This is a genomic window from Streptomyces phaeoluteigriseus (assembly GCF_001896135.2).
Taxonomy (GTDB): domain Bacteria; phylum Actinomycetota; class Actinomycetes; order Streptomycetales; family Streptomycetaceae; genus Streptomyces; species Streptomyces phaeoluteigriseus.
Map to the genome: position 1 here is coordinate 430303 of NZ_MPOH02000019.1, position 55822 is coordinate 486124.

A 55822-nucleotide genomic window follows, 5' to 3' on the forward strand; every position below is an offset into this window, starting at 1 on the left:
CGTTCATTGTGAGTATAGGTAACAATGAGCTACCGCTCCCCCCGTCCCGCCCGCCTACCCCTCCGCGACGACCACCGCCGAGGCGACGCCCGCGTCATGACTCAACGACACATGCCATGAGCGCACGCCCAGTTCGGCCGCCCGCGCGGCGACACTCCCCCGTACCCGCAGCCGCGGCTGCCCGCTGTCCTCCACGTACACCTCCGCGTCGGTCCACAGCAGTCCCGCGGGAGCCCCCAGCGCCTTGGCGAGCGCCTCCTTCGCCGCGAACCGGGCCGCGAGCGAGGCGGCGCCCCGCCGGTGTCCGCTCGGCAGCAGCAACTCGCTGTCCAGGAAGAGGCGTTTGGCCAGTCCGGGCGTGCGCTCCAGCGATGCCGCGAACCGGTCGATCTCGGCCACGTCGATGCCGACCCCGATGATGCTCATGCCGAGCACCCTACGACTGCGCAACCGCCCGCCCCGGTCGCCCACGCGATTGTCGGAGGCGGCTGCTAGCCTGCGTCGACTTGATCACACAGTCGCACCGATCACACAGATACCGACAGCAGACGTCACGCACAATTCGCCACACGTCACACCACACACGTCAGATCACGGACGCCAGATCGCAAACGTCAGATCGCAGACGTCACACCATCACTTCACCGCCCGCGCCCTGGGGGGCCAGTCGGCGCGCGCGGACGGCATCGCCAGGGGGCGGGGGCATTGAGCAGTACCACCAGCGGCACCACCACGGGCTCTCCGGGACCGACCTTCGACCCGTACGACAACACACCCGAGCTGATCCCGCTGCGCACGGCCGCGCAGGCCGGTGACTGGCCCGCGGTCCGGGCCTTCGCCGCGCGCCTGGACTCCGCCGACAAGATCTCCGCGGTGTCGTCCGTCCTCGCCGAGATCCCCGGTGTCGAGACCTTCCTGGAGCGGGCGGTCGCCGAACGCCCCGGCGACCCGCTGCCCCGCACCCTGCTCGCCGAGCGGTACGTCCACATCGGCTGGGACATCCGCAGCGGCGCCCGCGCGCAGAACGTCTCGCAGGACCAGTTCGCGCAGTTCCACTCCTGGCTGCGCCGGGCCGAGCAACTGCTGATCGACGTGTGCGCGGAGCAGCCGGCGTACACCCCCGCCTGGACCGTGCGACTGACCACCGCGCGCGGGCTCCAGTTGGGGCAGGCCGAGGCGCGCCGCCGTTACGACCGGCTGGCCGCGCACCACCCGCACCACTACCGGGCGCAGACGCAGCTGCTCCAGCAGCTCTGCCCCAAGTGGGGCGGCACCTGGGAGGCGGCACACGGCTTCGCCCGCGAGTGCGCGACCGCCGCGCCGGACGGCTCCACCTCCGCGGCCCTGGTGGCCGTCGCCCACATCGAGCACTGGCTGGACCTGGACAGCCCCGAGGACACCGCCTACCTGCGGGGTCTGCCGGTCCGCGACGATCTGCGGTTCGCCGCGCAGGTCTCGGTCCTGCACCCCGGCTACCGCCCGGACTGGTACTCGATCGGCGCGCACAGCGTCTTCGCGTTCGCCTTCTCCGTCGGCGGCCACCACGCCGACGCGGCCCGGCACTTCGCCTTTCTCGGCGACCGGGCGACGGAGTTCCCGTGGCAGTACGCGGGCGACCCGAAGGGGTCGTTCCTGAAGTTCCGCAAGCTCGCGACACAGGCCTGAGGGGGCACCGGCACATGACCACCGACCTGCACGACCGGAGCGGACTCGCCGCCCTCGACGGCCTGGTCTCGCACACCACCACCCAGGGCATACCCACCCTCCACGCCGCCCGCTCCGGCCACGAGGTCACCGCGGGCCTCTTCTTCCGGGTGGGCCGCGCGGACGAGACCCTGGCCACCGCCGGCATCACCCATCTAGTCGAGCACCTCGCCCTGCACCGCCTCGGCCTGTCCGACCTGCACTACAACGGCGCGACGGCGAACGCGTACACCCTCTTCCACGTCACCGGCAGTGAGGAGGAGGTCGTCACCTACCTCAACAGCGTGTGCGCCGGCCTGCGGGACCTGCCGATGGACCGGCTGGAGACCGAGAAGGAGATCCTGCGCACCGAGGCGGCGAGCCGCGGCGGCGGCCCCGGCTCCCCGCTCGCGCTGTGGCGGTACGGCGCCCAGGGCTACGGCCTGTCCAGCTACAACGAGCTGGGCACCTGGGGCCTCACCCCCGACCGGGTGCGGCACTGGGCCGAGACCCGCTTCACCCGGGACAACGCGGTGCTGTGGATCACCAGCGACCGCGTACCCGAGGGCCTCGACCTCGGCCTCCCCGCGGGCACCCGCTCGCCGGCCCCGGCCGCGACCAGCGCGCTGCCCGTCACCCCGGCCTACATCCAGGGCGACGACGGCCAGGTCGTGCTCACCTCGGTGCTGCGCCGCTCCACCGCGGCCTCCGTCTTCGCGGACGTCCTCGGCCGGGCCCTCTTCCAGGACCTGCGCCAGGAGGGCGGCTACTCCTACACCGCCGAGGCCGACTACTCCCCGCGCGACGCGGAGTTCGCCACCCTCACCGCCTACGCGGACGCACTGCCGAAGAAGCAGGACGCGGTCGTCGGCGGCTTCGTCGACACCCTCGCCCGGCTGCGCGCGGGCCGCATCGAGCAGTCCGAACTGGACTCCGTGCGCGGCAAGCTCCTGAAGATGTACGACGCCCCCGACCTCGGCGCCGCCGGCCTCCCGTCGTACGCGCTGAGCCTGCTGCTCGGGCACCGGATCCTCTCCCCCGAGCAGCACCGGGCCGAGCTGGAAGCGGTGACCGTCGCCGACCTGCACGAGGTCGCCCGCCGGACATGGGACGGCGCACTGCTCCAGGTGCCCGGCCGGGGCGTCGACTGGGCGGGCTTCACCCTCGCCCCGCAGTACTCGCCGGCCGCCGTCACCGGCACCCGGCACACCTCCCTGGAGGACGACCGGGTCACGCTGGTCATCGGCACCGAGGGCGTCACCCTGGCGACCCCCAAGGGTCCGGTCACGGTCCGCTACGACGCCTGCGCCGCGATGACCACCCGGCCGGACGGCGCCCGCGCCCTCACCGGCCACGACGGCTTCGCGGTCACCGTCGAGCCGACCCTCTTCGAGGGCATCACCGCCGAACGCGTCGCGGCGCTGGACGCGGCCGTTCCCGCCGAGTCCGTGGTCCCCATGCCGGCCCGCGACCCGGAGCAGATCCCCCCGGCCGCGCGAGCGGACACCGGAGCCCGCCGCGAACCGGCGCACGGCGGCCGGCTGGGGCTGGGCGGCCCTCGTCGTCCTGCTGGCCGTGTTGGCCGTGGCCTGGGCCTCACTCGGCGTGTACCTGATCGTCGACCGGATCGACGAGGGCCGCATACCGCCGATCACCGGCACCCTGGGCATCATCGCCCTGGAGGTGGCCCTGCTCCGCTGGACCCGCACGGCGAACCGGCGCCGCAAGCGGGCACGCGTCTGACCGACGGCGCCTTCCCACGGGTGGACGCCGTCGCCTCGAACGGCACTCCACCCGTGGGACGGCCACGCCTCACTCCACCGTCACCGACTTCGCCAGGTTGCGGGGCTGATCCACCTCGTTGCCCCGCGCCGTGGCCAGCTCGCACGCGAACACCTGCAACGGCACCGTCGCCACCAGCGGCTGCAACAGCGTCGGCGTCACGGGGATCCGCACCAGATGGTCGGCGTACGGCACGACCTCCTCGTCCCCCTCCTCCGCGATCACGATCGTCCGCGCCCCCCGGGCCCGGATCTCCTGGATGTTGGACACGATCTTGTCGTGCAGCACGGACCGCCCCCGCGGGGACGGCACCACGACGACGACCGGCAGATCCTCCTCGATCAGCGCGATCGGCCCGTGCTTCAGCTCACCGGCCGCGAAGCCCTCGGCGTGCATGTACGCCAGCTCCTTCAGCTTCAACGCGCCCTCCAGCGCCACCGGATAGCCCACGTGCCGCCCGAGGAACAGCACGGTGTCCTTGCCGGCGAGCGACCGCGCCAGCTCCCGCACCGGCTCCATGGTCTCCAGCACCCGCTCGACCTCCCCGGAGATCCGCGCCAGATCCCGCACGACGGCCCGGATCTCGTCCCCCCACTGGGTGCCGCGCACCTGACCGAGGTACAGGGCGACGAGATAGCAGGCCACCAGCTGGGTCAGGAACGCCTTGGTGGAGGCGACGGCCACCTCGGGCCCGGCATGGGTGTACAGCACCGCGTCCGACTCGCGCGGGATGGTCGACCCGTTGGTGTTGCAGATCGCCAGCACCTTGGAGCCCTGCTCGCGGGCGTGCCGCAGCGCCATGAGCGTGTCCATGGTCTCGCCGGACTGCGAGATCGCGATCACCAGCGACCGCGCTCCCAGGATGGGGTCCCGGTACCGGAACTCGCTGGCCAGCTCCACCTCGCACGGGATGCGCGTCCAGTGCTCGATGGCGTACTTGGCGATCAGCCCTGCGTGGAACGCCGTACCGCAGGCGACGATGACGACCTTGTCGACCTCGCGCAGCTCGGCGACCGGGATCCGCACCTCGTCGAGGGTCAGCGCCCCGGAGACGTCGATCCGGCCGAGCAGGGTATCGGCGACAGCCTTGGGCTGCTCGGCGATCTCCTTGAGCATGAAGTAGTCATACCCCCCCTTTTCCGCGGCTGACGCGTCCCAGTCGACGTGGTACGACCGCACCTCGGCCGGACTGCCGTCGAAACCGGTGACCGTCACCCCGTCCCGGCGCACCTCCACCACCTGGTCCTGACCCAGCTCGATCGCCGACCGCGTGTGGGCGATGAACGCGGCGACGTCCGAGGCGAGAAAGGCCTCACCCTCCCCAACGCCCACCACCAGCGGCGAGTTCCGGCGCGCCCCGACCACCACGTCCGGTTCGTCGGCGTGCACCGCGACCAGCGTGAACGCCCCCTCCAGCCGCCGGCACACCAGCCGCATGGCCTCCGCGAGGTCGCCGGTGCCGGAGTACTCCTCGGCGAGCAGATGCGCCACGGCCTCGGTGTCGGTCTCGGACAGCAACTCGTGTCCGCGCTCGGCCAGTTCGGCCCGCAGCAGGGCGAAGTTCTCGATGATCCCGTTGTGCACGACGGAGACCCGTCCGGCGTTGTCGAGATGGGGATGGGCGTTGGCATCGGTGGGCCCGCCGTGCGTGGCCCAGCGCGTGTGCCCGAGGCCCGTCGTCCCGGCCGGCAGCGGACGGGCCCCCAGTTCCTTCTCCAGATTGACGAGTTTGCCCGCCTTCTTGGCGAAGGCGAGCCCTCCGTCCGCCAGGACGGCGACGCCCGCCGAGTCGTATCCCCGGTACTCCAGCCGCTTCAGCCCGGCCATGACGACCTCGAGAGCCGACTGAGACCCCACGTATCCCACGATTCCACACATGCCCGGCAGCGTACGGCGGGAGAGTGCCCCAAAAGAGCCTCCACGTGCCCGAATTCGGAAATTCCCACGGGGGTACGCACCTTGTTCGTCCGCAACGCCAGCGTCCTGGTGTCGGTGGCGAAGACGTCGACGACCGTGAACGACAACGACGACGCCGGCTGGGACGAGAGGGGCTCCGACGTCGGCCGACCGGCCAGCGATCAGATGCGGGCACGCGGGGACGACGGCGGCTGAGTCTCCTCCGAGTGGTTCACCGAGTCACCCTCTGAGCACCCCTGAACAGCCGCTGAGCAGCCCGGCGCCCGTGTCCCCCTCCCGGGGAGGGCGGCGGGCGCCTCGCCCGGGGTGACGGATCCCACCTGTCATCCTGTTCAAACTCCGTTAACAATGGACTGTGAAATCACCGGTCCCCTCGATACCGCGGAGCGCCCACCGGCAGAAGCCGGAGGCGACTCCCTACGTCGACCTCACCCGTTCCGAGTGGAGCGCGCTGCGCGACAAGACGCCGCAGCCCCTCACCGCGGAGGAGGTCGAGCGGCTGCGCGGCCTCGGTGACGTCATCGACCTCGACGAGGTCCGTGACATCTACCTGCCTCTGTCCCGCCTGCTGAACCTCTACGTGGGCGCCACCGACGGCCTGCGCTCGGCCCTGAACACCTTCCTCGGCGAACAGGGCTCACAGTCCGGCACCCCGTTCGTCATAGGCGTCGCAGGCTCGGTGGCGGTGGGCAAGTCCACGGTCGCCCGCCTCCTCCAGGCCCTGCTCTCCCGCTGGCCGGAACACCCGCGCGTGGAGCTGGTGACCACGGACGGCTTCCTGCTCCCCACCAAGGAGCTGGAGTCCCGCGGCCTGATGTCGCGGAAAGGTTTCCCCGAGTCCTACGACCGCCGCGCCCTCACCCGCTTCGTCGCCGACATCAAGGCCGGGAAGGACGAGGTCACCGCCCCCGTCTACTCCCACCTGATCTACGACATCGTCCCCGACCGGCGCCTCACGGTCCGCCGCCCCGACATCCTCATCGTCGAGGGCCTGAACGTCCTGCAGCCCGCGCTCCCCGGCAAGGACGGCCGTACCCGCGTCGGCCTCGCCGACTACTTCGACTTCAGCGTGTACGTCGACGCCCGCGTCGAGGACATCGAGCGCTGGTACCTCAACCGCTTCCGCAAGCTGCGCGCGACCGCCTTCCAGGACCCGCACTCGTACTTCCGGAAGTACACCCAGGTCTCCGAGGACGAAGCACTCGACTACGCCCGCACGATGTGGCGCACCATCAACAAGCCCAACCTGATGGAGAACATCGCCCCCACCCGCGGCCGGGCCGCCCTCGTCGTCCGCAAGGGACCCGATCACAAGGTGCAGCGGCTGAGTCTGCGCAAGCTGTGATCTGAGCCTGTTAGAAAGGGCGCCATGCTGCACCTGCGCCTGATCACTCCGCCCGACTGCACCGACGACGCGGTCCGCCTGATCGAGAACACGGTCGGCACCACCCACCTCGTGGTGCTGACGGGCGCCGCCCGCGACCCCGAGGGCGACGTCGTGACCTGCGACGTGGCCCGCGAGGCGGGCGACCAACTCCTCAGCGGGCTCCAGAAGTTGGGCCTGGAGAAGACCGGCTCGATCGCCGTGGAGAACATCGACCTGTCACTGTCGAGGCGGGCCGACAAGGCCGAGTCGGACGCTCCGGGCGAGGCCGCCGACGCGGTCCTGTGGGAGCACCTGGTCGACGCGACCCACGAGGAGTCGACGCTCTCGGTCACCTACGTCGCCTTCATCACCCTGGCCACGATGATCGCGGCCTGCGGTGTGGTGCTCGACAACGCGATCCTGATCGTGGGAGCGATGGCGGTCGGCCCGGAGTTCGGCCCGCTGGCCGGAATCTGCACGGCCGCCGTACAGCGCGCCCCCCGCCTGGCGCTGCGTTCCCTGATCGCGCTGCTGGTCGGCTTCGCCGCGGCGATGGCGATCACGGTGGGATTCAGCTTCTTCATGGACGCCGTGGGTCTGTTCACCGAGGAACAACTGGAGGCCGACCGCCCGAACACGGGCTTCATCTACGCCCCGGACTGGTTCTCCTTCGTCGTGGCGATCCTCGCCGGAGCCGCCGGCACCCTCTCGCTCACCTCGGCGAAGTCGGGCGCCCTGGTCGGCGTCGCCATCTCGGTCACCACGGTCCCGGCCGCCGCCAACGCGGCCGTTGCCCTGATCTACGGCGACACCAACCAGACCCTGCGCTCGTCGGAACAACTCCTGCTGAACCTGCTGGGCATCATCCTGGCGGGAACCCTGACCCTGCTGATTCAGAAGTGGCTCTGGTCCCGGCAACGCAACAGCGCCGGGTGACAAATCCCCCGAGGGGCACGGGGCGGTGTCGCTGTGCGGATCCGCCGCGTGGACGCGACGCCCCGCGACGACGCCGCGCCCCGGGGCGCACGGAACGCCCGCCCCGGACGGCCCCCGGAATCAGCCCAGCGCCGACTTCACCGCATCGGCCAACCGGCCGGCGACGGACCGAGCCTGGTCGATGTCCGCCGCCTCCACCATGACCCGCACCAGCGGCTCGGTTCCGGAGGGCCGGAGCAGAACCCGCCCGGTGGCACCCAGCTCCCGCTCCGCCTCGCCGACCGCGGCCGCGAGGTCGGCCGAGCTGGCGACCCGGGACCGGTCCACGTCGGGCACGTTGATCAGCACCTGCGGCAGCCGCTCCATGACGGACGCCAGCTCCCGAAGGGTCCGTCCGCTCTGCGCGACCCGCGCCGCCAGCATGAGCCCGGTCAGCGTGCCGTCACCGGTGGTCGCGTGGTCGAGGATGATCACGTGCCCGGACTGCTCACCGCCGAGCGCGTACCCGTGCTGCTTCATCTCCTCCAGCACGTACCGGTCGCCCACGGCGGCCTGCACGAGCGAGATGCCCTGGCGTTCCATCGCCAGTTTGAAGCCCAGGTTGGACATGACGGTCGCGACGACGGTGTCCGAGCGCAGGGCGCCCCGCTCCTTCATCGCGAGCGCGAGCACGGCGAGGATCTGGTCCCCGTCGATCTCCTCGCCGGTGTGGTCCACGGCGAGGCAGCGGTCGGCGTCACCGTCGTGGGCGATGCCGAGGGCCGCCCCGTGCTCGACGACGGCGGCCTTCAGCTTGCCCAGGTGGGTGGAGCCGCAGCCGTCGTTGATGTTGAGCCCGTCCGGCTCGGCGCCGATCGTGACGATCTCGGCGCCGGCCCGGGTGAAGGCCTCCGGCGAGACACGGGCGGCGGCACCGTGAGCCTCGTCGAGGACGATCTTCATCCCGTCGAGCCGGTTGGGGAGTACGGCGATCAGGTGGGCGACGTACCGGTCGAACCCCTCGTCGTACGAGCGCACCCGGCCGACGCCGGCGCCGGTCGGACGGTCCCAGGGAGCGCCGGTGCGGTGCTCGTCGTAGATCGCCTCGATCCTGTCCTCCAGCTCGTCGGCGAGCTTGTGGCCGCCGCGGGCGAAGAACTTGACGCCGTTGTCGGGCATGGCGTTGTGGCTGGCGGAGAGCATCACGCCGAGGTCGGCACCGAGCGAGCCGGTCAGGTAGGCGACCGCCGGCGTCGGCAGCACGCCGACCCGCAGGACGTCGACGCCCGCGCTGGCCAGACCTGCCACGACGGCCGCCTCGAGGAACTCCCCGGACGCACGCGGGTCCCGTCCGACGACTGCCACCGGACGGTGGCCCTCGAACGTGCCCGCCTCGGCCAGCACGTGAGCCGCCGCGACGGAGAGACCGAGTGCCATCTCCGCCGTGAGATCCACGTTGGCGACACCGCGCACGCCGTCCGTGCCGAAGAGTCGTCCCACTTGTCCTCCTGAGGAAGCGTCAGTTTCGAAAGCCGTGCGGCGCGTCGGTGGATCAGCGGCGGCTCCCGCGTCCAGGCATTCGATGCCCTGAACATCCGATCACACAAGCCTTTGAGCACCTTGTGCCGTTATACGCCCACGGCTGCGAGAAAACGAACGCCCCGGCGGCACTGTGGCGTGCCGCCGGGGCGTTCGGAGTACGTAGGAGCGGGCCGATCGGCCCGCAGCCCGTACGAGCAGGCAGCGAAGCTTAACGCTTGCTGTACTGCGGGGCCTTGCGGGCCTTCTTGAGACCGGCCTTCTTGCGCTCGACCGCACGGTCGTCACGCGTGAGGAAGCCGGCCTTCTTGAGGGCGCCGCGGTTGTTGTCGACGTCGGCCTCGTTCAGCGCGCGGGCGACACCGAGACGGAGCGCACCGGCCTGACCGGAGACACCGCCGCCGGAGATGCGGGCGATGACGTCGTAGCGACCCTCGAGCTCGAGGACCTTGAACGGCTCGTTGACTTCCTGCTGGTGCACCTTGTTCGGGAAGTAGTCCTCGAGGGTGCGACCGTTGATCTTCCACTTGCCGGTGCCCGGGACGATCCGGACGCGGGCGATGGCGTTCTTGCGACGGCCCAGGCCGGCGGCCGGCTGCGGCTCGCCGAAGCGGGAGGCCAGCGACTCCGAGGTGTACTCGCCCTCGACGGGCACCTCGGACTCGGTGGTGTAGCTGTCGATGTCAAGCTCTTCGAGCGGCTGCTCGGCAGTGGTCTCGGCCACGGTTCTCCTCAGATTCTCTTAGCTTGGGGTGGTGTGGCCGGACTTACTGCGCGACCTGGGTGATCTCGTACGGCTGCGGCTGCTGCGCGCCGTGCGGGTGCTGGTCACCCCTGTAGACCTTCAGCTTCGAGAGCATCTGACGGCCCAGCGTGTTCTTCGGGAGCATGCCCTTGACGGCCTTCTCGATGGCCTTCTCGGGGTTCTTGTCCAGCAGCTCGTCGTAACGGACGGAGCGCAGACCACCCGGGTAGCCGGAGTGGCGGTAGGCCATCTTCTGGGTCCGCTTGTTGCCGGACAGGTGCACCTTGTCGGCGTTGATGATGATGACGAAGTCACCGGTGTCGACGTGAGGGGCGTAGATCGGCTTGTGCTTACCGCGCAGGATGGAGGCGGTGGTGCTGGCGAGACGACCCAGGACGATGTCCTGAGCGTCGATGACGTGCCACTGGCGCGTCACATCGCCGGGCTTGGGGCTGTACGTACGCACGGTTCGTAGCCTTCGCTTCGAGTGAGTGGTCCTGACAAGGTCACCGAAGACGATCACGACAGCCCTGACCGCACTGCGGTGACGCATACCGCGTGCAGGTCGCTGGTCATCGGCCCGGTGGACCGGTGTAAGGGCCCGTCCCGTGAGAATGAGCAAGCCAATACACAACGAAGATGCAGGATACCTGCGGTGGCTGGGCCGGGTCAAAACGAGGCTTTCGGCCGCCGGGCATCACTGCTTCTTCTCACCCAGTGTAAATGTGATCGTCGCCGGGGGCCGCCGCCCTCGGGCCCGCGCCCGGCGGCGCGGCCGGTCCCACCCTCGGACGCCGGTCCGGCCGGTGCGCGGCCACGGCGGCCATCAGCCCGCACAACGTCACCGCGTCCTTAAAGGCCCGGCGCTGCACCTGTTCCAGATAAGGCCAGGTCAGACCGGGTAGCTGGGGCACGAGCGCCAGCCAGAACCACGGACCCCGCGCCACCGAGCCCGGGTACGGCAGCCCGGCGAGCAGCAGCGGCACGACGACGACCAGATAGTGGTCGTACGACGGCCGTGAGACCAGGAACACCGAAAGCATCAGCCCCGCCGCGGTCTCGGACAGCCTCAGCGGGCCGGGATCGGCACGGCCCCAGCGCCGGTACGCCGCGACCAGTCCCGCCGCGCAGGCCGCCAGCGCGAGCGTCCGGGCCGCGAGCCGCGGCATCCCCAGCCGCGGCAGCACGGCCCCCGGAGATGCCTCGTACAGCCGCACGAAGGCGTCCTGGCCGTGCAGCAGGAAGGGCAGGGTCCGGGTGAAGAAGCCGGCCGGGTCGGGCAGCAGCAGGGCGCACGCGCCCGAGGCCAGCGCCGGGACCGCGGCCAGGACGGTGAGTGCCTTCCAGCGGCCCGCGAAGAGGAACAGCAGCGCCAGCGGGGCCAGCAGCGGCTTCAGCGCCAGGGCCGTACCGAGCACCGCGCCCGCCGCCGTCCAGCGACCCCGGCTCATCAGCAGCAACCCCAGCGGCAGGGCCAGGACCGCCGTCGCCGTCCAGTTGCCGAGCCGCACCAGGTGCCCGAAGGGCGCGAAGCCGGCCGCGAGCGCGATCAGCCCGAGCGCCGCGAGCCGGCTGTCCAGCGGCACCCGGTGCAGCCGCAGCGCGCACGCCCAGCCGCCCACCAGACAGGCCATGACCACCGACGGCACCAGCACGCGCAGCAGGTCCGGCGGCAGCAGCGCCTGCGGTGCGGCGGCGAGCACCGCGCCCGGCAGGTACAGGAAGTGCGGGTCGTCGTACGGGGAGCGTCCCTCCAGCCAGGCGTGTGCCGCCCGGACGACGATCGCGTTGTCCATGCCGCCGTCCGGGGTGGCCCGCGCCACATGCCCGGTCAGCACGCCCAGCACCGCGACCAGGCCCAACCACGGCGGCCAGGGAGAACGCCGTACCAACCACCCTGACATGTCGCCTTTGCCCGTACTCATTCCCTGAACGCTAGGGGCAGCGGAGCCCGTTGAGGCGGAACAGCACACCTCCGGCCCCGTCTAAGATGCGGCCCATGAGCTATGGGCAGGGGGGACCTCAGTCCCAGTGGGATCCCTGGAAACGGAACTCCGAGCAGCCGTGGACCAGCGGCGCCACGGACCCGACGCCGGACTGGGCCGCACTCGCCGAGGCGTCGGAGTCGCGCAACAGGCGCCGTCGGCTGCTGCTGATAGGCGGGGGCGTGCTCGCGACGCTCGGCGTCGGCACCGCCGTCGCCATGGCCGTGGTGTCGGCGAACGGCGGTGACGAGGCGTCCAACCGGCCGTCCTCCTCGCTGCCCGCCACCGCCGACCTGCCGAGCGCGTCCACGACCCCGTCCTTCGCCCCGACCAGCGCCCCGCCGCCGCTGGACCCGAAGGAGTTCGTCTCCAGCAAGGCCAAGGACAGCGCGCCCAACGGCCCGGACATCATGTTCCCGGGCAGACAGCTGACGATGGGCTCGGCCGTCTACAAGAAGGCCGCGAAGGCCGACACCACCAACTGCGTCACCGCCGTCCAGGGCACCCTGCCCAAGGTGCTCACCGACAACGGCTGCACCCGCCTGATGCGCGTGACCTACGTCAAGGACGGCGTCGCCGTGACGGTCGGCGTGGCCGTCTTCGACACCGAGGCCCAGGCCCTCAAGGCTAAGGGCCAGGCCGACAAGAGCAGCATCGTCAAAGCGCTGACCGGCACCGACGCCAAGTCCTTCTGCGCCGGCGCGATCTGCCGCTCGACGACCAACTCCTACGGCCGCTACGCCTACTTCACGATCACCGGCTTCACCGCCGGCAAGGACGTGACGACGAAGGACACCCAGGTCTTCGCCGCGGGCGACGGCCTCGCGGAGTTCACGTTCCAGCAGATCCGCCGCCGCGGCGAGACCCAGGCATCGGCGGCGGCGGACCAGTGACCCTCTCCCCGGGGGCGGGTCAGCAGCACCCGGCCCCGGGCAGCGTCCGCCTGTTCCGCGCCTCCCTGTTGCGCGCGGCCAGCAGCTCGTCGGCCGGATAGCCGACCTCCTCCAGCGTGAGTCCGTGCGGCCGTACGACATGCACCGCCGAGTCCCGTACGCCCGCGGCCAGCACCTTTCCCGGCCATTCCGGACCCCGGTGCCCGTCCCCCACGAACAGCAGCGCCCCGATCAGCGAGCGCACCATGTTATGGCAGAAGGCGTCGGCCCGCACGGTCGCCGTGACGATCCCGTCGTCACCGCGCACCAGGCTCAGCTCCTGGAGGGTGCGGATCGTGGTCGCCCCCTCGCGCCGCTTGCAGTAGGCGGCGAAGTCGTGCTCGCCCAGCAGCCGCCCGGCCGCCTCGTTCATGGCGGCGACGTCGAGGGGCCAGTCGTGCCAGAGGACGTGACCGCGCAGCAGCGGGTCCACCCCGCCCGGGTTGTCGGTGACCCGGTACGCGTACCGCCGCCAGACCGCCGAGAAGCGGGCGTTGAAGCCGTCGGGAGCCTCCCGCAGCGCCCACACCCGTACGTCCTTGGAGAGCCGCCCCGCGAGCCGCTTGAGCAGCTTCGCGCGATGCTCAGCCCAGACCTCGCGCGGCAGATCGACATGCGCGACCTGCCCCCGCGCGTGCACACCGGCGTCCGTACGCCCGGCCACGGTCAGCTCGTACGTCTCCCCCGACCGGGTGACCGTGCGCAGGGCGTCCTCGATCTCCCCCTGCACGGTCCGCCGCCCGCCGGCCTGCTTGGCCCACCCGGAGAACTCCGTCCCGTCGTAGGACAGGTCCAGCCGCACCCGTACGAAACCGGGCTGTACTTCGTCACTCACCCCTAGATCCTCTCGACAACGCGAGAGCGGGCCCGCCCCGAAGGGCGGACCCGCTCACACGCAAGGCAGAGCCTCAGGCGTCCTTCGACTCCTCGGACGCGCCCTCGGCCTTGGCCTCGGCAGCGTCCTCGACGACCTCGTCGGACTTGGCCTCGACGGCCTCGTCCTTCTTCAGGGCATCTTCCTTGACCGCGCGCTTCGTCGCGGCCTCGGCCTCACCGGTCGCCTGCTGCGCCACCGTCAGCGCCTCGACCAGCTCGATGACAGCCATGGGCGCGTTGTCGCCACGGCGGTTACCGATCTTGGTGATACGGGTGTAACCACCCGGACGGTCCTCGTAGCGCGGACCGATCTCGGTGAAGAGCGTGTGCACGATGCTCTTGTCCGAGATGACCTGGAGCACCTGGCGACGGTTGTGAAGGTCACCCTTCTTCGCCTTGGTGACCAGACGCTCGGCGTACGGCCGCAGACGGCGGGCCTTCGCCTCGGTGGTGGTGATACGGCCGTGCTCGAACAGCTGCTTCGCCAGGTTCGCGAGAAGCATCTTCTCGTGCGCGGCGCTGCCGCCCAGACGGGCACCCTTGGCGGGCTTCGGCATGGTCTTTCTCCTCAGTGTCTGCCCCGGCCGTACCAGGTACCGGGGTCAGTATCCGAGCGGGCGGTCGCCCGTCGGAGATCCGGGAGCAGCCCCGTGGGGGCGCTCCCGGAGGTGGCGCGGGGAAGGCACCGCGCGATCAGGCACAGCACTTCCGCACCCGAGACCGATCAGTACTGCTCGGTCTCCACGAAACCCGCGTCCACGTCGTCGTCGGCGCCGAAGGCGTCGGCGGCGGCGGTCGGGTCGAATCCGGGCGGGCTGTCCTTGAGGGCCAGGCCCATGCCGGCCAGCTTCGCCTTGACCTCGTCGATCGACTTCGCACCGAAGTTGCGGATGTCGAGCAGGTCGCCCTTGCCGTTGAGCGTGGCGAGGACCAGGTCGGGGTTGTGCACCTCGACACCGGCCGGCGGCGCGATGTCGGCGGCAGTGACCAGACCCGGACCCTGCTTGCGCAGGTACATCACGACCGGCTCGTCGTGCTCCGAGGAGACGACCAGCTGCTTGATGTTGAGGATCAGGTCGGTGACGTCCTCCTTGACGCCCGGCACGGTGGTGAACTCGTGCAGCACGCCGTCGACGCGGATGGACGTGACAGCCGCACCCGGAATCGAGGACAGGAGGGTCCGGCGGAGGGAGTTGCCGAGGGTGTAGCCGAAGCCCGGCTCCAGCGGCTCGATCACGAACCGGGAGCGGAATTCGTCGACGACCTCTTCGGTCAGTGACGGACGCTGAGCAATCAGCATGGTGCGTTCCTTCTGTCAGGGGCGACCGCTATTTGACGCCCTGATATGAGACAAGGGTACGGGCGATACGACTCCGAGGAGCCATACCGCCCGAAAGCCTCAGTCCGACAAGCAGCCGTGCGTCAGACGCGGCGGCGCTTCGGCGGACGGCAGCCGTTGTGGGGCGTCGGGGTGACGTCCTGGATGGAGCCGACCTCGAGGCCCGTGGCCTGCAGGGAACGGATCGCGGTCTCACGACCGGCGCCCGGACCCTTGACGAACACGTCGACCTTACGCATGCCGTGCTCCTGCGCGCGACGGGCAGCCGACTCGGCGGCCATCTGCGCGGCGAACGGCGTGGACTTGCGCGAGCCCTTGAAACCGACGTGGCCGGCGGAGGCCCACGAGATCACGTTTCCGGCCGGGTCCGTGATGGACACGATCGTGTTGTTGAACGTGCTCTTGATGTGCGCCTGGCCGTGCGCGACGTTCTTCTTTTCCTTGCGGCGCACCTTCTTGGCAGCGCCCTGACGACCCTTGGGGGGCATCTAATACTCCTACGGGAGGTGGTCGGTCCTACAGCGAAGACCGCTTCGGGGGTCTGGGGGCATCCCCCAGAACGCACAAGTGCGTCCGCTGAGGACTACTTCTTGCCCGGCTTCTTCTTGCCGGCGATGGCGCGACGCGGGCCCTTACGGGTACGAGCGTTCGTGCTGGTGCGCTGACCGCGGACGGGCAGACCACGACGGTGACGGAGACCCTGGTAGCAGCCGATCTCGACCTTGCGGCGGATGTCGGCCTGGATCTCGCGACGGAGGTCACCCTCGGTCTTGATGTTGGCGTCCACGTACTCGCGGATCGCGACGAGCTGCTCCTCGGAGAGGTCGCGAACGCGGGTGTTCGGGTCGACGCCGGTCGCAGCCAGCGTCTCCTGGGACAGGGTTCGGCCGATGCCGAACACGTAGGTGAGGGCGACCTCCACGCGCTTTTCGCGCGGGATGTCAACACCGGAAACGCGTGCCATTCAATGGCTCCTGGTGATCTTCGGAGGTCTTCCACAGAACCGTCCCCCAGCCGCCGGCCTCTTCCCTGGGAAGATTTGGTACGGACTGGGTCCCCGGCCTCCGAACCGGGGGTGTCAGACCAGAGGTCTGGGTTCTGCGTATGAACATATTCAGCTCGCGTCGCGCGAAGTTCTGCGTGATGCAGAGGGTGGGGATCTGGGTGCGATCAGCCCTGGCGCTGCTTGTGGCGCGGGTTCTCGCAGATCACCATGACCCGACCATGACGGCGGATCACCCTGCACTTGTCGCAGATCTTCTTGACGCTCGGCTTGACCTTCATGGGATGTGAGGTTCTCCGGGTCAGTTGCCGGTCACCCCGTGCGGGAACGCACGGGGGGCCTGGGCAAGATCTACTTGTACCGGTAGACGATCCGGCCACGCGTCAGGTCGTACGGAGACAACTCCACCACGACCCGGTCGTCAGGGAGGATGCGGATGTAGTGCATGCGCATCTTGCCGCTGATGTGTGCCAGGACCTGGTGGCCGTTCTGGAGCTCGACCCTGAACATGGCGTTCGGAAGAGACTCGACGACAGTGCCCTCGATCTCGATGGCACCTTGCTTCTTGGCCACGCTTCGCCCTTCGAATCGACTACCTTGATCGACTCCTGGGCTTTCCCTTACGGGCGCATACAGACATGCGGGTGCACAAGAGCCGACGAGTCAGTCTACGTCAGCGCACCCGGAAACACGAATCGAGGAAGGAAGTGTGCCCCGCCAAGGAGATCCTTAAGCGGCGGCCGGCCCGTCCGGCGTCCGAGACCGATGCCGACGAGGCGAACGAGGTCGTTCAGGCCGTACGGGGGACCGGGGGCACAACCCCCGGGTGCGGGACGGGAGGGGCGGCGGGGGCGAGAAGACCTCGAGCCCCCGCCCGGCACCCTCTAGCCCAACGGGTCGGGCGCGGCCACGACCCCGTGCTCGGCCAGCTTCGCCTTGCCACCGTCCACAGCGGTCAGCACCAGCGGCCCCTGCTCCGTCAGCGCGACCGAGTGCTCCCAGTGCGAGGACCAGGTCCCGTCCGTCGTGATGACGGTCCAGTCGTCCGAGAGGACCTCCGTCCGCGGCGTCCCCAGCGACACCATCGGCTCGATGGCCAGGCAGAACCCGGGAACCAGCTTCGGCCCCTTGCCCCGCTTGCGGTCGACGTAGTTCAGCAGGTGCGGGTCCATGTGCATCTCGGTGCCGATGCCGTGGCCGCCGTAGTCCTCGATGATCCCGTAGCGACCGCCGCCCGGCTTCGGCTGGCGGCGGATGTACGTCTCGATGGCCCGGGAGACGTCGACCAGCCGGTTGCCCTGCTTCATCGCGGCGATGCCCGCCCACATCGACTCCTCGGTCACCCGGGACAGCTCGATCAGCTCCGGGGCGTGACCGGAGCCGACGAAGGCGGTGTAGGCGGCGTCGCCGTGCCAGCCGTCGACGATCGCACCGCAGTCGATGGAGATGATGTCCCCGTCCTTGAGGACGACCTCGTCGGAGGGGATGCCGTGGACGACGACATCGTTCACGGAGGTGCAGATGGTCGCGGGGAAACCGCCGTAACCGAGGAAGTTCGACTTCGCGCCGTGCTCGGCGAGGACCTTGCGGGCGACCTCGTCGAGGTCCTTCGTCGACGCCCCCGGCACCGCCGCTTCCCGCGTGGCCGCGTGGATGGCGGCGACGACCAGGCCCGCCGCACGCATCTTGGCGATCTGCTCGGGGCTCTTGATCTGGACCATGGGGGGCCTGCGCTCTCCGTCACTCAGGTCGGTCGTTGACACATACGTACACAACAGTACGGCCGTGGCGTCCCGGAGGACTCCACGGCCGTACCCGGGACGGAAACCTACTGGCCGTCGTCCTCGCGCTTCAGTGCCGCCAACGCGCGGCCGGTGACCTCGTCCACCGGGCCCATGGCCTCGATCGTCACGACCAGACCCTGCGCCTTGTAGTAGTCGATGATCGGCTCGGTCTGCGTGTGGTAGACCTCCAGCCGCGTGCGGACGGTCTCCTCGGAGTCGTCGTCGCGCTGGTACAGCTCCCCGCCACAGACGTCGCAGACGCCGTCCTTCGACGGCTTCTTGTACGTCACGTGGAAGACGTGCGAGGAGTCGTTGCGGCAGATGCGCCGGCCGGCGATCCGCTTGACGACCTCCTCCTCGGGGGCCTCCAGGTCCAGTACCGCGTCCAGCTTGATGCCCTCGGTGGTGAGGAGCTCGTCCAGCGCCTCGGCCTGCGAGACATTGCGCGGGAAACCGTCGAGCAGGAAGCCGCGCTCGGCGTCCGGCTGCTCCATGCGGTCCTTCGCCATGGCGATGGTGACCTCGTCGGGGACGAGGTTGCCGGCGTCCATGTAGGACTTCGCGAGTTTCCCGAGTTCCGTCTGCCGGCTGATGTTGGCGCGGAACAGGTCGCCCGTGGAGATGTGCGGTACGCGCAGCTTCTCGGCTAGGCGAGTGGCCTGCGTTCCCTTACCGGCACCCGGCGGCCCGACGAGGACGATACGCATCAGCGGAGGAACCCTTCGTAATTGCGCTGCTGGAGCTGGCTCTCGATCTGCTTCACCGTCTCGAGCCCGACACCCACGATGATCAGGATGCTGGTGCCACCGAACGGGAAGTTCTGGTTTGCCCCGAAACCAGCCAACGCCATCGTCGGCACGAGAGCGATAAGCCCCAAGTACAGCGAACCCGGCCAGGTGATCCGGTTGAGTACGTAACTCAGGTACTCAGCGGTCGGTCGGCCAGCCCGGATGCCCGGGATGAAGCCACCATACTTCTTCATGTTGTCGGCTACTTCCTCGGGGTTGAAGGAAATGGCCACGTAGAAGAACGCGAAGAAGACAATAAGGAAGAAGTAGAGAGTGATGTGCGCGGGCGCCGCCGTGTCCGCCAGGTTCTGTGTGATCCAGGTCGCCCAGCCCGCCTGCGAATTGGAGAACTGGACGATCAACGCCGGAATGTAGAGCAGCGACGAGGCGAAGATGACCGGGATCACACCGGCCTGGTTCACCTTCAGCGGGATGTACGTCGACGTACCGCCGTAGGACCGGCGGCCGATCATGCGCTTCGCGTACTGCACGGGGATGCGGCGCTGGGCCTGCTCGACGAAGACCACCAGGCCGACCATGACGAGGCCGACGAGGATGACCGTGCCGAACTCGATCCAGCCGTCGGCCAGCGTGCCCTGCTTCTTGATGGCCCACAGCGCGGAGGGGAAGGTCGCGGCGATCGAGATGAACATCAGGATCGACATGCCGTTGCCGATGCCGCGGTCGGTGATCAGCTCACCGAGCCACATGACGGCGGCCGTACCGGCGGTCATGCAGATGACCATCGTGATGGTGGTGAAGATCGCGCGGTCCGGGACGATCTGGCCGGCCACCGAGCAGCCCGAGAACAGCGCGCCGCTACGGGCGGTGGCCACCAGGCCGGTGCCCTGGAGGATGGCGAGCGCCACGGTCAGGTACCGGGTGTACTGGGTGATCTTCGCCGTACCGGACTGGCCCTCCTTCTTGAGCGCTTCCAGACGTGGAATGACCACGGTCAGCAGCTGAAGGATGATGCTCGCCGTGATGTACGGCATGATGCCCAGCGCGAAGATCGTGATCTGCAGCAGCGCGCCGCCGCTGAACATGTTGACCAGACCGAAGAGGCCCTGGTTGCCGGATGCCTCGTCCACGCAGGTCTGGACGCTCTTGTAGTCGACACCCGGGATCGGGACATGGGTGCCGACCCGGTAGACCACGATGATGCCGAGCGTGAAGAGCAGCTTGTTGCGCAGGTCGGGCGTCTTGAACGCCCGGGCGAACGCGGTGAGCACGGTGCCTCCTGCGACCCCCGCGCGTCTGCGTCAAGGGTGACGGTGTTGAGGTTCCAATAAGAAACAACGACATGTGTAACGGTCGACTGCCGCCCAAGGTGCCCCATCGGAAGCACCTTGTGAAAGTGGGCAGTGCAGGCCACCTTACCGGCGACCTGCCGCCCTAGGAACGACCAACCGGGGATACCCCTTTTGTGGGGTATCCCCGGTCGGGATCGCTCAAGTCATCGAGACGCCTGTGGTGTTCAGACGAGCTCGGTGACGGTACCGCCGGCGGCGGTGATCTTCTCCTTGGCGGACCCGGAGACGGCGTCGACCGTCACCTGGAGCGCCACGGAGATCTCGCCCTGGCCGAGGACCTTGACGAGGCTGTTCTTGCGAACGGCACCCTTGGCGACGAGACCCTCGACGGTGACCTCGCCACCCTCCGGGTACAGCTCCGCCAGCTTGTCGAGGTTCACGACCTGGAACGTGGTCTTGAACGGGTTCCGGAAGCCCTTGAGCTTCGGAAGGCGCATGTGGAGGGGCATCTGCCCACCCTCGAAGCGCGCCGGAACCTGGTAACGGGCCTTCGTGCCCTTGGTACCACGACCGGCCGTCTTACCCTTGGACGCCTCACCACGACCCACACGGGTCTTGGCGGTCTTGGCGCCCGGGGCGGGACGGAGGTTGTGGATCTTGAGCGGGTTGTTCTCCGCCATGATCAGTCGACCTCCTCGACCGTCACGAGGTGGCGGACGGTGTGAACCATTCCGCGGAACTCGGGGCGGTCCTCCTTGACGACCACGTCGTTCAGGCGCTTGAGCCCGAGCGAACGCAGGGTGTCACGGTGGTTCTGCTTGCTGCCGATGTACGACTTCGTCTGCGTGATCTTGAGCTGAGCCATTACGCAGCACCAGCCCCGGCACGCGCACGCAGCAGGGCCGCGGGAGCGACGTCCTCGAGCGGCAGACCACGGCGAGCCGCGATCTCCTCGGGACGCTGCAGACCCTTCAGGGCCTCCACGGTCGCGTGCACGATGTTGATCGCGTTCGACGAACCGAGCGACTTCGACAGGATGTCGTGAACGCCGGCGCACTCGAGCACGGCACGCACCGGGCCACCGGCGATAACGCCGGTACCGGGGGACGCCGGCTTGAGCAGGACGACGCCCGCCGCCTTCTCACCCGTGATCGGGTGCGGGATGGTGCCCTGGATACGGGGGACCTTGAAGAAGTGCTTCTTGGCCTCCTCAACACCCTTGGCGATGGCGGCCGGCACCTCCTTGGCCTTGCCGTAACCGACACCGACGGTACCGTCACCATCGCCCACCACGACCAGCGCGGTGAAGCTGAAGCGACGACCACCCTTCACTACCTTGGCGACGCGGTTGATCGCGACAACGCGCTCAACGTACGCGGTCTTCTCGGCGGCAGCTGCGCCACCGTCACGGCCCTTCCGGTCCCGCCGCTCGCCGCCACCGGCACCGCCACCGCGGCGCTGGGGTCCAGCCATTGGAATTACCTCTCTCTGTCTCCGCTAGCTACGGAACCAGGACTCAGAACTTGAGTCCGGCCTCGCGGGCTGCGTCCGCCAGAGCGGCAATGCGCCCGGCGTACTGGTTACCACCACGGTCGAAAACGACGGCCTCGACACCGGCGGCCTTGGCACGCTCCGCGACCAGGGCGCGACCTGCTTGGCCTGCGCCGACTTGTCGCCCTCCGCACCGCGGATCGACGTGTCCAGTGTGGACGCCGAAGCCAGGGTGTGGCCCTTCAGGTCGTCGATCACCTGCGCCACGATGTGGCGGTTGGAGCGAGTGACGACCAGACGCGGGCGCTCCGACGTACCGGCGATCCGCTTGCGGATCCGGATGTGACGGCGCTTGATCGCGGCACGCTTGTAGGCGTCGCCCTTCAGGATCTTCTGCCCGTATGCCATGGCTTACTTACCCGCCTTTCCGACCTTGCGGCGGATGACTTCGCCCTCGTACTTGACACCCTTGGCCTTGTACGGGTCGGGCTTGCGCAGCTTGCGGATGTTGGCCGCAACCTCGCCGACCTTCTGCTTGTCGATGCCCTCGACCTGGAAACGGGTCGGGTTCTCCACCTTGAAGGTGATTCCCTCGGGGGCTTCGACGGTGATCGGGTGGCTGTAACCGAGCGCGAACTCGAGGTTCGAGCCCTTGGCGGTCACGCGGTAACCGACACCACTGATTTCGAGCTTCTTCACGTAACCCTGGGTCACGCCGGTGATCATGTTCGCCACCAGCGTGCGGGACAGGCCGTGCAGGGCCTTGCTCTGACGCTCGTCGTTGGGGCGGGTGACGTTCAGAACGCCGTCCTCACCCTTGGCGATCTCGATCGGCGCAACGACGGTGTGGGTCAGCGAGCCCTTGGGGCCCTTGACCGAAACCGTCTGGCCGTCGATGGTGACGTCCACGCCGGCGGGAACCGTGATAGGGAGCTTGCCAATGCGCGACATAGCTGTTTCCTCCGTTCCCTTCCGCTACCAGACGTAGGCGAGAACTTCTCCGCCTACGCCCTTCTTGCCGGCCTGCTTGTCGGTGAGGAGACCGTGCGACGTGGAGATGATCGCCACGCCGAGGCCGCCCAGCACCTTGGGCAGGGAGGTGGACTTCGCGTAAACCCGGAGACCGGGCTTGGAGATCCGCTTGATGCCCGCGATGGAGCGCTCACGGTTCGGACCGAACTTCAGCTCGAGGGTGAGGTTCTTACCCACCTCGGCGTCCTCGATCTTCCAGCCCGTGATGAAGCCCTCCTGCTGGAGGATCTCCGCGATGTGAGACTTGATCTTCGATGCCGGCATCGTCACGGAGTCGTGGTACGCCGAGTTCGCGTTCCGCAGACGCGTCAGCATGTCTGCGATCGGATCAGTCATGGTCATGAGTTGGCCTGTGGCCTCTCTCGCCGGGGTTTCCTGGTGCGCCATCCCTCTCCCCGATCCGAGACGGGACGGGTGCGGCGCGGTGGACCTACGGCGTAGTAAGTCGTACGGGCGTCAGGCGCCCAACCCTCCTAGCCTACGCCATGGAGGGACGGGCACCTGACACTGCCCTTTACTTACCGAGAGCTCAGGAATCCCGAATTACGGGATTACCAGGAGCTCTTGGTCACGCCCGGCAGCTCGCCACGGTGAGCCATCTCACGAAGGCACACGCGGCACAGGCCGAACTTGCGGTACACGGAGTGCGGACGGCCGCAGCGCTGGCAGCGCGTGTAGCCGCGTACTCCGAACTTGGGCTTACGAGCAGCCTTGGCAATCAGAGCCTTCTTCGCCATCTCGCTCACGCCTCCTTGAAGGGGAAGCCGAGGTGACGAAGGAGCGCACGGCCCTCAGCGTCGTTGGTCGCCGTGGTGACCACGGTGATGTCCATACCCCGGACGCGGTCGATCTTGTCCTGGTCGATCTCGTGGAACATGACCTGCTCCGTGAGACCGAAGGTGTAGTTGCCACGGCCGTCGAACTGCTTGGGGGACAGGCCGCGGAAGTCGCGGATGCGCGGAAGCGCCAGCGACAGGGTGCGGTCCAGGAACTCCCACATGCGGTCGCCACGGAGCGTGACGTGAGCACCGATCGGCTGACCCTCGCGCAGCTTGAACTGCGCGATGGACTTCCGGGCCTTGGTGATGGCCGGCTTCTGACCGGTGATGGTGGTCAGGTCACGGACGGCACCGTCCATGAGCTTCGAGTCACGGGCGGCGTCGCCGACACCCATGTTGACCACGATCTTGACGAGGCCGGGGATCTGCATGACGTTCTCGTACTTGAACTCGTCACGCAGCTTGCCCGCGATCTCTTCGCGGTACTTCGTCTTCAGACGCGGAGTGGTGGTGGTAGCCATCAGATGTCCTCACCCGTCCGCTTGGCAACGCGGATCTTGTTGCCCTCGTCGTCGAAGCGGTAACCGACACGCGTGACGACCTTGTTGCCGTCCTTCTCCACGACCAGCTGAACGTTGGACACGTGGATGGGGGCTTCGGTGGTCACGATGCCGCCGGCCTGGGAACCGCTGGCGGTGGGGCCGGCCTTGGTGTGCTTCTTGACCCGGTTGACACCCTCGACCAGGACACGGTCCTCACGGGGGAAGGCCGCGATGACCTTGCCCTGCTTGCCCCTGTCCTTACCGGTGATGACCTGGACCAGGTCGCCCTTCTTGATCTTCATGCTTACAGCACCTCCGGCGCGAGCGAGATGATCTTCATGAACTTCTTCTCGCGCAGCTCACGGCCGACCGGGCCGAAGATACGGGTGCCGCGAGGGTCGCCGTCGTTCTTCAGAATGACGGCGGCGTTCTCGTCGAAGCGGATGTACGAGCCGTCCGGACGGCGGCGCTCCTTGACGGTGCGAACGATGACCGCCTTGACGACGTCACCCTTCTTCACGTTGCCACCGGGGATCGCGTCCTTGACGGTGGCGACAATGACGTCACCGATGCCCGCGTAGCGGCGACCGGAGCCACCGAGCACACGGATGCAAAGGATTTCCTTCGCACCAGTGTTGTCGGCGACACGCAGTCGCGACTCCTGCTGGATCACGTCTATCTCCTGTTTGTCTGCCGGTTCCCGGCAGGGGCCGCCTCTTCACGAGGGGAGCCCCTGCCGAGCCTGGCGGAACTGTCCTGCGGGGTTGCCCGCAGGCGTACTGGTGGAGGTTCCCTTGCGGGAACCGCCTACTTGGCCTTCTCGAGGATCTCGACGACGCGCCAGCGCTTCGTGGCGGACAGCGGACGCGTCTCCATGAGGAGGACACGGTCGCCGACGCCGGCAGCGTTCTGCTCGTCGTGAGCCTTGAGCTTGTTCGTACGGCGGATGACCTTGCCGTACAGCGCGTGCTTGACGCGGTCCTCGACGGCGACGACGACGGTCTTGTCCATCTTGTCGCTGACGACGAGACCCTCACGGGTCTTGCGGAAGCCGCGGGCCTCTGCAGTCTGCTCAGTCACGTTGTTCTCACTCATCAGGCGCTCTCCACCGTCTCGATGCCCAGCTCGCGCTCACGCATCAGGGTGTAGATCCGCGCGATGTCCTTGCGGACGGCCTTCAGCCGACCGTGGTTCTCGAGCTGACCGGTCGCCGCCTGGAAGCGGAGGTTGAACAGCTCTTCCTTGGCTTCGCGGAGCTTCGCGAGAAGCTCCTCGTCACCCAGTTCGCGCAGCTCGGACGCCTTGGTACCGGCCGACATCACGCTTCACCTGCCTCGCGCTTGACGATCCGGCACTTCATCGGCAGCTTGTGGGCTGCGCGAGTGAGGGCCTCACGGGCGATCTTTTCGTTGGGGTAGGACAGTTCGAACATGACCCGACCCGGGTGCACGTTCGCGATCCACCACTCGGGCGAACCCTTACCGGAACCCATGCGGGTCTCGGCAGGCTTCTTCGTGAGCGGGCGGTCCGGGTAGATGTTGATCCAGACCTTGCCGCCACGCTTGATGTGGCGGGTCATCGCGATACGAGCCGCCTCGATCTGGCGGTTGGTCACGTACGCCGGCGTGAGGGCCTGAATGCCGTACTCGCCGAACGCGACCGTCGTACCACCCTTGGCCTGACCGCGGCGCTTCGGGTGGTGCTGCTTGCGGTGCTTGACCCTACGGGGGATCAGCATGTCGGTCAGGCCTCCGTTCCGGTGCTCTCAGCCGGAGCGGCGGCGGGAGCTCGGCCTTGGGGGCCTCGGCACCGGCAGCCTGCTGCGGCTTGCGACCGCGCCGCTCGCCACCGCCGCCACGGCCACCACGGGCCGGGCGGTCGGCGCCGCCGCCACCGCCACGGGCCGGGCGGTTGCCGGCGCGGGCAGCGGCGTTCTCGGCACGGACCTCGGCGATGTTCTTGACGTCGCCCTTGTAGATCCAGACCTTCACACCGATGCGGCCGAAGGTCGTCTTGGCCTCGAAGAAGCCGTAGTCCACGTTCGCGCGGAGCGTGTGCAGGGGCACGCGGCCCTCGCGGTAGAACTCCGAGCGGGACATCTCGGCGCCACCGAGGCGGCCACCGCACTGGATCTTGATGCCCTTGGCGCCGGCCTTCATCGCCGACTGCATGCTCTTACGCATGGCGCGGCGGAAGGAGACGCGGGAGGAGAGCTGCTCGGCAACGGCCTGGGCGACCAGCTGGGCATCCGTCTCGGGGTTCTTGACCTCGAGGATGTTCAGCTGGACCTGCTTGCCCGTGAGCTTCTCGAGGTCGCCGCGGATGCGGTCGGCCTCGGCGCCACGGCGGCCGATGACGATGCCCGGACGAGCGGTGTGGATGTCCACACGCACGCGGTCACGGGTGCGCTCGATCTCCACCTTCGAGATGCCGGCGCGCTCCATGCCGGACGTCATCATCCGACGGATGGCGACGTCTTCCTTGACGTAGTCCTTGTACAGCTTGTCGGCGTACCAACGGGACTTGAAGTCCGTGGTGATGCCGAGCCGGAACCCATGCGGGTTAACCTTCTGGCCCATTACCGGGTTCCTTCCTTGCTGCTGACGACCACGGTGATGTGGCTGGTCCGCTTGCGGATCCGGTAGGCGCGGCCCTGGGCACGCGGACGGAACCGCTTCAGGGTCGGGCCCTCATCGACGTACGCCTCGGAAATGACGAGGCTGTCGACATCGGTGTGGTCGTAGTTGTGCGCGGCGTTGGCGATGGCGCTGTCAAGCACCTTGCCGACCGGCACGCTCGCGGCCTGCGGGGCGAAACGCAGGACCGCCTGAGCCTCCGTGGCATCCATGCCACGGATAAGGTCCACCACGCGGCGGGCCTTCATGGGCGTAACGCGGATGTACCGCGCCTGGGCCCTGGCTTCCATGGTTGTCCTTCCAGTGTCTGTCATGGTCGATTCCACCCCGCGTTAGCGCGCTTCGACTTCCGGTCGTCCTTGACGTGACCCCGGAAGGTGCGCGTCGGCGAGAACTCGCCGAGCTTGTGGCCGACCATCGACTCGGTGACAAACACCGGAATGTGGGTCTTGCCGTTGTGCACCGCGATCGTGTGGCCGAGCATGGCCGGGATGATCATCGAGCGACGGGACCAGGTCTTGATGACGTTCTTGGAACCGGCTTCGTTCTGTACGTCCACCTTCTTGATCAGGTGGTCGTCGACGAAGGGCCCCTTCTTGAGACTGCGCGGCATCTAAACCCGCTCCTAGCGCTTCTTGTTCGTCTTGCGGCGGCGGACGATGTACTTGTTCGAAGCCTTCTTCGGCGAACGAGTACGACCCTCCTTCTGACCCCACGGGGAGACCGGGTGGCGACCACCGGAGGTCTTGCCCTCACCACCACCGTGCGGGTGGTCAACCGGGTTCATCGCCACACCGCGGACGGTCGGGCGGACGCCAAGCCAGCGCTTGCGGCCGGCCTTGCCCCAGTTGATGTTGCTCTGCTCGGCGTTGCCGACCTCGCCGACCGTGGCGCGGCAGCGCTGGTCGACCAGGCGGATCTCACCGGACGGCATGCGGAGGTGGGCCATGGTGCCCTCCTTCGCGAGCAGCTGCACGGAAGCACCGGCGGAGCGGGCGAACTTGGCGCCGCCACCCGGACGGATCTCGATCGCGTGGATCGTGGTACCGACCGGGATGTTGCGGAGCGCCAGGTTGTTGCCCGGCTTGATGTCGGCCCCGGGACCGTTCTCGACGCGGTCACCCTGCTGCAGGTTGCGCGGGGCGAGGATGTAGCGCTTCTCGCCGTCCGCGTAGTGCAGCAGCGCGATGCGCGCGGTGCGGTTGGGGTCGTACTCGATGTGCGCGACCTTCGCCGGCACGCCGTCCTTGTCGTGACGACGGAAGTCGATCACTCGGTAGGCGCGCTTGTGTCCGCCACCCTGGTGGCGAACGGTCACACGACCGGCGTTGTTACGGCCGCCCTTGCTGTGCAGCGGGCGGACCAGCGACTTCTCCGGCGTGGACCGCGTGACCTCGACGAAGTCGGCGACGCTGGAGCCACGACGGCCCGGCGTAGTCGGCTTGTACTTGCGGATTCCCATTTCTCAGTCCTCGTCCGATATCGGACGATCCGACCCGCTTACGCGGTCGGACCGCCGAAGATGTCGATACGGTCGCCCTCAGCGAGGGTCACGATCGCGCGCTTGGTCGCAGCGCGCTGACCGAAACCGGTCTTGGTGCGCTTGCGCTTGCCCTGGCGGTTGATCGTGTTGACCCCGGTGACCTTGACCGAGAAGACCGCCTGGACGGCCTGCTTGATCTGGGTCTTGTTGGCGTTCGGGTCGACGATGAACGTGTACTTGTTCTCGTCGAGAAGCGCGTAGCTCTTCTCCGACACGACCGGCTTCAGCAGCACGTCACGGTGATCCGTGTACGCCTTGCTGGGCGCGGTGACGACGGTGTTCTTGCCCTCGGCGGCGTGGCGGCGGGCCTTCGCGAGACGCGCGGCCTTGGCGGCCTTCGCAGCCTTGGGGGCGATGCTCGGGTGACGCGTAGCCATCAGGCGTCACTCCCTTCGGTGTCGTTGGCCTTCGGGCCGGCGACGAAGGACTCGAGAGCGGCCTGGGTGAAGACCACGTCGTCCGAGACGATCACGTCGTACGTGTTCAGCTGGCCCGGCTCCAGGATGTGCACCTGGGGCAGGTTGCGGGCGGACAGCCACGCGGCCTCGTCGGAGCGGTCGATGACCAGGAGCACGTTCTTACGCTCCGAGATCTTGCCGAACAGCGTCCGAGCGGACTTCGTGGACGGAGTCTCACCCTCGATCACGCCGGTGACGACGTGGATCCGGTTGTGGCGGGCCCGGTCGGTGAGGGCGTGACGCAGAGCGGCAGCCTTCATCTTCTTCGGGGTCCGCTGCGAGTAGTCACGCGGCTGCGGGCCGTGGACGACGCCACCGCCGGCGAACTGCGGCGCGCGGGTCGAGCCCTGGCGGGCGCGGCCGGTGCCCTTCTGGCGGTACGGCTTCTTACCGCCACCACGGACTTCACCGCGGCGCTTGGTCTTGTGCGTGCCCTGACGGGCAGCGGCGTTCTGCGCGACGACGACCTGGTGGATCAGCGGAATGCTGATCTTCTCCACGCCGAAGATCTCCGCGGGGAGCTCGACGCTACCGGTCTTCTCGCCTGCAGGCGAAAGGATGTCAACAGTGCTCATCGGTTACCTCAGGCCCCCTTGGCCGCGGTGCGGACCAGGACGAGGCCGCCGTTCGGACCGGGAACCGCGCCCTTGATGAGCAGCAGACCCTTCTCCGCGTCAACGGCGTGGACGGTCAGGTTCTGGGTGGTGACGCGCTCGTTGCCCATGCGACCCGCCATGCGGAGGCCCTTGAACACGCGGCCCGGGGTGGCACAGCCACCGATGGAACCGGGGGAGCGGTGCTTGCGCTGGGTGCCGTGTCCGGCGCCGAGGCCCTTGAAGTTGTGACGCTTCATGACACCGGCGAAGCCCTTGCCCTTGCTCTTGCCGGTCACGTCGACCTTGATGCCGGCCTCGAACACCTCAGCGGTGATCTCCTGGCCGAGGGTGTACTCGCTGGCGTCAGCGGTACGGATCTCGACGAGGTGGCGGCGGGGAGTGACGTCGGCCTTGGCGAAGTGGCCCTTGAGGGGCTTGTTCACCTTGCGCGGGTCGATCTCGCCGAAGGCGATCTGGACCGACTCGTAACCGTCGGCGTCGTTCGTACGGACCTGGGTGACGACGTTGGGTCCGGCCTTGACGACGGTGACGGGAACAACACGGTTGTTCTCGTCCCACACCTGCGTCATGCCGAGCTTCTCGCCCAGGATGCCCTTGATCTGCTTTGTCATCTTCAGATCACCGGCCCTCAGAGCTTGATCTCGATGTCGACACCGGCCGGGAGGTCGAGTCGCATCAGAGAGTCAACGGTCTTGGGCGTCGGGTCGAGGATGTCGATCAGGCGCTTGTGCGTGCGCATCTCGAAGTGCTCGCGCGAGTCCTTGTACTTGTGCGGCGACTTGATGACGCAGTACACGTTCTTCTCAGTGGGCAGCGGCACCGGGCCCGCGACCGACGCACCAGTACGCGTCACCGTCTCGACGATCTTCTTCGCCGAGCTGTCGATGACCTCGTGGTCGTAGGCCTTGAGCCGGATGCGGATCTTCTGTCCCGCCATGGCTACTCAGTAGTCCTGTCTCTTCTAACGCTCTGGACCTGGTCGGCCCCTTACCGTTCTCCGACCCACGCGGTCGGGTGTGTCGCCCTCCCACTGACACGGATGTCCCACGTTCGAACATCCCTGCGGGGAATGCACACGGCCCTACCGGAACCGCAGACCGAGGGCGGAAGGCCCACCGGGTGCCTGATCGGTGTCGCGCCCACGCTTCCCGGAAGATTCCCGTACGTCCGCCCCAGCGCTGCCGTGAGGCAGTTAGGGCGACGAGTACTGTGGGACTCGCTTCCAGTCCTCCCGGCGGGAGGCGCGCAGCATCAACACTCGACCGAGCAACTCGGACAGTCTGCCATATGGGGCAGCCCCTCCGCCAATCGAGCCGGAGACAATACCCCGGACGTGACGCAGGTCAAACGCGAGGCGCGACGGCGACTCGTGACCCCTGTGTGGAGGTCGCGTAGGGGCGTTGTGCGTTCCCGGCCCGGACTCCACCCCCTCACGCGCGGCCGCCATAATCGTCGGCATGTCTGAACACGGGGGCACAGAACACAGGGACACGGGAGGCGAGCCGCCGGGGAAGAGCAGCGTCCCCAGGTCACGGCTGGCCGAGTACGCGGAGATGGCGGTCTCCCCGCAGGACCGGGCCGAGGAGCGAGCGCCGCTCGCCGGGCCGGACCCACGGCCGGCACCGGAGCCCGCAGCCGAGCCCGTAGTCGCTCCGGCGTCGCATGACCCCGAGGTCGAGGCCCGTCGGCGGCGGTTCACCGCCTTGCTGGAGGAATTCCGCGAGACGCCGGTGCTGGTGCCGCTCGGCGGCGGTCCCGGCCCGGACGACGAGCGGGGGCTGCTCACCGTCGACTGGAACGGCGTCCGGTTCATCCTGGCGTTCTCCGACGGGCAGGCGCTGGCGCGTTATGCCGAGGCGCGTGGTGAGTACCACCGCGAGTGGGTCTACCAGACGATTCTCGGTGCCCGGCTGCTGGATGTGGCGGTGCCCGCGGCGGGCGTGCCCTGCGGGGTCGCGCTGGACTGCGCGGACGGCCCGGACGGCGTGGTGTTCCCGCCGGTGCTGGGCGTCGTGGCGGACGAGGTGGCCGTGGACCGTGGGCAGGGGGAGGGGCTGTGATCGACGGCGGGGTGACCGTGAGCGGCGGTGGAGGTGCCCGTGAGCGTTGACGGGGTGCCCGTGAGCGGTGGCGGGGTGCCGGTGACCGGCGGCTGGGTGCCGGTGGCGGGCGGCGGAGGTCCCGATCTGAAGGCGCAGGGCCTGGACCTGGTCGCCAGGGGTCTGACCGAGGCGCTGGGCGAGCTGAAGGAACTGGGCATGGTCGGCATGGCCGGCGCCGGGCGCGGGTTCGGTGACATCGCCCTGAACGGGCTGGACCTGGGTCACGAGGGGCTGACCGGGACGTTCGGGTCGTTCTGTGAGCGCTGGGAGTGGGGGGTGCGCTCGCTGATCAACGAGGGCAACGCGTTCGCCGTCAGGACCGGCCTGGCCGCGGGCACCCTGCACGAGACCGAGGAGTACGTCGAGGGCACCTTCAAGGTGGTCACCAACGCGGCCATCGGCAATCCGTACGCCTCCGAGGACGAGGTCACGGGGATGGGCTGGGGCGACATCGCCAAGTCCGGTGCGTGGGGCGGTGACGTCGACTACAGCAAGGAGTCCTTCGAACAGGCCCTGGCGAACAGCGGGCAGGGCTGGAAGGACGCCGGCCGTGACGTGATGACCTCGCACACGGTCGGTCCGCTCGGCCTCAACCCCCAGAACCTGCATGGGCGGTTGGGGGTCTCCGACGCCGAGTACGAGCAGATGCTCGACGACACCTTCGGGCCCTCGCCCGAGGCCCGCGCCCAGGCCGCCGAGGCCGCGCAGCAGGCCGGGGGTGAGCGCTGATGGGCATCGTCGGTGACATCAAGGACGGCCTCAACTCCGGTCTGGAGGTCGGCGAGGACCTCTTCGAGGAGGGCAAGAAGAAGCTCGGCGAGGGCGTCGACTACGTCACCGACAAGGCCGGTGACGGGCTCGACCACGTCGGTCTGCACGACGCCGCCGACGCGGTGGAGGACTTCGGCGACGAACTCGCCGCCGACCTCGGCGCGATGCCCGGCGAGCAGCAGCTGGGCGAGACCGAGGAGGCCGGCGAACTCGTCCACGGCAACCCCGCCCGGATCCGGGAGAGCGCCAAGCACCTCAAGGACTTCCAGGCCGCCTTCGACAAGGTCGGCACGGGGATGAAGAAGGTCGACTCCTCCGGCTGGAAGGGCGAGGGCGGCAGCGCCTTCCGCGAGAAGTTCGGCGTGCACCCCGCCAAGTGGCTGCACGCCGCGGACGCCTGCGAGACGGCCGCGGGGGCGCTGGACTCCTACGCGGAGACGGTCAAGTGGGCCCAGAGCCAGGCCAAGGAGGCCGTCGAACTCTACAAACAGGGCAAGAAGGCCTCCGTGCAGGCCGTGGAGGCCTACAACAAGAAGGTCGACGCCTATAACGCCAAGATCAGGGCGGACCAGGACCCCGGGCCGCAGCCCGGGCCGTTCCACGATCCGGGTATCGACGACATCCGAGCCGCACGGGAGAAGCTGGCCCAGGCCCGCAAGCAGCGCAACTCCGCCGCCACCGACGCACAGACCCAGGTCAAGGCCGCCCTCGCGCACGCTCCCGCCGAACCCCCGCCGCTCGACCGGCTCGGCGGCAACATGATCGACGGCTACCAGGCCCTCAACACCGAGCTGACCCACGTCATCGGCGGCGCCCTCAAGGGCACCGCGGGCCTGCTCAACTTCGTCCGCGGTCTGAACCCTCTCGACCCCTACAACCTCACCCACCCGGCCGCCTACCTCCAGAACGTCAGCATGACGCTCTCCGGCCTCGTCTCCACCGCCTCCCACCCCGAACGCGTCGTCCAGGCCGTCGTCGACGGCTTCAAGAAGGACCCCTCCGAATTCGTGGGCCGCCTCCTCCCGGAACTGATCGGCACGAAGGGAGCCGGGCTGGGACGCACGGCACTGCGGACCGGGCTGCGGGAGGGCGCGGAGGCCGGTGCGTCGAACGCGGCGTCCAAGGGGCTGAAATACGGGGACGAGGCGGTCGGCTCCGCACCGAAGGACTGGAGCGGACTGGCGAAATCCACGGATCATGTCGGCGAAAAGGCCATTCACTATGACGCCGTGGATCCCAAGGCGGCCAAGGAATTCCTGGACAGCGAATACCCCTGGCTGAAGGACGTCAACAACACCGGTATGCCGGGCTACACGGACAACTGCAGTCACAATGTCGTCGCGGTGGACCGCAGGATGGACGGCGCGGAGGTCAGCGCCGCACCCAAGCAGGCGGGCGACCACATCCCGCCCGAGCAGCTCGGTCTGACGAACCGGGCCAAGGGCCACTACGACATGGTCAACAGCTACGATGACATCGTCAAGGACCTCCAGGCCCGCGGCGAGGGTTCCCGCAGCGCCGTGTACATCAGCCGCCCGGACGGCACGGCACACGTCTTCAACGCCGTGAACACCAAACACGGCGTCGTGTTCCTCGACGGCCAGAGCGGGCAGCTCGGAATGCTGGAGAAGAACGTCTCCTCCATCGGGCACATCCCTTATCGCGACGGAGTCAAATAAATGGTGACCAAAGAAGAAGCCGTGCTGGCGGGGGCCCACTTCCTGAAAACCGCGGGATATCCGGACCGCCCGGACTCCATCGTCATGCTCCCGGAAACCGCCGTCGAATTCCCATACGGCTGGACCGTGCGCTTCGATTTCAGGGAGCACATCGAGACCGGTGACTCCACGCAGGCTCCCTTCTCGTCCGTCGTGGTCGTCCCCCACGACGGAACGCCTGCGCACTTCGCCCCGACCTTCCCTCCGGTGGCGATGTACATGGAGATGCGTGCCGCAGGCAACTGGCCCCCCCAGAAGGGATAGGGAGTGACTGTCCCGCACGACCACGCCGCCGCCTGGCTCGCCGCCACCTACGGCGGTCTCGTCCAGCTCGCCGCCCCGCACCCCGTCCACGAGACCGCCACCGCCTGGCTGATGTCCTGCCGGACGGTGCCGCAGCCCGGCTATCCGCAGACGCCGATGCTGGCGGCCTCCGTGGTGGTGCCGAAGGACGGCGGCACCCCGTTCCACCCCGCGCCGAGCGATCCTCTCGCGGACCTGGCCCCGGCCTCCTCCCCCGAGGAGGCGGCTTTCCGGGTCGAGGGCCAGTCCCGCCGGATCAACTCCCGCGGCTGCACGGTCACCCTCCACAGCATGATCGGCGGCGCCCCGTCGGCTCCCCTGCCGTGGCGGCCGTCCGACGAGGCGCCGGGCTGGGTGGCGAGGCTCACGCGCCGCTACTTTCCCGAGTTCACCCGTGTCCCCGTCGACAGCTGGGACGACGTGGTGAAGGCCGTCGCCGAGCCGGGTCCGGACACCCGGGGCGTGGTCTGGGTACGCCGGGAGATCGGCGGCCAGGAGGTGACCGGCAACCTGCTCTACGCGCACAACAACAAGGGGCAGGTCGCCCTTCTGGACGGGGTGACGTCCTCACTCGCCCGGCTCGACACCTCCTCGGTGCGCGAGCTGCTCCTGTTCCGGGCCCCGCCCGCCGCCCAGGCAGCCCGCCGGCTGCCGTGGGAGCGGCCGGCGGTGGACTTCGCCTCCGCGGTCGACAAGGCCCGCCGCTGGCTCGGTGACGCCTATGACGGGCAGGTCGTCCTCGCGGCGCCGACGGCGCAGGACGAGATCCGGCGCGGCTGGGTCTTCTCCTGCAACACCGAACGCTTCCTGAGCGACGGTCACTGGCAGGACGCCCTGCTCGACGCGACGGTCGTCGTGCCCAAGGACGAGGCCGCGCCGTTCGGCCTGCCCAACTCGGACCCCTGGGCGTGGCTGGCTCGCTGGGACGCGGGCGAGAACCCCGGCTCGTCGGGCCTCTCCGCCCCGCCCCGGCCCGGCCGCGCCTTCTGGTTCGAGCCGACGCTCTCGGAGCTGGGCACCGTCCTGTCCGCTTCCGAGCACGAGGACTGGCCGGACGCGCTCGAAGCCCTGTCGGCCCTGCCCGCCGACGCACGGGCACTGGTCTGGGTGCGCCGTACGGACGGCAGGTCGCGGGAGGCCGTGGGGTGGCTGGTGAACGCCTTCAGAAGGGCGGACGGCGTCATCCTGGTGGACGGCGCGACCGGCGACCCGGCGGCGCTGGACGCGACGGGCGTCCACCGGCTGCACGTGATCCGCTACCGCTGAGCGAGGGGGCGTCCCGGTCCGGGCGGACCACCCCGTTCCGGGTGCCCACGGTTCGGCCGCCCGGTTTCGGCGGCCCCACGGACGGCGCCCGGGTCGCCCACACGCCGGCAGCCCGGCCCCTGCCCCGGCCCCCTCGGGGCCGGGGTCACCACGTGGACAGCACCCCGCGCCAGGTCCACCCCGCGTCGAGGACCGCCTTCACCAGGGGGTCGCGCATGTCCCGTGAGTCGAAGCGAAACGTCTCGACCCTGCGCCTGCGCCCGTCGGGCCCCCGCTCGTAGGCCCACTGCCGGGCGACCTTGGTCCCGGGTCCCCGCCCGTACCGCTTGCCGCCGCTCTCGGGCGACCGGTCCCACCGCTCGTCGAGGGTGTGCACCTCGTGGTTCTCGGGCACGAGCCGCATCCGCGTCCTGAGCCGCAGGCGCAGCTCAGGAACCTGCCACTCCGCCACGACATCGGCCTTCTCCTCGGGAAGCGCGGCTCGCACCAGGAACGGGACACCGGCCGCGTCGACCGCGAGCAACGCGGCACGGACCTGCTCGGCGGAGAGCGGAGCGATACCGCTGTCCGGGTACCTGGTGCCGGTTCGCCTGTCCCGGTATCTGCTCCACAGCCCCACCGCTACGCCTCCGTTCCGGTACTCGGCCGCACCGTGCGCAGGAACTCCTGGAAGTCCGCGAGGACGGCGTCGTGCTGGGCCGCCGTCGCCGTGAGGGCCAACCGGATCACCGCCCGCTTGTGCGGATCGTCCACATCTTCCAGGGACAGGTACACCTGGGACTGGACGAGGTCTCGGCGGGTGTCGCCGCGGACGGCCGAGAAGGTCAGCCGCTGTGTCAGGGCGGGTGCCTCGGCCGAGCCGACCTCGCGGCGCGCGGCCACCGAGACCGACGCGGCGATCCCGCGCAGGTGGTCGACGGACTCGTCGGCGAGATCGGCCAGCGTCGCCGCGTCCGGCGGGATCTCGCCGTCGATGGTGATGTTGGCGCTGAACCCGGCGTCGGGTAGCGGGTGCACGGCGGCGAAGGCCACTCCCGGGGCGGCCTCCCACCCGTCTCCCGGCTCGGGGCGGACCGGGAGCCAGCCGTCCGGCAGGCGGAAGCTGATCGGCACCGGCAGTGTCGCGGGCATCTGGGGCCCTCCTTCCCAGCGGGAGTACATCAGAGCCAGCCGCTGACGGCGCTCTTGACCGAGCCGGCGGTGTCCGTGACCGCGCCGATCCCGTCGCCCAGCGCGTCGGCCGCGGCGTCGAGGCTCTGGGAGACCTTGTCCGGGTCGACGGTGATCTCGAGGCCCAGACTGCCGCCGACGCCGGGAGACAGGCCCGCGTCCGCGCCGATGCTCCACACCCCGGTGTCCTCGTCCTTCTTCCAGCCCGCCCAGGCCTCCGCGCCGGGCCCCTTCCATCCCTCGGCCGATCCGCCGACACCGACCCCGAAGACCTCCACGCCGCCTGCCACGCCGCCCTTCGCCCCGGCGAACGCCTTCGCGCCGACGGTGACCTCCTCCTTGGTCACCTTGAGGCTGACTCCCGCCTCCCCGCCGGCGAATCCCTCGGCGCGCCCGTAGACGCCCGCGTACGGCCCGTACTCGGCGCGGCCCTCGGCCAGGGCACGGATGCCCGCGGACGCCTCCGCCTTGGCGACGAAGCCCTTGTCCGTGAGGCCGTAGTTCGCGGTGGCCCGGGCCCCGCCGTAGACGTCGGTGATCCCGGAGAGCTTCCACGGCCCGTTGGTCAACGTGCCCTTCGCGGTCAGGTGGAAGAGGTCGGCGTACGCCTTGACCGTGCCCTCCTTGCCGTACTTGGGCCCGACGGCGGTGAAGCCGACTCCGGGTCCGGTCACCGTGAACTCGCCGGCCGACACCCAGCCGCTGATCCGCAGACCCGCCTCGGCCGCCGCCTTCTCGGCCTCGTACCGCTCGATGTCGCCGTAGGCCTTGCCGTTGAAGCCGTTGAGCGTGCCGTCGTTGACATCGGAGTCGACCACGACCGCGCTGAGGGCGATCTGGACGCCCTTGTCGGCCTCTGCCACGTCCTTCACCAGCTGGTCGATCCGCTGCTGCCAGGAGGCGACGGCCTTGCGACTGCTCTCCTGGTAGTCGGGGTCGTGGACGTAGGCGGTGTACTCGCTCCGGCTCAGCCGCTCCGTGTCGAACGTGACCACGCCCTGGTCCGACACCTTCATCCCGGCGTCGACGGCGTCCTGACGGGCCGACCGCAGCTTGCCGCGCAGATCGACGAACTGCGCGTGCGCGTCCCGCAGCAGCGAGGCGATCGCCTTGGCCTCGACCTGGGCGTTCTGGAACTCCTTGAGCGTGGTGGCGAAACGCCGGCCGGCCGCGTACGCGCTCAGCCCCACCCAGGTGTCGCCCATCGAGATGCCGTGCACATCGCGCCGGTAGGCCTTCTCCTGCTTGAGGAACTCCCCGGCCATGCCGTCCCAGCGGTCGGCGGCCGTCGTGAGCGTGGCCAGATCGGTCGTCATGACCTCGTGGTACGTCGGCATGTCAGTACCCCTCGATCGGTGAGACCCGGCGCACGTCCGTCCCGACTCCGAGGTCCGTGTTCCGGAGCACGGTGTTGGTGCTCCGCAACGCCGCCTTCTCCGACGCGAGACGGCTCATCAGGTTCTTCACCTGCCCGTCCCACGTCTCGTGGGCCTTCTTCAGCGCACCCGACGTGATCCACCCGTCGCCGTCCTTCGGCGCGAACGCCCGGACGGCCGCGCCGGTTTCGGTGTCCGCCCAGTCACCGGCCTTCTTCGTGTCCGGTTCGATGTGGTCCTCGATGGCCTTCGCCGCGGCCTGCTTCTGCGCGGGTGACGACGCCAAGTCCCGCTGTCCGCCCGGAAGTCGGCCTCCGGGGGAAGAACCCCCGGGATCGAGCGGGATCTGGTTCAACCGCATGCCCACGGGGCTCTCTACCCCGCCGCCGGTTATGTCCGGCACTCCTGCCGACTGCGCCATGACTGTCAACCCCCGTGTGTTCAGTTGGCGTACGGCGGTCAGATTAGCAACGTGCGTACAGCGGCACGAGCGACATGAGTACGCATCCTGAAGGCCTCGGCGTCCGCCATCGATGGGACGGGACCCATGACGCACCGTCGGGAGCGACCCGCCCTCACGCCCCTCCCCCAGGCCTGGCCCCGCCCCGGCGCGGTCTCCGCGCACGCGCCCTGTCCCCCAGCCCGAGCCCGCGAGAACGCCGTCTCCAGCCCGCGCTTCACCACCCCCGCCAACGGCCGCTCCACGAACCGGTGTACCGCCCAGCTCAGTACCAGGAATCCGGCGATGACCGCCGCCACCAGCAGGCGGGCGTCCATGTCGTCGTGCAGGCGGCTGATGATCGCCGTACCGGCCGCGTAGTGCATGAGGTAGAGGGGATACGTCAGGCTTCCCGCCGTCACCAGCCAGCGCCACCGGACGCGGTCGGTGTGGCCCAGGGCCACCGCCACCATCAGCAGCAGGAAGGCGGTGAAGATGAGCACCGCGCCCCGCCAGCTCGACACGTGTTCGACCTCGTCGACCCGTATGCCCAGTTCGCGCTGGCCCATCAGCCAGGCCATGCCGAGGATCCCCCAGAGGAGCAGGTCCTGGCCGAAGCGGTGCATGAGGTAGAGGGCTAGGCCGGCGATGAAGTACCAGGCCCCCTCGGGGTTGGCCACCAGGTCCAGCAGGGGCAGGCGGGACACCGGCGCGAGCATCGCGGCCGCGCCCCACACACAGCAGAAGAGGACGACCTTGCGGTACGTCAGACCGGTCGCGACGACCAGCAGGAACAGCAGGTAGAAGCGCAGCTCCGACCAGAGCGTCCAGTACACGCCGTCCACGCTGCGCACCCCCGAGCCCGACTGGAGCATCGTCAGGTTCAGCAGGACGTCCCGGGCCCGGAGCCGCTCCCAGACCCCCGGCACAGCAGCCAGCACGGCCGTGGTGAACAGGACCGCGAACCAGTACGCCGGGTAGAGCCGGATCACGCGGGAGACGAAGAACTGACGGGGAGTCCGGCCCCAGCAGGACATGCAGATCACGAAGCCGCTGATGACGAAGAAGATCTCCACGCCGATCCAGCCGTACGTCGCCACGTGGAACACCGTCGGCATGATCTCGGAGACCGGGCGGTCCCAGATCAGGTTGCCGGGCCGGTCCACCCGGTCGGTGCCCGCGAAGTGGTGGAGCGCGACCAGCAGCGCGGCCAGCAGGCGGATGCCGTCCAGGGCGTAGAGGCGGGGACGCCGCTCGCGGCCGCGCGGGGCGTCGGTGAGCGGGATCTGCACGGCGAGCGGGGGAAGCGGCTGCGCGCCGCGTATGAGAGACAAGCCAGTCATCCTCGTCGGGGGGTCCGACGAGTCAGGCTACGGCGGCGACAAGCACCTCACAGGTCACACACCAGAACGTTTGTCCACGGTTCACCTGTCGCACATCCATCAGCACCCTCCCGCCGACGCTCCTCCCCCGACGCCCTCCCCAACGCCCTCCCCCAACGCTCCGGGCACGCGAAAGGGCCCGTACGACCGAAGTCGTACGGGCCCTCTCAGGTGCTCGCAGTCGGAGCTACCAGGTCAAAATCACTTGGTGATCTTGATGACCTGGCCGGCGCCCACGGTCCGGCCACCCTCACGGATGGCGAACTTCAGGCCCTCCTCCATGGCGATGGGCTGGATCAGCGCCACCGTCATCTCGGTGTTGTCGCCCGGCATGACCATCTCGGTGCCCTCGGGGAGGGTCACGACGCCGGTCACGTCCGTCGTACGGAAGTAGAACTGCGGGCGGTAGTTGTTGAAGAACGGCGTGTGACGGCCGCCCTCGTCCTTGGACAGGATGTACGCCTGCGCCTCGAACTCGGTGTGCGGGGTGACCGAACCCGGCTTGATGATGACCTGGCCGCGCTCGACGTCCTCGCGCTTGATGCCGCGGAGCAGCAGACCGACGTTCTCACCGGCCTGGCCCTCGTCGAGCAGCTTGCGGAACATCTCGATACCGGTGACCGTGGTGGTGGTCTTCTCGGTCTTGATGCCGATGATGTCGACGGTCTCGTTGACCTTCAGGACACCACGCTCGATACGGCCGGTGACGACCGTACCGCGACCGGTGATCGTGAAGACGTCCTCGATCGGCATGAGGAACGGCTTGTCGACGTCGCGCTCCGGCTCCGGGATCGACTCGTCGACGGCCTGCATCAGGTCGAGGACGGTCTGGGCCCACTCCGGGTCGCCCTCGAGCGCCTTGAGAGCGGACACCTTGACGACCGGAAGGTCGTCGCCCGGGAACTCGTACTCGGAGAGGAGCTCACGCACCTCGAGCTCGACGAGCTCCAGGATCTCCTCGTCGTCCACCATGTCGGCCTTGTTCAGGGCGACGACGATGTACGGAACGCCGACCTGGCGGGCCAGGAGCACGTGCTCCTTGGTCTGCGGCATCGGGCCGTCGGTGGCGGCGACCACGAGGATGGCGCCGTCCATCTGGGCCGCACCGGTGATCATGTTCTTGATGTAGTCCGCGTGACCCGGGCAGTCGACGTGCGCGTAGTGACGCGTCTCCGTCTGGTACTCGACGTGCGCGATGGAGATGGTGATACCGCGCTGACGCTCTTCGGGAGCCTTGTCGATCTGGTCGAAGGCCGAAGCCTCGTTCAGGTCCGGGTACTTGTCGTGCAGCACCTTGGTAATGGCGGCCGTGAGGGTCGTCTTACCGTGGTCGATGTGACCGATGGTGCCGATGTTGACGTGCGGCTTAGTCCGCTCGAACTTCGCCTTCGCCACGGGGGTCCTCCTGGGAGTGGTTCTGGTACGCCTACTTCATCGGCGCCAGGGTGATCTTTGCTGGTATGCCCGGGCCCAGGGGCGAACGGCCGGAAATGCGGCCGTTTGCCCCCAGAGGCTCCGGAGTCAAGCCTACGGCGTGAAAACGGAGTGCGTTACTCGCCCTTGGCCTTCGCGATGATCTCCTCGGCGACGTTCCGGGGAACCTCGGCGTAGGAGTCGAACTGCATCGAGTAGCTTGCGCGACCCGAGGTCTTGCTGCGGAGGTCTCCGACGTAGCCGAACATCTCCGAGAGGGGCACGAGGCCCTTCACGACGCGAGCGCCGGCACGCTCCTCCATGGCCTGGATCTGGCCACGGCGGGAGTTGATGTCGCCGATGACCTCGCCCATGTAGTCCTCGGGCGTGGTGACCTCGACGGCCATCATCGGCTCGAGCAGCACGGGGCTGGCCTTGCGGGCGGCCTCCTTGAAGGCCTGCGAACCGGCGATCTTGAAGGCCAGCTCGGAGGAGTCCACCTCGTGGTAGCCACCGTCGAGCAGGATGACGCGCACGCCGGTCATCTCGTAACCGGCGAGGATGCCGAACTGCATGGCCTCCTGCGCACCGGCGTCCACCGAAGGGATGTACTCCTTCGGGATACGGCCACCGGTCACCTTGTTCACGAACTCGTACGAGGCGTCGCCGCCCTCGATCGGCTCGATCGCGATCTGCACCTTGGCGAACTGGCCGGTGCCACCGGTCTGCTTCTTGTGCGTGTAGTCGAGCCGGTCGACCGCCTTGCGGATGGTCTCGCGGTACGCGACCTGCGGCTTGCCGACGTTGGCCTCGACCTTGAACTCACGGCGCATACGGTCGACCAGCACCTCGAGGTGCAGCTCGCCCATGCCACCGATGATGGTCTGGCCGGTCTCCTCGTCCGAGTGGACCTGGAAGGAGGGGTCCTCCTCCGCGAGACGCTGGATGGCGACACCCAGCTTCTCCTGGTCACCCTTGGACTTGGGCTCGATGGCGACCTGGATGACCGGGGCCGGGAAGTCCATGGACTCCAGGATGACCGGCGCCTTGTCGTCGCACAGCGTCTCACCGGTCGTGGTCTGCTTCAGACCCATGACGGCGACGATGTCGCCGGCGCCGACCGCCGCGATCTCCTCACGCTTGTTCGCGTGCATGCGGTAGATCTTGCCGATGCGCTCCTTCTTGCCCTTGACGGAGTTCAGCACGGCGGTGCCGGACTCCAGGCGGCCCGAGTAGACCCGGACGAAGGTGAGCTTGCCCAGGTGCGGGTCGCTCATGATCTTGAACGCGAGCGCCGACAGCGGCTCGTCGTCGGACGGCTTGCGCTTGACGACCAGCTCCGGGTCCTTGACGTCGTGGCCCTCGATGGCCTCGACGTCGAGCGGAGAGGGCAGGTAGCGCACGACCGCGTCGAGCAGGGGCTGAACACCCTTGTTCTTGAACGCGGTGCCACAGAACACCGGGGTGACCGTGACGTCGTTGGACTTGCCGGACGCGATGGTGATGCGACGGATCGCGGCGTACAGCTGCTCCTCGGTGGGCTCGGTGCCCTCGAGGTACAGCTCCATGATCTCTTCGTCGTTCTCGGCGACGGCCTCGATGAGCTTGCCGCGGTACTCCTCGGCAGCCTCGGTGTGCGTGGCCGGGATGTCGACGATGTCGTACATCTCGCCCTTGGTGGCCTCGGCGGACCACACGAACGCCTTCATCGTGACCAGGTCGACGACGCCCTTGAAGTCCGCCTCGGCACCGATCGGGAGCTGCATGACGATCGGCTGAGCGCCGAGGCGGTTGCTGATCATGTCGACGCAGCGGTGGAACTCGGCACCGGTCCGGTCGAGCTTGTTGACGAAGCAGATGCGGGGGACGCCGTAGCGGTCCGCCTGACGCCACACGGTCTCGGACTGGGGCTCCACACCGGCGACGCCGTCGAACACCGTCACGGCACCGTCGAGCACGCGCAGCGAACGCTCCACCTCGACGGTGAAGTCGACGTGGCCCGGGGTGTCGATGATGTTGATGGTGTGGTCGACGTCGGCCAGCGGCCAGTGACAGGTGGTGGCAGCGGACGTGATCGTGATGCCACGCTCCTGCTCCTGCTCCATCCAGTCCATGGTGGCAGCGCCGTCGTGGACCTCACCGATCTTGTAAGACACACCGGTGTAGAACAGGATCCGCTCGGTGGTGGTCGTCTTGCCCGCGTCGATGTGGGCCATGATCCCGATGTTGCGGACCTTGGCCAGGTCAAGTGAAGTGGTAGCCATAAGGCTTTCGTCTTCTCTCGGTCTCGATGTGGGTAGCGACTACCAGCGGTAGTGCGCGAAGGCCTTGTTGGACTCGGCCATCTTGTGGGTGTCCTCGCGCTTCTTCACAGCGGCGCCGAGGCCGTTGGAGGCGTCGAGCAGCTCGTTGAGCAGACGCTCGGTCATGGTCTTCTCGCGACGGGCGCGGGAGTAGCCGACGAGCCAGCGGAGCGCCAGGGTGCTCGCGCGGCCGGGCTTGACCTCGACCGGGACCTGGTAGGTCGCGCCACCGACACGGCGGGACTTGACCTCGATGGTCGGCTTGATGTTCTCGAGAGCGCGCTTCAGCGTGATGACCGGGTCGTTGCCGGTCTTCTCGCGGAGGCCCTCCATGGCACCGTAGACGATGCGCTCGGCGGTGGAGCGCTTGCCGTTCAGCAGCACCTTGTTGATGAGCGACGTGACAAGAGGAGAACCGTAGACCGGGTCGATGATGACCGGGCGCTTCGGGGCAGGGCCCTTACGAGGCATGTCTTACTTCTCCTTCTTGGCGCCGTAGCGGCTGCGGGCCTGCTTGCGGTTCTTGACACCCTGGGTGTCGAGGGAGCCGCGAATGATCTTGTAACGAACACCCGGCAGGTCCTTCACACGGCCACCACGCACGAGCACGATGGAGTGCTCCTGCAGGTTGTGTCCCTCACCCGGAATGTAAGCAGTGACCTCGATCCCGCTGGTCAGACGCACACGCGCGACCTTACGCAGGGCCGAGTTCGGCTTCTTCGGGGTGGTCGTGAACACACGCGTGCAGACGCCGCGACGCTGAGGGGAACCCTCGAGTGCGGGCGTCTTGTTCTTCTCGACCTTGTCCTGCCGGCCCTTCCGGACCAGCTGCTGGATCGTAGGCACTACTTCTCCGGTTTCTGTGTGCCGAATGTGAAGCTAACCTGGAACGTCGCCGACCCACGCGGTCGGGTGTGTCGAATACCGCGGACTTCCGCCGCGAGGCAGGAAGGGGCGCGGATTGCGGTGGCCGCTTTTCAGGCCCCTGTGCGGTTGAAGGCACGCACGAGGGCCAGGGCACACCCCAGGCACAAGGTCTGAGCGTACCCAGCGCAATCACTTCGGTCAAAACAAAGGCGGCGGCGCCGACACACCGAGGCTACGTCCGCATCCCCGGGAACCCTTGTGGTAGCGGGGTTCCGGCCTCCGCGGGCGGCGGAATCGCGGCCCCTGCGTGAGCCGCGTCATGTCCGGCGCCGGGCGCGGGCACCCGGCCCTCGGTCCCCCCGTGCGCGGTGTCATGACCGATGAAGTACGTAGGACGGTTCTGTACGGCCGTATAGATGCGGCCCACGTACTCGCCGAGCAGGCCCACGCAGACCAGCTGGACCGCGCCGATGAACAGCACGCCGGTGAACAGGGAGGTCCAGCCGGGGACGGTGTGTTCCAGGGCATGTGCGCCGAGCGTGTAGACCATCAGGGTCAGACAGACCAGGAAGGCGAAGCCGCCGAGCCAGGTGGCGATGCGCAGGGGGGCCGCGGAGAAGCCGGTGACGCTGTCCACCGCGAGGCGGATCATCCGGCCCAGCGGGTACTTGCTGCGGCCGGCCGGGCGCGGGGCGCGCTCGTAGGTGACCCGGCCGCTGGGGAAGCCGAGCCAGGGCACCAGCAGGCGGTAGACGCGCTGCTGGTCCGGCAGGGCCTTGAGCGCGTCGACCGCGGCCCGGCTGAGCAGCCGGAAGTCCCCGGCCTGGGCGGGCACGGAGGGGCCGGCCAGGCGGCGGACGAGCCGGTAGTACAGGCCGGCGGTCCACCGCTTGAAGCCGGTGTCGCTGGCCCGGTCGGCCCGGATGCCGTAGACGATGTCGAGGCCCTCGGCGCGGGCCAGGTCCAGCATCTCGGGGATCTTCTCGGGCGGGTCCTGGAGGTCGGCGTCCAGGCTCACCACGTACGCGCCGTGCGCCCGGTCCAGGCCGGCGGTCAGGGCGGCCTGGTGGCCCGAGTTCCGGCGCAGACCGATCACGCGCAGCTCGGGCCAGCCGAGGCGGAACGCGGCGAGCAGTTCGCCGGTGCGGTCGGTGCTGCCGTCGTCGACGGCGACGACCTCGTAGGCGACGCCCAGCCCGGCGAGGACCGGGCGCAGCCTGCTCACCAGCGCGGGAAGGACCTCTTCCTCGTTGTACATGGGTACGACGACCGACAGGACGGTCGCCGCCGCCGTGGTGTCCGGCGCTTCAGGCACCCGTCCTCCCCCAAGCTGTGACGCACATGTGCGACGCTGTTGCGATCTTATGACCACACTTCACGATCATCCGGACAGCGGTCGCGCGCCTGGCTCAGGCCGGTCGTCCGAGGGGGGACCCCAGTCATGAGCACGGCCCGCAGCGACGCGGCGACGGACGCCGCGATGCCCGACGAGCCCGGTGAGCCGGACGGACAGCGGGAGCGGCCACGGATGACGCGCCGACTCGCACTGCCGGATGGTCTACGACCGTACCGTGCCCCGCTGCTCCTGTACGGCGTCACGAAGCTGGTCGGGCTGACCGTCTTCGCGCTTCTGCTGGAGGCCGCCGGCGACTACCGGGAGAAGCAGCCCCGCTTCGGCGGCGGCGCCCACTGGTGGGACGTGCTCGCCACCTGGGACGGCTGGTGGTACCTCCAGGTCGCCGAGAAGGGGTACGACCCGCGGCCCCTGGAACGGCTCGACCCGGGCGGGCTGTTCACCGTCAAGCAGAACTCCGTCGCGTTCTTCCCGCTGTACCCGGGGCTGATCCGGGGGGTGTCCGAAGTCACCGGGCTCGGCCTGTTCGGGTCCGGGATCCTCGTCTCGGTGCTCGCGTCCTTCGTCGCCGCCGCCGGGATCTACGCCGTCGTCTCCACCCTCGCGGGCGTGCGGGCCGGCACGATCGCCGCCGGGCTGTGGGCGGTCGTGCCCGGCGCCGGAGTCGAGTGGGCGGTGTACTCGGAGTCCCTGTTCGTGGCCATCGCCGCCTGGTGCTGCCACAGCGTGATGAAGGGCCGCTGGCTGGCGGCCGGACTCCTCGCCTTCGTGGCCGGACTGAACCGGCCCACCTCCGCCGCGCTGATCGGCGCGGTCGGGCTCGCCGCGCTGGTGACACTCGCCCGGCGCGACAGCAGACGGGAACACGGCGTGGCGGGGCCGGTGTACGCCATGGTCGCCGCGCCGCTCGGGCTGCTCACCTATGTCGCCTGGGTCGGCCTCAGCATGGACGATCCGACGGCGTACTTCACACTCCAGCGCGAGGGCTGGGCGCACTACTTCGACTTCGGTGCCTACACCCTCGACGTGCTGGGCAACACGGCCGTCGGCCACCACAACTACCTGTTCGCCTTCTCCGTCCCCGACCTCATCGCCGTCCAGGTGGTGCTGGCCCTGCCGTTCCTGATCGCGCTGATGCTGCGGAAGAAGCCGCCACTGGTGCTGGTCGCGTACACCCTGGCGAGCATCGTGACCGTGCTGGGCACCCAGCAGATGTTCGGCAACACCCCGCGCTACCTGCTGCCCTGCTTCCCGCTGCTCCTGGCTCCCGCGGCGGCGATGGGCCGGCTGAAGTGGCCGAGTCTGACGGTGTTCTTCACCACGGCGGCGGTGGCCTCGGGGTGGTACGCGCACTACGTCATGTTCGAGCTGGGCATCCCGTAGCGGGGAGCGGGCGGGCCCGGTCGGGCAGTGGGCCCGGCCGGGCAGTGGGCCCAGCCAGGTCCGCCCGCTCCCCCGCTACGCGACCGCAGCCAGGAACAGGACGGCCAGGAAGACCGCCCAGCCCGCCACCGACAGCCAGCCCAGGACGAGGCCGGCCATGGCGAAGCCCTCGCCGCCCTCGCCGGAGCGGCGGATCTCTGCTCTGGCCGAGTGCCCGAGGATCACCGCGGGGATGCCGGTGAGGCCCATCGTCATCGTGGTGAGGACACCGCAGACCATGGAGCCGACCGCCTTGCCGTTCGTCGGCGGCGGGGCGGGCAGGAAGGTCCGCGGAATCTGCGACGGATAGCCGTGCGGCTGCGGGACGGACGGCTGCACGGCGACGGGGCCCTGCGGCAGGTCGGCGACGATCAGGGACAGCTCCCCGACCGTGCGGGCCTCGTACGCCCGCGCCACCCTCCGCTCGAACTCCGACTGCTGGAGCCGGCCCTCGGCGAAACCCGCTCTGAGGACGTCGACGGTGCGCTCCCGGTCCGCGTGGGCGGCCAGCATCGGCGGACCGCTCTGGCCCTGCCACGGCTGCCATGGCGACGGATACGACACGGACACCTCCCCCGCTCGGCGTGAACTGCCTCCCATCATTCTCCTACGCTCGGCGTCCCGCGATGGTTCCCCACCGACCCGAGCGCATCGCGTTGCCGCGGGCGGAAGCCATGAGAGACCGCGAGCGGGCCGGGGATCCCGTGGGGGCTGCCAGGGGGCCGGTGCGCCGTCCCGGGGCCACACCGGGGCCACAGCACCGCGTACGGCCGCAAGGCGCGCCGAAGGGCGGCCACCCGCACGGGTGACCGCCCTTCAGTGCTTCAGACGTACGCCTTACTGGTTGTACGGACCGTAGTCGTAGTCCTCCAGCGGGACGGCCTGGCCGGAGCCGGTGCCGAAGGGCGAGTAGTCGATGTCGTCGTAGCCGACGGCCGAGTACATCGCGGCCTTGGCCTCCTCGGTCGGCTCGACCCGGATGTTGCGGTAACGGGACAGACCCGTACCGGCCGGGATGAGCTTACCGATGATGACGTTCTCCTTGAGGCCGATCAGGGAGTCGGACTTGGCGTTGATCGCCGCGTCCGTCAGAACCCTGGTCGTCTCCTGGAAGGACGCCGCCGACAGCCAGGACTCCGTGGCCAGCGAGGCCTTGGTGATACCCATGAGCTGCGGACGACCGGAGGCCGGGTGACCGCCCTCCTGCACCACACGACGGTTCTCGGTCTCGAACTTCGAGCGCTCGACCAGCTCGCCGGGCAGCAGCTCGGCATCGCCGGACTCGATGATCGTCACGCGGCGGAGCATCTGCCGGATGATGATCTCGATGTGCTTGTCGTGGATCGACACACCCTGCGAGTTGTACACCCGCTGGACCTCGGCCACCAGGTGGACCTGGACGGCACGCTGGCCCAGGATGCGCAGCACGTCGTGCGGGTTCTGGGTACCCACGGTGAGCTGCTGGCCCACCTCGACGTGCTCGCCCTCCTCGACCTTCAGACGGGAACGCTTCGAGATCGGGAACGCCGTCTCGTCGCTGCCGTCGTCCGGCGTGATGACGATCTTCTTGGTCTTCTCGGTCTCCTCGATCCGCACGCGGCCGGAGGCCTCGGAGATCGGGGCGACACCCTTCGGGGTACGGGCCTCGAAGAGCTCGACGACACGCGGCAGACCCTGGGTGATGTCGTCACCGGCCACACCACCGGTGTGGAAGGTACGCATCGTCAGCTGGGTACCGGGCTCACCGATGGACTGGGCGGCGATGATGCCGACCGCCTCACCGATGTCGACCAGCTTGCCGGTGGCCAGCGAACGGCCGTAGCACATGGCGCAGGTGCCGACGGCGGACTCGCAGGTCAGGACCGAGCGGGTCTTGACCTCCTCGATGCCGGCCTTGACCAGCTGGTCGATGAGGACGTCACCGAGGTCGACGCCCGCCGGGGCGAGCACCTTGCCGTCGACGACGATGTCCTCGGCGAGGCAGCGCGCGTACACGCTGGTCTCGGCGTTGTCCGCCTTGCGCAGCACACCGTCCTCGCCGCGCTCGGCGATGGCCAGCTTGAGGCCGCGCTCGGTGCCGCAGTCCTCCTCGCGGATGATGACGTCCTGCGAGACGTCCACCAGACGACGGGTGAGGTAACCCGAGTCGGCGGTACGCAGGGCGGTGTCCGCCAGACCCTTACGGGCACCGTGGGTGGAGATGAAGTACTCCAGCACGGACAGGCCCTCACGGAAGGAGGCCTTGATCGGACGCGGGATGGTCTCGTTCTTCGCGTTCGACACCAGACCACGCATACCGGCGATCTGACGCATCTGCATCATGTTTCCGCGGGCACCCGAGTTGACCATCATCGAGACCGGGTTGGTCTTCGGGAAGTTCGCGTTCATCGCCTCGGCGACCTCGTTGGTCGCCTTGGTCCAGATCGCGATGAGCTCCTGCGTGCGCTCTTCCTTGGTGATCAGACCGCGCTCGTACTGCTTCTGGACCTTCTCGTCCAGCGCCTCGTAGCCCTTGACGATCGCGCGCTTCGCGTCGGGAACGACGATGTCGGAGATGGCCACGGTGACGCCGGAACGGGTCGCCCAGAAGAAGCCGGACGCCTTCAGGTTGTCGAGCGTCGCCGCCACGATGACCTTGGGGTAGCGCTCGGCGAGGTCGTTGACGATCTCCGAGAGCTGCTTCTTGCCGACCTCGTAGTCGACGAACGGGTAGTCCTCGGGCAGCAGCTCGTTGAAGAGCGCGCGGCCCAGGGTCGTCCGCAGACGGAACGAGTCACCCTGCTGCCACTCCGGCTCGCCCTCCTCCTGCGCCGGCGGGGTCCAGCCGCGCGGCGGGATGGTGCCCACCGGGAAGCGGATGTCCACGCGCGACTGCAGCGACAGCTCGCCGGCGTCGAACGCCATGATCGCCTCGGCGACGGACGAGAAGGAACGCTCCTCGCCCTTGACGTCGCGCAGGGCGCCGTCGGTGGTGAGGAAGAACAGACCGAGGACCATGTCCTGGGTCGGCATCGTCACCGGACGGCCGTCGGCGGGCTTGAGGATGTTGTTCGAGGACAGCATCAGGATGCGGGCCTCGGCCTGCGCCTCCGCGGAGAGCGGAAGGTGCACGGCCATCTGGTCACCGTCGAAGTCCGCGTTGAACGCGGTGCAGACGAGCGGGTGGATCTGGATGGCCTTGCCCTCGACCAGCTGCGGCTCGAAGGCCTGGATGCCGAGGCGGTGCAGGGTGGGCGCACGGTTCAGCAGCACCGGGTGCTCGGCGATGACCTCTTCGAGGACGTCGTACACCACGGTGCGGCCGCGCTCGACCATGCGCTTGGCCGACTTGATGTTCTGCGCGTGGTTCAGGTCGACCAGGCGCTTCATCACGAACGGCTTGAAGAGCTCCAGCGCCATCGCCTTCGGCAGACCGCACTGGTGGAGCTTCAGCTGCGGACCGACGACGATCACGGAACGCGCGGAGTAGTCCACACGCTTGCCGAGCAGGTTCTGACGGAATCGACCCTGCTTGCCCTTCAGCATGTCGCTGAGGGACTTCAGCGGACGGTTGCCGGGGCCCGTGACCGGGCGACCACGACGGCCGTTGTCGAAGAGGGCGTCGACCGCCTCCTGGAGCATGCGCTTCTCGTTGTTCACGATGATCTCGGGCGCACCGAGGTCGAGAAGGCGCTTCAGGCGGTTGTTGCGGTTGATGACACGGCGGTACAGGTCGTTCAGGTCGGAGGTCGCGAAGCGGCCACCGTCCAGCTGCACCATCGGACGCAGGTCCGGCGGGATGACCGGCACGCAGTCCAGCACCATGCCCTTGGGGCTGTTGCTGGTCTGGAGGAACGCGGAGACGACCTTGAGGCGCTTGAGCGCACGGGTCTTCTTCTGGCCCTTGCCGGTACGGATGATCTCGCGGAGCTTCTCGGCCTCTTCGTCGAGGTCGAAGGACTCCAGGCGCTTCTGCAGCGCCGCGGCACCCATCGAACCGTCGAAGTACGTGCCGAAGCGGTCGCGCAGCTCGCGGTAGAGCAGCTCGTCGCCCTCGAGGTCCTGGACCTTGAGGTTCTTGAAGCGGGTCCACACCTCGTCGAGACGGTCGATCTCGCGCTGGGCGCGGTCGCGCAGCTGCTTCATCTCCCGCTCGGCGCCTTCGCGCACCTTGCGGCGCACGTCGGCCTTGGCGCCCTCGGCCTCGAGCTCGGCCAGGTCGGTCTCGAGCTTCTTGGCGCGGGCCTCCAGGTCGGAGTCCCGGCGGTTCTCGACCTGCTGACGCTCGACGGAGACGTGCGCCTCCAGCGAGGGCAGGTCACGCGTGCGGCGCTCCTCGTCGACGTACGTGATCATGTACGCCGCGAAGTAGATGACCTTCTCGAGGTCCTTCGGAGCCAGGTCGAGCAGGTAGCCCAGACGGCTCGGGACACCCTTGAAGTACCAGATGTGCGTGACGGGAGCGGCAAGCTCGATGTGGCCCATCCGCTCACGGCGCACCTTGGCGCGGGTCACCTCGACGCCGCAGCGCTCACAGATGATGCCCTTGAAGCGGACACGCTTGTACTTGCCGCAGTAGCACTCCCAGTCCCGGGTCGGACCGAAGATCTTCTCGCAGAAGAGTCCGTCCTTTTCGGGCTTGAGCGTGCGGTAGTTGATGGTCTCGGGCTTCTTGACCTCGCCGTGGCTCCACTGACGGATGTCGTCAGCGGTGGCCAGACCGATCCGGAGCTCATCGAAGAAGTTGACGTCGAGCACTATGCGTCAATCCCTCTCAGGGTTGTAAGTCTTAGGGGTCTGAAACGGGGGTCCTGGGGCCGGCGGCCTTCTGTCGAAGGCCGCCGAAACTCCCGTCAGACCTCTTCGACGCTGCTCGGCTCACGCCGGGACAGGTCGATGCCGAGCTCTTCCGCCGCGCGGAAGACGTCCTCGTCGGTGTCGCGCATCTCGATGGACATGCCGTCCGAGGACAGCACCTCCACGTTGAGGCACAGGGACTGCATCTCCTTGATGAGCACCTTGAAGGACTCGGGGATGCCGGGCTCGGGGATGTTCTCGCCCTTGACGATGGCCTCGTAGACCTTCACGCGGCCGGTCACGTCGTCGGACTTGATGGTCAGCAGCTCCTGGAGGGCGTACGCGGCGCCATAAGCCTCCAGCGCCCACACCTCCATCTCACCGAAGCGCTGGCCACCGAACTGGGCCTTACCACCCAGCGGCTGCTGGTGATCATCGAGTACGGACCGGTCGAACGGGCGTGCAGCTTGTCGTCGACCAGGTGGTGGAGCTTGAGGATGTACATGTAGCCGACCGAGATCGGCTCCGGGAACGGCTCACCCGAGCGGCCGTCGAACAGCGGGGCCTTGCCGGACGGGAGCACCATGCGCTCGCCGTCGCGGTTCGGGATGGTGTGCTGGAGCAGACCGGTCAGCTCGTCCTCGCGGGCGCCGTCGAACACCGGGGTGGCGACGTTGGTGCCGGGGGCGACGCTGTCGGCGCCGATCGACTGGAGCCGCTGGGCCCAGTCCTCCGCGAGACCGGAGACGTCCCAGCCGCGGCTGGCGAGCCAGCCGAGGTGGATCTCCAGAACCTGTCCCGGGTTCATTCGGGACGGCACACCGAGCGGGTTGAGGATGATGTCGACCGGGGTGCCGTCCTCCAGGAACGGCATGTCCTCGATCGGCAGGATCTTCGAGATGACACCCTTGTTGCCGTGGCGGCCGGCGAGCTTGTCACCGTCCGTGATCTTGCGCTTCTGCGCCACGTAGACGCGAACCAGCTGGTTCACGCCCGGCGGCAGCTCGTCGCCCTCTTCACGGTCGAAGACGCGGACGCCGATGACCTTGCCGATCTCACCGTGCGGCACCTTCAGCGAGGTGTCGCGCACTTCGCGCGCCTTCTCACCGAAGATCGCGCGGAGCAGGCGCTCCTCGGGGGTCAGCTCGGTCTCGCCCTTGGGCGTGACCTTGCCGACGAGGATGTCGCCGGCGACGACCTCGGCACCGATCCGGATGATGCCGCGCTCGTCGAGGTCGGCGAGGACCTCCTCGGAGACGTTCGGGATGTCCCGGGTGATCTCCTCGGGGCCGAGCTTGGTGTCACGGGCGTCGACCTCGTGCTCCTCGATGTGGATCGAGGAGAGGACGTCGTCCTGCACGAGGCGCTGCGACAGGATGATCGCGTCCTCGTAGTTGTGACCCTCCCACGGCATGAACGCCACGAGCAGGTTCTTGCCCAGCGCCATCTCGCCGTTCTCGGTGGCGGGACCGTCGGCCAGGACCTGGCCGTGATCACGTGGTCACCCTCGTTGACGATGACCTTCTGGTTGACCGAGGTGCCCTGGTTGGACCGGGAGAACTTGGCCAGGCGGTACGTGATGTACGTGCCGTCGTCGTTGGCCGTGGTGATGTAGTCCGCGGAGACCTCCTGGACCACACCGTCCTTCTCGGCCCTGACCACGTCGCCGGCGTCGACGGCGGAGCGGTACTCCATGCCGGTGCCGACCAGCGGGGCCTCGGACTTGATCAGCGGCACCGCCTGACGCATCATGTTCGCGCCCATGAGGGCACGGTTGGCGTCGTCGTGCTCGAGGAACGGGATCATGGCGGTCGCGACGACACCATCTGGCGCGGGGAGACGTCCATGTAGTCGACGTCGTCACCGGGGACGTAGTCGACCTCACCGCCACGACGGCGGACCAGGACGCGGGCCTCCTCGAACTGGAAGTCGTCATTGAGCGGCGCGTTGGCCTGCGCGATGACGAACCGGTCCTCTTCGTCGGCCGTGAGGTAGTCGACCTCGTCGGTGACGACACCGCCGGTGACCTTGCGGTACGGGGTCTCGATGAAACCGAACGGGTTGATCCGGCCGTACGAGGCGAGCGAGCCGATCAGGCCGATGTTCGGGCCTTCCGGCGTCTCGATCGGGCACATGCGGCCGTAGTGCGAGGGGTGAACGTCACGGACCTCGAAGCCGGCCCGCTCACGGGACAGACCACCCGGGCCGAGCGCGTTGAGACGACGCTTGTGCGTCAGACCCGACAGCGGGTTGTTCTGGTCCATGAACTGGGACAGCTGGCTGGTGCCGAAGAACTCCTTGATGGAGGCGACGACCGGCCGGATGTTGATCAGGGTCTGCGGCGTGATCGCCTCGACGTCCTGGGTGGTCATGCGCTCACGCACGACCCGTTCCATACGGGCGAGACCCGTACGGACCTGGTTCTGGATCAGCTCGCCGACGCTGCGGATGCGGCGGTTGCCGAAGTGGTCGATGTCGTCGGTCTCGACCATGATCGAGCGGCCCGACTCGCCGAGCGTCTCGGTCTCACCGGCGTGCAGCTTCACCAGGTACTTGATCGTGGCGATGATGTCGTCGGTGGTGAGCACACCGGCGTCCAGCGGCTCTTCCGCGCCGAGCTTCTTGTTCACCTTGTAGCGGCCGACCTTCGCGAGGTCGTAGCGCTTGGGGTTGAAGTAGAGGTTCTCGAGCAGCGTCTGAGCGGCCTCGCGGGTCGGGGGCTCGCCCGGGCGCAGCTTGCGGTAGATGTCCAGGAGCGCGTCGTCCTGACCCTGGGTGTGGTCCTTCTCCAGGGTGGCGCGCATCGACTCGTACTCGCCGAACTCCTCGAGGATCTGCTCGGTGGTCCAGCCGAGAGCCTTCAGGAGGACGGTGACGGACTGCTTGCGCTTGCGGTCGATGCGGACACCGACCATGTCGCGCTTGTCGATCTCCATCTCCAGCCAGGCACCCCGGGACGGGATGATCTTGGCGGAGAAGATGTCCTTGTCGGACGTCTTGTCGATGGAGGAGTCGAAGTAGACACCGGGCGAGCGGACCAGCTGCGACACGACGACACGCTCGGTGCCGTTGATGACGAAGGTGCCCTTGTTGGTCATGAGCGGGAAGTCGCCCATGAAGACCGTCTGGGACTTGATCTCGCCGGTCTCGTTGTTCGTGAACTCGGCCGTCACGAAGAGCGGGGCCGCGTACGTGAAGTCACGGTCCTTGCACTCGTCGATGCTGTTCTTCGGCGGCTCGAAACGGTGGTCGCGGAAGGTCAGCGACATCGACCCGGAGAAGTCCTCGATCGGGGAGATCTCCTCGAAGATCTCCTCGAGGCCGGACTTGGTGGGGACGTCCTGACCGTTCTCGAGAGCCTCCTCGACGCGAGCCTTCCACGCTTCGTTGCCGAGCAGCCAGTCGAAGCTCTCGGTTTGCAGGGCGAGAAGGTTCGGAACCTCGAGGGGCTCCTTGATCTTTGCAAAGGAGATGCGCAGCGGGGCAGTGCTGGCAGCATTGTTCGTATTCGCGGTCGAGGCATTGCGCGAGGCGGCCAAGAGGGGGTCCTTCCGAGGGCTCGGACTCACTACGCGCGTACCGGCTCCTCCCCCACACAACGAGACGGACTTCCCCGGATCGGCCGAAAGGCCGGGTCAGAGAGGGTCAGTCATCGATGTTCGGGCGAGGGCATGCCCCTGGTGACGGGCAGGGGGCAGCTAACAGGCAGCGCAAAGGGTCAGTGTAGCCACTTGGCACACTGATGTCCAGTGCGGGTTTTTCGAGACCCTCGTAGCTCTCAACGCCCTCGGTCCGGTTGCCCTCAACGCACGTTGTCTCAACGCACGGTGATACTGCCCTCTTCGTCGTCGATCCATGCCTCGGATTCGGATCCTTGTGACGACGCGTCCTGAGAATTGCGCGCCGCGTGCGGTTCGTCAAGGCCCCCATGCCCGGAACGGCGGCCGCCCGGCTACACGACGAAGATCACCATACCCCTCGCGAACTCAGGTGCAAGGTAACCGTGGCCGGGCCCCCGACAACGCCGAAGAGCGACCACCCGAATGGATGATCGCTCTTCGGTGCGTCAGCGTTACAGCCCCGAGGGGACTGTTTCGGCCGACGCTGCGGTCGTCGCCGACCGCGGGGTGTTACTTGACCTCGACCGAGGCGCCG

At 68.4% G+C, this 55822-nt stretch carries 60 protein-coding genes and 4 pseudogenes (1 of these 64 cut by a window edge); 13 read left to right on the plus strand and 51 right to left on the minus strand.

Features of this window, described 5'->3' with window-relative positions; genetic code table 11:
• Positions 1–54 precede the first annotated feature (54 nt).
• Positions 55–426 carry a holo-ACP synthase gene (locus BM536_RS31510; RefSeq protein ID WP_094103913.1) on the minus strand — a complete coding sequence of 124 codons (372 nt, stop codon included), beginning with the start codon at positions 424–426 and terminating at the stop codon, positions 55–57.
• 279 nt (positions 427–705) lie between these two features.
• Here BM536_RS31510 and BM536_RS31515 point away from each other — a divergent pair, with 279 nt between their 5' ends.
• The 3 genes and pseudogenes from BM536_RS31515 (at position 706) to BM536_RS43390 (ending at position 3426) form a co-directional block, all read left to right on the plus strand.
• A complete protein-coding gene (locus BM536_RS31515; protein WP_073498039.1) occupies positions 706–1665 on the plus strand; it encodes a hypothetical protein in 960 nt (319 codons plus the stop codon).
• A 350-nt stretch (positions 1666–2015) separates the two neighbouring features.
• Positions 2016–2564 (plus strand): annotated as a pseudogene (locus tag BM536_RS44455) (peptidase M16 family protein); the annotation flags it as partial.
• 703 nt (positions 2565–3267) lie between these two features.
• Positions 3268–3426, plus strand: a complete 159-nt coding sequence (locus BM536_RS43390; RefSeq protein WP_158086557.1) for a hypothetical protein — start codon at positions 3268–3270, stop codon at positions 3424–3426.
• Between the two features lie 69 nt (positions 3427–3495).
• Here the strand turns inward: BM536_RS43390 and glmS are convergent, their stop codons facing one another.
• On the minus strand, positions 3496–5343 hold the full coding sequence (glmS, locus tag BM536_RS31525; protein ID WP_073498037.1) for a glutamine--fructose-6-phosphate transaminase (isomerizing): 1848 nt from the start codon (positions 5341–5343) through the stop codon (positions 3496–3498).
• An 81-nt stretch (positions 5344–5424) separates the two neighbouring features.
• Here glmS and BM536_RS40925 point away from each other — a divergent pair, with 81 nt between their 5' ends.
• The 3 genes from BM536_RS40925 (at position 5425) to BM536_RS31535 (ending at position 7684) form a co-directional block, all read left to right on the plus strand.
• Positions 5425–5577, plus strand: coding sequence for a hypothetical protein (locus tag BM536_RS40925; RefSeq protein ID WP_158086558.1), 153 nt, complete (start codon positions 5425–5427; stop codon positions 5575–5577).
• A gap of 160 nt (positions 5578–5737) precedes the next feature.
• Positions 5738–6727: a type I pantothenate kinase gene (gene coaA / locus BM536_RS31530; protein WP_073498035.1), complete on the plus strand. Its 990-nt coding sequence runs from the start codon at positions 5738–5740 to the stop codon at positions 6725–6727.
• Between the two features lie 24 nt (positions 6728–6751).
• Positions 6752–7684: a DUF389 domain-containing protein gene (locus tag BM536_RS31535; protein ID WP_073498033.1), complete on the plus strand. Its 933-nt coding sequence runs from the start codon at positions 6752–6754 to the stop codon at positions 7682–7684.
• A 120-nt stretch (positions 7685–7804) separates the two neighbouring features.
• Here the strand turns inward: BM536_RS31535 and glmM are convergent, their stop codons facing one another.
• The 4 genes from glmM to BM536_RS31555 all read right to left on the minus strand — a co-directional run bounded on the left by glmM (position 7805) and on the right by BM536_RS31555 (position 11872).
• A complete protein-coding gene (glmM, locus tag BM536_RS31540; RefSeq protein ID WP_094103791.1) occupies positions 7805–9163 on the minus strand; it encodes a phosphoglucosamine mutase in 1359 nt (452 codons plus the stop codon).
• A 250-nt stretch (positions 9164–9413) separates the two neighbouring features.
• On the minus strand, positions 9414–9926 hold the full coding sequence (rpsI, locus tag BM536_RS31545; RefSeq protein ID WP_073498032.1) for a 30S ribosomal protein S9: 513 nt from the start codon (positions 9924–9926) through the stop codon (positions 9414–9416).
• Positions 9927–9969: 43 nt separating this feature from the next.
• Complete coding sequence (gene rplM / locus BM536_RS31550) at positions 9970–10413, minus strand: 50S ribosomal protein L13 (RefSeq protein WP_073498030.1); 444 nt, start codon at positions 10411–10413, stop codon at positions 9970–9972.
• Between the two features lie 244 nt (positions 10414–10657).
• Positions 10658–11872, minus strand: a complete 1215-nt coding sequence (locus tag BM536_RS31555) for a glycosyltransferase 87 family protein (protein WP_094103792.1) — start codon at positions 11870–11872, stop codon at positions 10658–10660.
• Between the two features lie 74 nt (positions 11873–11946).
• Here BM536_RS31555 and BM536_RS31560 point away from each other — a divergent pair, with 74 nt between their 5' ends.
• Positions 11947–12825 carry a hypothetical protein gene (locus BM536_RS31560; protein WP_073498028.1) on the plus strand — a complete coding sequence of 293 codons (879 nt, stop codon included), beginning with the start codon at positions 11947–11949 and terminating at the stop codon, positions 12823–12825.
• Positions 12826–12844: 19 nt separating this feature from the next.
• Here BM536_RS31560 and truA read toward each other — a convergent pair whose 3' ends face one another.
• The 31 genes and pseudogenes from truA to rpsJ all read right to left on the minus strand — a co-directional run bounded on the left by truA (position 12845) and on the right by rpsJ (position 29942).
• Entirely contained in the window at positions 12845–13699 is an 855-nt protein-coding gene (truA, locus tag BM536_RS31565; protein WP_073498027.1) for a tRNA pseudouridine(38-40) synthase TruA, read from the minus strand.
• A 73-nt stretch (positions 13700–13772) separates the two neighbouring features.
• Entirely contained in the window at positions 13773–14297 is a 525-nt protein-coding gene (gene rplQ, locus BM536_RS31570) for a 50S ribosomal protein L17 (RefSeq protein ID WP_073498025.1), read from the minus strand.
• Positions 14298–14464: 167 nt separating this feature from the next.
• Positions 14465–15040, minus strand: a complete 576-nt coding sequence (locus tag BM536_RS31575) for a hypothetical protein (protein WP_094103793.1) — start codon at positions 15038–15040, stop codon at positions 14465–14467.
• 122 nt (positions 15041–15162) lie between these two features.
• A complete protein-coding gene (rpsK, locus tag BM536_RS31580; RefSeq protein WP_010354218.1) occupies positions 15163–15567 on the minus strand; it encodes a 30S ribosomal protein S11 in 405 nt (134 codons plus the stop codon).
• A gap of 95 nt (positions 15568–15662) precedes the next feature.
• Complete coding sequence (gene rpsM / locus BM536_RS31585) at positions 15663–16043, minus strand: 30S ribosomal protein S13 (RefSeq protein WP_020132619.1); 381 nt, start codon at positions 16041–16043, stop codon at positions 15663–15665.
• A gap of 206 nt (positions 16044–16249) precedes the next feature.
• Complete coding sequence (gene rpmJ, locus BM536_RS31590; protein WP_003998809.1) at positions 16250–16363, minus strand: 50S ribosomal protein L36; 114 nt, start codon at positions 16361–16363, stop codon at positions 16250–16252.
• A 70-nt stretch (positions 16364–16433) separates the two neighbouring features.
• Positions 16434–16655 (minus strand): translation initiation factor IF-1, encoded by a 222-nt coding sequence (gene infA / locus BM536_RS31595; protein ID WP_004927214.1) that lies wholly within the window; start codon positions 16653–16655, stop codon positions 16434–16436.
• A gap of 311 nt (positions 16656–16966) precedes the next feature.
• Positions 16967–17803 carry a type I methionyl aminopeptidase gene (map, locus tag BM536_RS31600; RefSeq protein ID WP_073491929.1) on the minus strand — a complete coding sequence of 279 codons (837 nt, stop codon included), beginning with the start codon at positions 17801–17803 and terminating at the stop codon, positions 16967–16969.
• Positions 17804–17910: 107 nt separating this feature from the next.
• Positions 17911–18573 carry an adenylate kinase gene (locus BM536_RS31605; protein WP_073491928.1) on the minus strand — a complete coding sequence of 221 codons (663 nt, stop codon included), beginning with the start codon at positions 18571–18573 and terminating at the stop codon, positions 17911–17913.
• Complete coding sequence (gene secY, locus BM536_RS31610; protein ID WP_073491927.1) at positions 18573–19886, minus strand: preprotein translocase subunit SecY; 1314 nt, start codon at positions 19884–19886, stop codon at positions 18573–18575. Before secY ends, BM536_RS31605 begins: the two co-directional genes overlap by 1 nt.
• A 245-nt stretch (positions 19887–20131) precedes the next feature.
• Positions 20132–20587, minus strand: a complete 456-nt coding sequence (rplO, locus tag BM536_RS31615; protein ID WP_073491926.1) for a 50S ribosomal protein L15 — start codon at positions 20585–20587, stop codon at positions 20132–20134.
• 2 nt (positions 20588–20589) lie between these two features.
• Positions 20590–20772, minus strand: coding sequence for a 50S ribosomal protein L30 (gene rpmD, locus BM536_RS31620; protein WP_030788246.1), 183 nt, complete (start codon positions 20770–20772; stop codon positions 20590–20592).
• Positions 20772–21380 carry a 30S ribosomal protein S5 gene (rpsE, locus tag BM536_RS31625; RefSeq protein ID WP_013001409.1) on the minus strand — a complete coding sequence of 203 codons (609 nt, stop codon included), beginning with the start codon at positions 21378–21380 and terminating at the stop codon, positions 20772–20774. The genes rpmD and rpsE overlap by 1 nt, the downstream gene beginning before the upstream one ends.
• 43 nt (positions 21381–21423) lie before the next feature.
• Positions 21424–21806 (minus strand): annotated as a pseudogene (gene rplR / locus BM536_RS31630) (50S ribosomal protein L18).
• 3 nt (positions 21807–21809) lie between these two features.
• Positions 21810–22349: a 50S ribosomal protein L6 gene (gene rplF, locus BM536_RS31635; RefSeq protein ID WP_073491924.1), complete on the minus strand. Its 540-nt coding sequence runs from the start codon at positions 22347–22349 to the stop codon at positions 21810–21812.
• A gap of 24 nt (positions 22350–22373) precedes the next feature.
• A complete protein-coding gene (gene rpsH / locus BM536_RS31640; RefSeq protein WP_073491923.1) occupies positions 22374–22772 on the minus strand; it encodes a 30S ribosomal protein S8 in 399 nt (132 codons plus the stop codon).
• Between the two features lie 209 nt (positions 22773–22981).
• Positions 22982–23167: a type Z 30S ribosomal protein S14 gene (locus tag BM536_RS31650; protein ID WP_003948630.1), complete on the minus strand. Its 186-nt coding sequence runs from the start codon at positions 23165–23167 to the stop codon at positions 22982–22984.
• Positions 23168–23172: 5 nt separating this feature from the next.
• Complete coding sequence (gene rplE / locus BM536_RS31655; RefSeq protein WP_053753925.1) at positions 23173–23730, minus strand: 50S ribosomal protein L5; 558 nt, start codon at positions 23728–23730, stop codon at positions 23173–23175.
• Positions 23730–24053, minus strand: coding sequence for a 50S ribosomal protein L24 (gene rplX / locus BM536_RS31660; protein ID WP_073491922.1), 324 nt, complete (start codon positions 24051–24053; stop codon positions 23730–23732). Before rplX ends, rplE begins: the two co-directional genes overlap by 1 nt.
• Before the next feature lie 2 nt (positions 24054–24055).
• Positions 24056–24424, minus strand: coding sequence for a 50S ribosomal protein L14 (gene rplN / locus BM536_RS31665; RefSeq protein ID WP_003998823.1), 369 nt, complete (start codon positions 24422–24424; stop codon positions 24056–24058).
• A gap of 134 nt (positions 24425–24558) precedes the next feature.
• Positions 24559–24846 carry a 30S ribosomal protein S17 gene (gene rpsQ, locus BM536_RS31670; protein ID WP_009327090.1) on the minus strand — a complete coding sequence of 96 codons (288 nt, stop codon included), beginning with the start codon at positions 24844–24846 and terminating at the stop codon, positions 24559–24561.
• A complete protein-coding gene (gene rpmC / locus BM536_RS31675) occupies positions 24846–25070 on the minus strand; it encodes a 50S ribosomal protein L29 (RefSeq protein ID WP_003998824.1) in 225 nt (74 codons plus the stop codon). The genes rpsQ and rpmC overlap by 1 nt, the downstream gene beginning before the upstream one ends.
• Positions 25070–25489 (minus strand): 50S ribosomal protein L16, encoded by a 420-nt coding sequence (rplP, locus tag BM536_RS31680; protein WP_004927269.1) that lies wholly within the window; start codon positions 25487–25489, stop codon positions 25070–25072. Before rplP ends, rpmC begins: the two co-directional genes overlap by 1 nt.
• Before the next feature lie 5 nt (positions 25490–25494).
• Positions 25495–26330 (minus strand): annotated as a pseudogene (gene rpsC / locus BM536_RS31685) (30S ribosomal protein S3).
• The gene (rplV, locus tag BM536_RS31690; RefSeq protein WP_026252021.1) at positions 26330–26677 is read right to left on the minus strand and encodes a 50S ribosomal protein L22; all 348 of its coding nucleotides are present in this window, start codon (positions 26675–26677) and stop codon (positions 26330–26332) included. Before rplV ends, rpsC begins: the two are co-directional and overlap by 1 nt.
• Positions 26678–26697: 20 nt before the next feature.
• Positions 26698–27000 (minus strand): 30S ribosomal protein S19, encoded by a 303-nt coding sequence (gene rpsS / locus BM536_RS31695; protein ID WP_094103794.1) that lies wholly within the window; start codon positions 26998–27000, stop codon positions 26698–26700.
• 12 nt (positions 27001–27012) lie between these two features.
• The gene (gene rplB / locus BM536_RS31700) at positions 27013–27849 is read right to left on the minus strand and encodes a 50S ribosomal protein L2 (protein WP_030039757.1); all 837 of its coding nucleotides are present in this window, start codon (positions 27847–27849) and stop codon (positions 27013–27015) included.
• 38 nt (positions 27850–27887) lie between these two features.
• Entirely contained in the window at positions 27888–28307 is a 420-nt protein-coding gene (gene rplW, locus BM536_RS31705; RefSeq protein WP_073491921.1) for a 50S ribosomal protein L23, read from the minus strand.
• Entirely contained in the window at positions 28307–28963 is a 657-nt protein-coding gene (gene rplD / locus BM536_RS31710; RefSeq protein ID WP_073491920.1) for a 50S ribosomal protein L4, read from the minus strand. The genes rplW and rplD overlap by 1 nt, the downstream gene beginning before the upstream one ends.
• Before the next feature lie 8 nt (positions 28964–28971).
• A complete protein-coding gene (gene rplC, locus BM536_RS31715; protein WP_073491919.1) occupies positions 28972–29616 on the minus strand; it encodes a 50S ribosomal protein L3 in 645 nt (214 codons plus the stop codon).
• 17 nt (positions 29617–29633) lie between these two features.
• Positions 29634–29942 (minus strand): 30S ribosomal protein S10, encoded by a 309-nt coding sequence (gene rpsJ / locus BM536_RS31720; protein WP_003948644.1) that lies wholly within the window; start codon positions 29940–29942, stop codon positions 29634–29636.
• A 520-nt stretch (positions 29943–30462) separates the two neighbouring features.
• Between rpsJ and BM536_RS31725 the strand changes: the two genes are divergently transcribed.
• The 5 genes from BM536_RS31725 to BM536_RS31745 are packed head-to-tail and all read left to right on the plus strand — an operon-like array spanning position 30463 to position 35165.
• Complete coding sequence (locus BM536_RS31725) at positions 30463–31065, plus strand: hypothetical protein (RefSeq protein WP_073491918.1); 603 nt, start codon at positions 30463–30465, stop codon at positions 31063–31065.
• 39 nt (positions 31066–31104) lie between these two features.
• Entirely contained in the window at positions 31105–31836 is a 732-nt protein-coding gene (locus BM536_RS31730; RefSeq protein WP_342748851.1) for a hypothetical protein, read from the plus strand.
• A complete protein-coding gene (locus tag BM536_RS31735; protein ID WP_079274918.1) occupies positions 31836–33557 on the plus strand; it encodes a putative T7SS-secreted protein in 1722 nt (573 codons plus the stop codon). The genes BM536_RS31730 and BM536_RS31735 overlap by 1 nt, the downstream gene beginning before the upstream one ends.
• Positions 33558–33860, plus strand: a complete 303-nt coding sequence (locus BM536_RS31740; protein WP_073491917.1) for a YrhB domain-containing protein — start codon at positions 33558–33560, stop codon at positions 33858–33860.
• 3 nt (positions 33861–33863) lie between these two features.
• Positions 33864–35165, plus strand: coding sequence for a YrhB domain-containing protein (locus BM536_RS31745; RefSeq protein ID WP_079274917.1), 1302 nt, complete (start codon positions 33864–33866; stop codon positions 35163–35165).
• 145 nt (positions 35166–35310) lie between these two features.
• Here the strand turns inward: BM536_RS31745 and BM536_RS31750 are convergent, their stop codons facing one another.
• The 10 genes from BM536_RS31750 to BM536_RS31795 form a co-directional block, all read right to left on the minus strand.
• On the minus strand, positions 35311–35784 hold the full coding sequence (locus BM536_RS31750) for a hypothetical protein (protein WP_073491916.1): 474 nt from the start codon (positions 35782–35784) through the stop codon (positions 35311–35313).
• Positions 35785–35786: 2 nt separating this feature from the next.
• Positions 35787–36296 carry a hypothetical protein gene (locus BM536_RS31755; protein WP_094103795.1) on the minus strand — a complete coding sequence of 170 codons (510 nt, stop codon included), beginning with the start codon at positions 36294–36296 and terminating at the stop codon, positions 35787–35789.
• 29 nt (positions 36297–36325) lie between these two features.
• Positions 36326–37651 carry a hypothetical protein gene (locus BM536_RS41940; protein WP_211362986.1) on the minus strand — a complete coding sequence of 442 codons (1326 nt, stop codon included), beginning with the start codon at positions 37649–37651 and terminating at the stop codon, positions 36326–36328.
• A 22-nt stretch (positions 37652–37673) separates the two neighbouring features.
• A complete protein-coding gene (locus tag BM536_RS31765; RefSeq protein ID WP_342748852.1) occupies positions 37674–37997 on the minus strand; it encodes a hypothetical protein in 324 nt (107 codons plus the stop codon).
• 173 nt (positions 37998–38170) lie between these two features.
• On the minus strand, positions 38171–39475 hold the full coding sequence (locus tag BM536_RS31770) for an acyltransferase family protein (protein WP_425444710.1): 1305 nt from the start codon (positions 39473–39475) through the stop codon (positions 38171–38173).
• A 258-nt stretch (positions 39476–39733) separates the two neighbouring features.
• Positions 39734–40927, minus strand: a complete 1194-nt coding sequence (tuf, locus tag BM536_RS31775; protein ID WP_073491913.1) for an elongation factor Tu — start codon at positions 40925–40927, stop codon at positions 39734–39736.
• Positions 40928–41082: 155 nt separating this feature from the next.
• Positions 41083–43209 (minus strand): elongation factor G, encoded by a 2127-nt coding sequence (fusA, locus tag BM536_RS31780; RefSeq protein ID WP_073491912.1) that lies wholly within the window; start codon positions 43207–43209, stop codon positions 41083–41085.
• Positions 43210–43248: 39 nt separating this feature from the next.
• A complete protein-coding gene (rpsG, locus tag BM536_RS31785) occupies positions 43249–43719 on the minus strand; it encodes a 30S ribosomal protein S7 (protein ID WP_030788318.1) in 471 nt (156 codons plus the stop codon).
• 3 nt (positions 43720–43722) lie between these two features.
• Positions 43723–44094: a 30S ribosomal protein S12 gene (gene rpsL / locus BM536_RS31790; protein ID WP_003948652.1), complete on the minus strand. Its 372-nt coding sequence runs from the start codon at positions 44092–44094 to the stop codon at positions 43723–43725.
• 253 nt (positions 44095–44347) lie between these two features.
• Positions 44348–45430 carry a glycosyltransferase family 2 protein gene (locus tag BM536_RS31795; RefSeq protein ID WP_073491911.1) on the minus strand — a complete coding sequence of 361 codons (1083 nt, stop codon included), beginning with the start codon at positions 45428–45430 and terminating at the stop codon, positions 44348–44350.
• Between the two features lie 126 nt (positions 45431–45556).
• Between BM536_RS31795 and BM536_RS31800 the strand changes: the two genes are divergently transcribed.
• Entirely contained in the window at positions 45557–46852 is a 1296-nt protein-coding gene (locus BM536_RS31800; RefSeq protein WP_073491910.1) for a glycosyltransferase family protein, read from the plus strand.
• A gap of 75 nt (positions 46853–46927) precedes the next feature.
• Here the strand turns inward: BM536_RS31800 and BM536_RS31805 are convergent, their stop codons facing one another.
• The 4 genes and pseudogenes from BM536_RS31805 to rplL form a co-directional block, all read right to left on the minus strand.
• Complete coding sequence (locus BM536_RS31805) at positions 46928–47404, minus strand: DUF1707 and DUF4190 domain-containing protein (RefSeq protein WP_073491932.1); 477 nt, start codon at positions 47402–47404, stop codon at positions 46928–46930.
• 324 nt (positions 47405–47728) lie between these two features.
• The gene (locus tag BM536_RS31810) at positions 47729–51628 is read right to left on the minus strand and encodes a DNA-directed RNA polymerase subunit beta' (protein ID WP_073491909.1); all 3900 of its coding nucleotides are present in this window, start codon (positions 51626–51628) and stop codon (positions 47729–47731) included.
• Positions 51629–51723: 95 nt separating this feature from the next.
• Positions 51724–55206, minus strand: a pseudogene (gene rpoB, locus BM536_RS31815) (DNA-directed RNA polymerase subunit beta).
• A 591-nt stretch (positions 55207–55797) separates the two neighbouring features.
• On the minus strand, positions 55798–55822 hold the 3' portion of the coding sequence (gene rplL, locus BM536_RS31825; protein WP_073491908.1) for a 50S ribosomal protein L7/L12. Its footprint extends 356 nt past the window's final position; the window shows 25 of its 381 coding nt (coding positions 357–381); its start codon lies beyond the right edge, outside the window; its stop codon occupies positions 55798–55800.

Excerpts from the sequence above, each read along its gene's own strand:
- rplF (WP_073491924.1), bottom strand. The coding sequence starts at position 22,349 with ATGTCGCGCATTGGCAAGCTCCCTATCACGGTTCCCGCCGGCGTGGAC.
- BM536_RS31725 (WP_073491918.1), top strand. The coding sequence starts at position 30,463 with ATGTCTGAACACGGGGGCACAGAACACAGGGACACGGGAGGCGAGCCG.
- rpmJ (WP_003998809.1), bottom strand. The coding sequence starts at position 16,363 with ATGAAGGTCAAGCCGAGCGTCAAGAAGATCTGCGACAAGTGCAGGGTG.
- rplO (WP_073491926.1), bottom strand. The coding sequence starts at position 20,587 with ATGGCGGAGAACAACCCGCTCAAGATCCACAACCTCCGTCCCGCCCCG.
- BM536_RS31800 (WP_073491910.1), top strand. The coding sequence starts at position 45,557 with ATGAGCACGGCCCGCAGCGACGCGGCGACGGACGCCGCGATGCCCGAC.
- BM536_RS31735 (WP_079274918.1), top strand. The coding sequence starts at position 31,836 with ATGGGCATCGTCGGTGACATCAAGGACGGCCTCAACTCCGGTCTGGAG.
- BM536_RS31650 (WP_003948630.1), bottom strand. The coding sequence starts at position 23,167 with ATGGCGAAGAAGGCTCTGATTGCCAAGGCTGCTCGTAAGCCCAAGTTC.
- rplC (WP_073491919.1), bottom strand. The coding sequence starts at position 29,616 with ATGACAAAGCAGATCAAGGGCATCCTGGGCGAGAAGCTCGGCATGACG.
- BM536_RS31755 (WP_094103795.1), bottom strand. The coding sequence starts at position 36,296 with ATGCCCGCGACACTGCCGGTGCCGATCAGCTTCCGCCTGCCGGACGGC.
- rpsK (WP_010354218.1), bottom strand. The coding sequence starts at position 15,567 with ATGCCCCCCAAGGGTCGTCAGGGCGCTGCCAAGAAGGTGCGCCGCAAG.
- BM536_RS31535 (WP_073498033.1), top strand. The coding sequence starts at position 6,752 with ATGCTGCACCTGCGCCTGATCACTCCGCCCGACTGCACCGACGACGCG.
- rplV (WP_026252021.1), bottom strand. The coding sequence starts at position 26,677 with ATGGAAGCCAGGGCCCAGGCGCGGTACATCCGCGTTACGCCCATGAAG.
- rplB (WP_030039757.1), bottom strand. The coding sequence starts at position 27,849 with ATGGGAATCCGCAAGTACAAGCCGACTACGCCGGGCCGTCGTGGCTCC.
- BM536_RS31605 (WP_073491928.1), bottom strand. The coding sequence starts at position 18,573 with ATGCGTATCGTCCTCGTCGGGCCGCCGGGTGCCGGTAAGGGAACGCAG.
- rplW (WP_073491921.1), bottom strand. The coding sequence starts at position 28,307 with ATGGCTACGCGTCACCCGAGCATCGCCCCCAAGGCTGCGAAGGCCGCC.
- rpmC (WP_003998824.1), bottom strand. The coding sequence starts at position 25,070 with ATGTCGGCCGGTACCAAGGCGTCCGAGCTGCGCGAACTGGGTGACGAG.
- rplX (WP_073491922.1), bottom strand. The coding sequence starts at position 24,053 with ATGAAGATCAAGAAGGGCGACCTGGTCCAGGTCATCACCGGTAAGGAC.
- rpsM (WP_020132619.1), bottom strand. The coding sequence starts at position 16,043 with ATGGCACGCGTTTCCGGTGTTGACATCCCGCGCGAAAAGCGCGTGGAG.
- rpsE (WP_013001409.1), bottom strand. The coding sequence starts at position 21,380 with ATGGCTGGACCCCAGCGCCGCGGTGGCGGTGCCGGTGGCGGCGAGCGG.
- rpsG (WP_030788318.1), bottom strand. The coding sequence starts at position 43,719 with ATGCCTCGTAAGGGCCCTGCCCCGAAGCGCCCGGTCATCATCGACCCG.
- rpsH (WP_073491923.1), bottom strand. The coding sequence starts at position 22,772 with ATGACCATGACTGATCCGATCGCAGACATGCTGACGCGTCTGCGGAAC.
- BM536_RS31740 (WP_073491917.1), top strand. The coding sequence starts at position 33,558 with ATGGTGACCAAAGAAGAAGCCGTGCTGGCGGGGGCCCACTTCCTGAAA.
- rplE (WP_053753925.1), bottom strand. The coding sequence starts at position 23,730 with ATGGCTACCACCACCACTCCGCGTCTGAAGACGAAGTACCGCGAAGAG.
- glmS (WP_073498037.1), bottom strand. The coding sequence starts at position 5,343 with ATGTGTGGAATCGTGGGATACGTGGGGTCTCAGTCGGCTCTCGAGGTC.
- BM536_RS31805 (WP_073491932.1), bottom strand. The coding sequence starts at position 47,404 with ATGCTGGCCGCCCACGCGGACCGGGAGCGCACCGTCGACGTCCTCAGA.
- rplP (WP_004927269.1), bottom strand. The coding sequence starts at position 25,489 with ATGCTGATCCCCCGTAGGGTCAAGCACCGCAAGCAGCACCACCCGAAG.
- fusA (WP_073491912.1), bottom strand. The coding sequence starts at position 43,209 with ATGGCTACCACTTCACTTGACCTGGCCAAGGTCCGCAACATCGGGATC.
- rpsS (WP_094103794.1), bottom strand. The coding sequence starts at position 27,000 with ATGCCGCGCAGTCTCAAGAAGGGGCCCTTCGTCGACGACCACCTGATC.
- rpsJ (WP_003948644.1), bottom strand. The coding sequence starts at position 29,942 with ATGGCGGGACAGAAGATCCGCATCCGGCTCAAGGCCTACGACCACGAG.
- BM536_RS31555 (WP_094103792.1), bottom strand. The coding sequence starts at position 11,872 with ATGAGTACGGGCAAAGGCGACATGTCAGGGTGGTTGGTACGGCGTTCT.
- BM536_RS41940 (WP_211362986.1), bottom strand. The coding sequence starts at position 37,651 with ATGACGACCGATCTGGCCACGCTCACGACGGCCGCCGACCGCTGGGAC.
- BM536_RS31575 (WP_094103793.1), bottom strand. The coding sequence starts at position 15,040 with ATGCTGATTGCTCAGCGTCCGTCACTGACCGAAGAGGTCGTCGACGAA.
- rpsQ (WP_009327090.1), bottom strand. The coding sequence starts at position 24,846 with ATGAGTGAGAACAACGTGACTGAGCAGACTGCAGAGGCCCGCGGCTTC.
- rplQ (WP_073498025.1), bottom strand. The coding sequence starts at position 14,297 with ATGCCGAAGCCCGCCAAGGGTGCCCGTCTGGGCGGCAGCGCCGCGCAC.
- map (WP_073491929.1), bottom strand. The coding sequence starts at position 17,803 with ATGGTCCAGATCAAGAGCCCCGAGCAGATCGCCAAGATGCGTGCGGCG.
- rplD (WP_073491920.1), bottom strand. The coding sequence starts at position 28,963 with ATGAGCACTGTTGACATCCTTTCGCCTGCAGGCGAGAAGACCGGTAGC.
- BM536_RS31510 (WP_094103913.1), bottom strand. The coding sequence starts at position 426 with ATGAGCATCATCGGGGTCGGCATCGACGTGGCCGAGATCGACCGGTTC.
- BM536_RS31560 (WP_073498028.1), top strand. The coding sequence starts at position 11,947 with ATGAGCTATGGGCAGGGGGGACCTCAGTCCCAGTGGGATCCCTGGAAA.
- rpmD (WP_030788246.1), bottom strand. The coding sequence starts at position 20,772 with ATGGCTCAGCTCAAGATCACGCAGACGAAGTCGTACATCGGCAGCAAG.